Origin of the sequence: Pseudomonas sp. C2B4, assembly GCF_013359695.1 — a bacterium.
In the GTDB taxonomy this organism is placed as follows: domain Bacteria; phylum Pseudomonadota; class Gammaproteobacteria; order Pseudomonadales; family Pseudomonadaceae; genus Aquipseudomonas.
Map to the genome: position 1 here is coordinate 281,676 of NZ_JABFMU010000001.1, position 55,733 is coordinate 337,408.

A 55,733-nucleotide genomic window follows, 5' to 3' on the forward strand; every position below is an offset into this window, starting at 1 on the left:
TTCCAGCCCCGGCACCGCCTGGGTGTTGGAGCGGAAAGCCACCAGGCCGAACTTGACCTGCTTGCCGAGATTCTGAGCTTCGATCTTCTGGTAAACCTTGCGGATCGCCTCGCGGGTGCGGTCAATGTAGGGGTCCATCGAGATCGTCGAGTCGATGACAAATACCACGGCCGCGCTGAACTCCTTCAGCTGGTTGGCCTTTTTCTCTTCGGCTTCCTTGGCACCGGCAGCGCTGTTTGCACCACCACCCTTCACGTTCTTGTCATCCGGTTTGCTGACGGAGGCGACATTCAGCAGGCGCGTGCGGAAACCGCTTTCGGTCATGACTTCTTCGCCGCTGAGTACCGGCAGCAGGTAGAACTGTTTTTGCAGGTCGACGAAGTATTCAGGTTCTTCAGCCAGTACGCCCGGTGCTTGCTGGCCCTTTTTCAGCGTGGCCCGCAGCGGCGCAACTTTGCTGACCGGGTCCGGTGCATCAAGAATGCCTTCGACGGTGGCGCGGTCCTTGAAAAACAGCAGTCGGTCGCGGTTGGCCGGGTTAGTGAAGGCCAGCGTCAACTGCATCTTCCAGTCGGTGGTGCAACTGGCAGGCAGCCAGCCAATGGTTTTGCCGTAGCTGTCGGGGCCGACTTTCAGCCACTCGGCGTTGTTCGCTTGGGCGCGCTCGTAAACATAAAAGCGGCTGAAGACGGGTTGTGCGTCGCCTGCCGCACCGCCCGCCGTCGGGCTGACTTTGCAGCCTGGCGTGGTCAGCACGCGTTGGAACAGGGTCTTTTTACCGGCCTGGATCAGCGGTTTGTCATCGGCCTGGGACAGCGGGCTGATGCACAGCGCCAGTAATGCGGCACCGCTCAGCAGGAATCGACTCAGGGGCGAACGCATCACTTCTGCAACTCCTCGAAGCGCTGCTTGGCTTCGGCGTTGTTCGGGTCCTGGGTGAGGATGGTTTCATACCAGTAGGCGGCGGTGGCGTTGTCCGCGGCCGGGAAGCACTCGCTGGCCTTCAGGTATTTAGGGTCGTATTCGCGGGCATAGGCGCTGGCGATCAGCGCGTCACCGGCCTGGGCACGGTTGGCGTACAGGCGCTGGGCGACGCCGCAGTGCTTGCTGGCCTTGGCCTGGTTGATGATCTCCAGCAATTTGGCACTGTCGGGTGCCGACTTGATGCAGGTCTGGACGAAGGTCAGTTCGGGCAGGCTGTTCATGCTGTCGAGGGTGCAGGCTTGAGCGTCGGCTCCGGCGGGTGCGGCGGGAGTGGCTGCAACCGCAGGGGCCGGGGTGCGTTTGTAGAACCAGAATCCGGCGCCCGCCGCCAGCAGCAACACCACAATCAACAGACCGATCAGGCCTTTGTTGCTTTTTTTAACCGGTGCCGGAGGCGGCGCGTAGGCGGGCTCGGTGAGCACCGACTCCAACTCCACTTCTGGCTCGGCGGTGGACAGGGTCAGTTCAGGCAGATCCGGGATCTCCAGGATCTCCCGTGCCGGTGCCGGTGCCGGTGCGCTCGGCGCCGTCAGTTCGGCACCGCCATAAGTCGAGCGTGTCTGGCCGCCGGCCGTGGACGGCAGCAAACCAACGCCTGGGCGAACCACGCCTTTATCGGCATGACCGTGGCTCTGTTCGCGCAGTTCGATCTGGAATTGCGAATTGGCGACGCCTTCCAGTAGCGGGTCGACCACGTCCGGGCCGACCTGCGTTTCCAAAGCTTCGCCGTCGGCCGTGAGGTTGAAACGCGAGACCTTGAACCAGAATGGATGGTTGCTCCAGGCCTTGTGGTCCTGAAGGTAAAAACCGTCCTGGTTGCGCTGAATGGAAAACTCCAACTGTTCCTCGCCACCCTGCCATTTCTTCAAAGTGAGGCGGGCCTGGCCAGGCACATTGGGCTCTAACGCGAGCAGGTCGACACGAATTGGCATTGCTTATCTCGCTGTGAAGGCTGTGAGCACTTGGCCCAGCCGTTCGTTTTGTTCAGGGGTGATTTCACGTCCGGCCCCATGGCCGGCATTGTCCTGCGTGATGTAGGCCAGGCCCGAGAGCCAGTCGCCCAGGTACCGTTGCGCCTGATTCGACGGTTGCGCCGGCAGTACGGGCACTTGTCCCGGGCCAATGTCGGTGTAGAACGAAAACAAAGGCGCCTTGGCTCCGGTGCGGCTGTTCGGGCGCTCGTTCACCGGCTTCTGGAGGTAGCCGAACCAGGACACGAAATCGCGCAGCACACGTTGCACTTCCAGTACCTGGCGCTCGACCAGTTGATCGCGCCGCGCGCCACTTTGTGCTCGCTTGAGGACGGCGTGGCTCAGTTGCCCCGGCAAGTCCTGGCGATAGCCGGCGGTGATCAGTTCATCGACCACCGCTTCCAGCAAGGCCTTTTCCAGCCCCAGCAGGTTGAGCAGGCTTTGCCGGGTGGTCAGTTCCCGCAGGTGCGCGATCCAGGCCTTGAAGGCCGCTTTGGCAAAGCGATGCTCATTGCTTTGCAGCTCGGGCGCCGGGTTGCCGGTTTTGTTGCTCGCCTGCGTGCTGGCGGGGGTCAGGTCGTCACCGAAATCGAAGTCGAAACCGGCGTCGTTGCCGTACAGGCTCTGGCTCGGCGTAGGTGCGACCGGTTCGTCGGTCACGGCCGGCTCGTCATCGGTTTCGTACACGCCACTGAGGTACAGGTCGCGCACCTCTTCACTCGGCATGTCGAGTTGATCGATCAATTCGCCAAGTACCGCCGGGCGACGGCCCAAACCGGTCAAAATCATTTGCGCCTTGGCTTTCTTGGCGGCTGCGGCGCTGTCGTCGTCAGCGTGGTACCAGGTACTCAGGCCGTGAGTGGTCAGGCCTTCGAGACATTCGCTCAATTGCTCGCGGATGCGCTGCAACTTGAATTCGATATTGGCCACGCCTTTGAAACTGCCGCTGAAGTGGCTGATGCCACCGTCATCGTTGCGCAGCATTTCTGTCCAGGCGTTGACCGGGTTCTTGATGTGTTTGCACACCAGAGCGTTGCTGGCGAAGCTGGTGCCCAGCGCGTTGACACGTTCCTGATAAATGGCATTGAGGCCGGTTTCCGCACCGGTCGCGTCCTGCCCGATGAATGCCGCGTCCATACGCGGTTTGCGCACCAGGTAGGTGTTCTGGAACGGAGTGCCGGCCCAGTCGTTCATCCAGCTCAGGCTGCCGAAACGCTCCAGCATGGTCAGCTTGATCATGCCGTTCCAGCTCTCGTCGTACTGATCAGGCGTCAGGCTCAGGGAGTTGCTAATGCGCAGGTCGAGCATGGTCAGCGCCCAGATGAGGCCAGTATCGCGCTTGCTGCGAGCGGCCGAGTCGGCGCCCTGGGTTTTTTCGATCCAGCGGGTCAGCACCGGGCCCACGTCGTTGACGTCGCTCTGTTTGGTCGAGCCTGTGCACACCACCAGCGCGTTCATTTCCTGGTTGTCGGTGTAGCGTTCGAACAGGTAGGCGACCTTGCCGCGCAGGATCAACTGGGAAACGGAGTTGTCCTTGGTGGTGGACTGGGGGTCGTTGGAGTCGGCGATCTCGTGCAGTTTCTGGCGCCCGCGATAACCGGGGAAATCCAGCAGGTCGACCTGATCGACGATGTCATCTACCGGCGCTTCGATCAGGCGGAAGGTCATTTCGGCGGTCAGTGCCGCCAGTTGCGCGACCGCAATTGCCTGACTGTTTTGCAGGCGATCGCCAACCAGCGGTCGAACATCGATCGGCAAATCCAGCGGGCTGCCGAAGCGTTCGAGGATGTCGACGTTCATGATGCTGTCGCGCTGGCTGTAGGTGTCGTTGTCGAAACTCACCAAGGCCTTCAGCGGTGCGAACACGGTGTCGGGCAGACCCAGCTTGTGCAACGCGCCGGCCAATTGCTGGTACACGCGCGTCAACTCGCGCTGCTCACCCCAGAGAATCGAAAACAGCTCGGCGCGTTCCTGGAAATTCAGGCGTGGCGCCAGTTGCAACGCTTTGGGCCAGTACAGGTGCTCGAGCTTCTTCACCGAGTTGCGGAAGTTGTCGCGCAGATAATCCCACAGCGACACCAAATCGTCGGCGTTGACGCCCGTTTGCAGCGGCCCGGTTTCGCGGCCTTCGAACGGTTTGAGCACACGCTGGATGCGCTCTTCATCGATCTCGTAGGAAATCCGTTCAAGGTCGAAATCCTTGAACCAGGCGTTGGCGAGAATCTTCGCCAGCTCGATTTCCTTGAACAACGTAAGTTCTACCGGGAAGTCATTGTCCTGACTTACCGTCGCCCGACGGCTGAAACGCGTTACCAGGCCGGTGGCTTCCTTGCCACCACCCACCGGGTTGATGTGTTTGATGAAGTCCAGGCGCTGGTCGCCGAACTCGGTTTCCAGCTTGCCGTTCTGACCGGCGGCGAGGGTCGAAATCAGGTAGGACTTGCCGGCCTGGGACAGGCCGAAAAAGCCAATGGTCATCGGCGTGCAGGCCACGCGACCGAGGCTTTGAGCCAGGTTGCGGGCGCGGTGCAGGCGGATGTTCAGGTTGTCGGCTTCGCTGTCCAGGCGCGGTGCATTGCCGCGTGTCTGGCCAATCCAGTCCAGCGCCTGACCGGCGCCTTCATAAACTGCGGCCCAACTGGCAGAGAGCTGAGTTTGATCGGGGGTCAGGTCATTCATTTGCGTTTCACACTTCCACTGTCGAGCCAGTACTTGGTCTCGCTCAGGCCGGCGTCGAGCATGGTGTTGAGCTCCAGCTCGAGGTCGCTGCGCGGGTTGAAGTTGACGTTGTTGCTGTTGGATTCGATGTCGCGAACCGAAAGGCGGTCGCTGACCAGATCCTGCTTGCGCGTGTATTTGTCCGCCGGTTTGACCTCAAACCGCACCTTGAGCAGCGGCGCGCTGCCGTTTTCACCGATTGCCCGGGAAAACTTCTCCCGACCCGCCTTGGTGAACCGCAAGGTATACAACGGCGAAGCGGCCCAGCGTTCAGCGGCCAACTGGCGGAAACCCAGGCGCAGGTCGCCGCGCATTTCCAGCTGTGGCGTGTCGGCGGCGTCGCCAACGCCAATTTCCGGTAGCTTGATTTTGTAGTCTTCGGACTGGATATCGCGATACAGCACGTCGGCATCCTTGATCACGTTGTTCAGATCGATGACGCCGATGTGCTTGACCGTCGAATACGGCTTGAGCGCCGATGCCCGGAAGTAGAAGTTCGGCACGCTGTGGTTGGCGCACAACAGGCAGAGCATGGCGCCTACCGAGGCGGTGCTTTTCGGGTCGTCGATCCGGCCGTTCTTGTGAAACGGATACCAGCCGCCGGTGCGGTAATTTTGCAGCGCCAGAATGCGCCCGGGTGGCAGCGGCAACACCTTGCGAATGAACGCCTGGATGCCGGGCAGGCGCGAAGGGCGACCTGTCAGCAGCAAGACATCACACGGGTAATGCGCGACCACTTCACACAGCGCCCCGAGGATCTTGGTGATGTTGATCTGGTCGTTGAGGAACGCGGCGTGGAGCTTTTGCAGGTCGAAGCTGATCGGCGCGGCATACAGGTCGAAACCGCTCTGAGATCCGACATCGCGACGCACGGCGGCATTGACGTAGTCGAGCACGGTCTGGCTGATGGCGTTGTCACCGAGCAAATGGCGGTAGCTTTGCGGGACGACTTCTTGCGGGACCTGCGGATCGTAATGCTCGTACGCCTTGAGCAGCGCCAGGCCCAGCGGGGCGAACACCTGGAGGTTCAATTGCTGACGCAGGATCATGTCCTGGGCGCTGACCGATTCATCACCACACAGCCGTGACATCAGCGAATCCGCGGCTTTCACGCCAGCGTTCTGCAAGGCTTTTTCGAAACTCGGCAGGATGAAGTCCTGAATCACATCCAGCAGGATGTCGTCGCCAGCCACTTTGAAACCATCGCGAAAACGCTGTTCGGGCACGATGTGTACGTTGCTGCCGCTGCCGGTATTGCCCGCGCGGTCGAGACGATAGTCGGTGATCACCAGGTCGGTAGTGCCACCGCCGATGTCGATGGTCGCGAGGGTGATGCGTTGGCGGTCGGCCTTGTCCGGCCGGGCGATGGTGTCAAAAAACTCTTCCGGGTGACCGGCGAAGTTCTCGTTTATCTCGGTGTACAGGTACACCAACTGGCCGCAGGACGCTTCGTCCCATTCCACGCGGATACTCGGGATCGGGGTGCGCGGGCTGACGGCCTGATCCTGATGTGGATCTTCCTCGCCGGCGTGCCAGCCGAGGCTTTTCCACACCAGGCCGATGGCTTGCAGCATGCGTTCGTTGAGGATGCTGCGTTCGGCCTGCGGCATGCCCGGCGGCACGGTCAGGGTAATGCTGTTGAGCTGGCGCGGCACGCGGGTGTGACCCTGGCGTGAGCGCTGGGCCGGGCTGTTGATTTGCGACAGCGCCTGGGCCAGTACTTCGGCGAGCATGAAGGTCATTAGCGAGCTGCGTGAGTAACGCGGCATGAACACCGGCAGACGATCGTCTTCTTCGAGGCTGTAAAGCGCTTCGCCGGTTTCGTTGATCAGGTGCGAGAACGGCGCGGCGGTGGCGTACGGCTCATTGTCGGTCTTGATGTACGAGCAGTTGAAGCGCCAGCCGTGGCCATAGGCGTTTTCGTCCCACAGATAACGTTTCGGGCTGGACAGGCCAGTGGAGCCTTCGGTGCCGCGACGACGACTGGCCAGACGACCGGCCTCATTGCCGACACGGGCAATCGTCGCCCATTGGAACGCATCGTGGCGACCACTCTTGACCGAACAGTGGTCCTTGCCGAAATACGCCTGGGCGAACTCCACGCGGCTTTCGAATGGCTGGTTATAGGTGTGTTCAGGGGTGATCAGGTCGCGCAGTTCCAGCACGTAGTTCTGCTTCAGCCCGGAGCCGGCCTGACCGTGGTTTTCGATCAGGATGCCGCAGGTGCGCGAGTTGCCGACGTCCAGCACCAGGTCCACAGGTATCGGTTTGACCAGGCCATTACTGTCGTTGGCGACCACTTTCAGCTCGGGGATTTCAACTTTCGCCCCGACCTTCGACTGCTGGGCGGCTGACGGTTTGCTCAACAGGCTGAGCAAGTTGAGGTAGTGCGCCAGGTGATGGTTGGCGCGGATATCGATGTCCAGCTCTGCGCGCGAACGGTGGGCATTGCCCTCATTGAACACTTCCAGCAACCATTCGTTGACCCACGGCTGCGCCAGAAACCAGCGGGTTTCGCTAGCCTTGGTAGCCAGTTTGAAAGACACGCCGGAGCTGATGTCTTCTTCGTTGGGCGCCAGATAGGCAGTGCCGTCACGCCTGGGCATCACACGGCTGTCGAACGCCATCGTCAGGCGGTGGGTGTTGCCGTCGATGTCGGGAGTCGCCAGTTTCACCAGGCGCATGCGCGACCAGTTGCTCGGACCTTCGTCGAAGCGATGCGGCGGCATGAAGCGGAAAAACGGGATCGGCAGCCAGATACCGTCGAGCAAATCGAGGCTGCTTTTCATGTCGACGCTGAACGCAGGTTTGGCTTTTTCGACCTTTTCCGGTTCGGGCTCGTAGAAAAAGAAGTCTTTCTCTTCGTTGTACGCCAGGCGGCAGATCAGCCCGCTGATCATCGGTGCGAACTCGCCCGCCGGTTCCTTGCGGGGATCCAGGCACAGGGCGAAATCCATGAACTGGATGCCGGTGTCGCTGACCAGCGTGACGGTGTCTTCGAATTGAGTGACTTCAGGCAACATGTCGGGTTATTCCGTTTTTATTCGGCCACTTGCCGCATGGACATGGGGAATTGTTCTTGTCCGTAACCGCCGGTGCAGTCCGCGATCGTGGTCGCCCCTTTGCGGCAGTTGACCTTGGGCATCTCGTAAGTGCTGCCATCGGCGCAAACAGCCTGGCCTTGGCTGTCGATGGCCAGGCTGCCACCCTTCATAGTAGCGCTCACCGGCCCGCTGCATTTGGAGCCGTCGGCCTGGTGTACGGTGACTTGGCCCTTACCGTCCTTGAGTTGGTATTCCAGACGCAGCGGTTTGCCGGTTCGGCGATCCTGAATCCCGGCGCCTGCGCTGTACTGACCATCGAGAAACCTGGCAGCACCGTCGGCGGCGTCTGGCGGGATGCTCAGGGGAGGGCCGGGTTTTGCGGCGGCGGATTTTTCTGCTTCGGGCGATGTGACATCCGGCGGCGCAGTTTTGTTTTCGGGTGGCTCAGTTTTGTTTTCGGGTGGCGCAGTTTTGTTTTCAGCTGCCGGGTCAATGACCGAATCTTTGGTCAAATCGGCGGGCGCCATGTCAGCCTCGTTACCCTCGACGGCCGGCGTTTCCACATCATGCGTTCCGGTCACGGCGGTGCCGGTTCCAGTGGTTGAGCCTATAACGGTGCCTGTCACCGGAACGCTGTTGAGTGTCGTGACATTGCCGGTCAGTGGCGGCTCTTCCAGTTGTTTTTCCACCGGTACAACGCCCTTAGGCAGCATATCTACCGCCACCAACGGAATCGGGACGCACCCTCGCAGGCCGAGCAACAGCCACAAAAGCAGCAGCAGGAGCGGCAGCAGTAACAGCCACCACCAACGACGCCACCACGGACGAGCAACCACCGGCACAACGGGTGCAATAACAGGCGCTTCGGCCACGGGTGGCAGCGTGAAAGCAGGCGGGACCTGATAGAGGCAGTGCAGGGGATCGCCATTGCCGGTACCGGCATGCTCGAACCCCCAAAAGGTCAGCACCGGTTTGCCTTGCACCAGGTAGACAAAATTCTCGTCGGGAAAATGAATCACGCGCTTGAGCAGTTTGCCAAATACGGCTTTGTCGCCTTGCTGCGGTTCGGCCGGATCAGTGCCCAGGAAACGCTGGCTCAATTCCTCGAGTGCGGTCTTGAGAGCTTCAAGCTGGCGGCGGGCAGGGGCGCGTTCTTCTTCGGTTGCGCTGCTCCACGGAATCACATCGCCGTCGAGGGCGCTGTACCAATCGATCTGGTTGCCGAGTTCATCGCTTTGAGGGATGGCCAGATGATCGACCAAATCGGGGTTTTTGCGGCGAATGGCTTCGCGCAATTGTAGGGCTGCCCGGTAGACCGGTTGACCTGTTTCGCCGAGGGCAGTGAATGACCCGCTCTTGCCGCTGCGTAATAGTGCCCCGCGCATTCAAACTCCATACGATCCGTTGCGCAAAAATGACAGACAAATATGTCTGTACTTGCTCCTGCAATTAGCGGGCGACCTTAGTGTCATTATGATATCGCCGTCAATCTGCCGGAGGTTTAAACCTCATGAGACTAACGCAAGCGTGCGGAGGTTGCATAAGGTCAATTTTAATTGGGTTGGGAGGGTTCGGGCGTAAGCTTTTTTAAGCTTATTGAATCGTTTCATCAGGGCTACAAAAAGCGCTATAAAAGAGGCAAAACTCCAAGAGTGACTGTCTCCATATCCCCGCTCAACGGCGGCCTGGGCGGGCTCGAAGGCTTCAACGAGCTGGTGGCCCGCTGCAGCCATGAATGGGACGGCCGTCCTTGCCAACAACGATGACTATCCGAAGGAGATTGTTAGAGTTAAAGCAGAGGTGGTTTCTGATCGAGTACAGCTTGCTGGCGGATTAGGAGGCTGTGATAAGGCGTTACATCGGGTGAGCGAGATTCTGGGCGCTCGGGCAACCGAGGTGCGACAAACGCCGTTCGTTGATTTCTCCAAGGAGTCATTCTGGTCAGATTGTGCTCGGTCGATACTGCAGCGCCTCAGCCAGATGATCGCGGGTGATGCCATCAACTTGCTCAAGGTCCGCCAGGGTGCGTGAGACTTTAAGTAGCCGATGGGCCGCTCGCAGTGACAAGGTCAATCGCTCACACGCTGTTTCCAGCCAGGTTTCGTCGGTTGTGGATAACTTGCAGTGTTCGCGCAAGCCCGGCAGATCAAGGAAAGCGTTCGCGCAGCCCTGGCGTTTTTGTTGTCGCTCTCGGGCGTCGGCAACTCGCACTGCGGCGGTAGCGGTGTCATCACCGGGTTTCAGTGCAGGGTTCAATGCTGTAGCTTCCCGAGCGACGGTCAGGTGCAGGTCGATTCGGTCCAGTAACGGCCCTGACAGCTTGTTGCGGTAACGCTGGACCATGTCCGGTGTACAACTGCATTTGCCGCTGAGTTCGCCAAGATATCCACAGGGGCACGGGTTCATCGCGGCTACCAATTGGAAACGGGCCGGGAAGCGGATACGGTCCTTGGCGCGGGAGATTACGATGTGACCGGATTCAAGCGGCTCCCTTAACACCTCCAATACCTTGCGATCGAATTCCGGAAGTTCGTCTAGAAAAAGAACGCCATGATGGGCGAGGGTTATTTCACCGGGTTGCGGTTTCGAGCCGCCGCCGACCAATGCCGGCCCGGAAGCGGAGTGGTGGGGTTGGCGGAATGGTCTTTGTGGCCATTGGCTCAATGGCACGCAACTGGTAACGGATTGAATGGCTGCGACTTCAAGAGCTTCATTTTCGGCTAGCGGTGGGAGCAAACCCGGTAAACGACTCGCCAACAGCGTTTTCCCCGTCCCCGGGGGGCCGCTGAACAAGAGGTTGTGAGCCCCCGCCGCCGCAATCAGCAAAGCGCGCTTGGCCGAGAGTTGGCCCTGCACTTCGTTCAAGTCAGGATAGGGTTTGCTGGCATAGAGCAAGCCGTTGGAGACATAAGGCTCAATCGGTGTATGCCCATTGAAATGCGCAACAGCCTCAAGCAGATGATCCACCGCAATCACCTTCAACCCCGAAGCCAGGCACGCTTCTTCGGCATTCGCCCGCGGCACCATCAACCAGCGTCCGGCCTTGCGCGCCGCCAGCGCAGCCGGCAACACCCCTCTAACCGCCCGCACCGCACCCGACAGCGCCAACTCCCCCAAGCACTCCACGTCATCCAGCGTCAACGTCGGCACCTGCACACTGGCTGACAGAATCCCCAAGGCAATGGCCAGATCGAACCGCCCGCCGTCCTTGGGCAAATCCGCCGGCGCCAGATTCAAGGTGATGCGCCGTGCAGGAAATTGCAGCCCCGAATTGATAATCGCACTGCGCACCCGATCCTTGCTCTCCTTCACCGCCGCTTCGGGCAGGCCGACCATGGTCAGCGACGGCAAACCATTGGCGAGGTGGACTTCAACGGTGACAGCGGGGGCATCCACGCCAATCTGGGCGCGGCTGTGGACGATGGAGAGGGACATGGTCGTTCCTTGAGGTGACGGAGGCCGCTTCCTGCGGTTTTTGAAGGGTAGTCGTGGAGTGAGGAACTGGCGTTGAAACTAAATCAGCAAATGTTCGCGGGATGTTGCGAGGTGTTATCCACCGTCGTACGGGAATAAAAAACCGCCCAAAAGGCGGTTTTTTATTCGTGCATGCGATGTTACTCGGTCGGTGGATTGAGTTTGGCTTCCAACTCGGCGACTTTCGCTTCGAGGCTTTCGAGGCGAGCCCGAGTGCGTGCCAGCACAACCATCTGACTATCGAATTCTTCCCGGCTCACCAGATCCAGTTTGCTGAAGGCGCTCTGCAGCAGGGCCTTGAACTGGCTTTCGATTTCGGCTTTCGGCAACGGGGTGTCGCCGCTGAAGAGGCGGGAGGCTGTGCCCGTCAGGGCATCGAGGAAATCTTTGGGCGCGAGCATGGGGAATGTCCTGGTAACGATGGCGGGCAGTGTATCACGCAGTGTCTATAGTCAAATCCGCGGGCAAGGGATGCACGCTTTTCGCGCATGCGGATGGACGGCGTCGCACCGTTGTTGTGCGTAACGTGTCGGGTGTTGTGGCGAAGTGGCGGCCATCAACCGATAAAGGATTGAAAACAATGAATTTTGTGGAGATGGCAAGGTTTCTGCTTAGACGGTAGTGACCCATGCACTGATGCAGTCACCGTGACGAATGCAGTGCGCCAGGCGAAACGCGGGGAGCGTTTGGCAAGGAGCGGTTAGCTGGCGTCGGACGGGCAGGTAAGGCCGACGATGCGTTACAAAGCCAGGCACTGCGCTTAGACTTGAGACGGGTTTGTTTTCCTGGGGCAAGTCCACCAATTCGGGAGAGAGTTTTCATGAAGCTAGTCACTGCCATCATCAAGCCGTTCAAGTTGGACGACGTGCGCGAGTCGTTGTCCGAGATCGGCGTGCAGGGCATTACCGTCACTGAAGTCAAAGGCTTCGGTCGTCAGAAGGGTCACACCGAGCTGTATCGCGGCGCTGAGTACGTGGTCGATTTCCTGCCAAAGGTGAAGATTGATGTCGCCATTGACGACAAGGATCTCGACCGGGTTATCGAGGCGATAACCAAGGCCGCCAACACCGGCAAGATCGGTGACGGCAAGATCTTCGTGGTCAATCTGGAACAGGCGATTCGCATCCGTACCGGCGAAACCGATACCGACGCCATCTAAGCCGCCACAAACCCAACGCCCCAGGAGAAAACAATATGACTCTGCGTAAATTCGCAGGGCTAGGAGCCCTGTTGTCCCTCGTAATGCCCGGCCTGGCTTTGGCGGCAGACGAAGTGGCGGCCCCAGTCCTCAACTCCGGCGATACCGCCTGGATGTTGACCTCGACAGCTCTCGTGCTGTTCATGACCATTCCCGGCCTTGCCCTGTTCTACGGCGGCATGGTTCGGTCGAAAAACATTCTTTCCGTGATGATGCAGTGCTTCGCCATTACCGGTCTGATCAGCGTCCTGTGGGTCATTTATGGCTACAGCATCGCGTTCGACACCACCGGCATGGAGCAGGGCGTCGTCAACTTCAACTCCTTCTTCGGTGGCATGGGCAAGGCATTCCTGGCCGGTGTCACGCCTTCGAGCCTGACCGGCCCGGCGGCGCTGTTCCCTGAAGCGGTGTTCATCACCTTCCAGATGACGTTCGCCATCATCACCCCGGCGCTGATCGTCGGTGCCTTCGCCGAGCGCATGAAGTTCTCCGCGATGCTGGTGTTCATGGGCATCTGGTTCACCCTGGTTTATGCACCGATTGCGCACATGGTCTGGTCCGGTAACGGCGGCCTGATGTGGGACTGGGGCGTGCTGGACTTCGCAGGCGGCACCGTGGTGCACATCAACGCCGGTGTGGCCGGTCTGATCGCTTGCCTGGTGCTGGGCAAGCGCAAAGGCTTCCCGACCACCCCGATGGCTCCGCACAACCTCGGCTACACCCTGATGGGCGCTGCGATGCTGTGGATCGGCTGGTTCGGCTTCAACGCCGGCTCCGCCGCGGCAGCCAACGGCACGGCCGGCATGGCGATGCTGGTGACCCAGATCGCAACCGCTGCCGCCGCACTGGGCTGGATGTTCGCCGAGTGGATCACTCACGGCAAACCAAGCGCACTGGGCATTGCTTCGGGTGTGGTTGCCGGCCTGGTCGCCATCACTCCAGCCGCTGGCACCGTAGGCCCGATGGGCGCCCTGGTGATCGGCCTGGCAGCAGGCGTGGTGTGCTTCTTCTGCGCTACCACCCTGAAACGCAAAATGGGTTATGACGACTCCCTGGATGCCTTCGGCGTGCACGGTATCGGCGGTATTCTCGGCGCGATCCTGACCGGTGTATTCGCTGCGCCGTCCCTGGGTGGCTTCGGCACCGTGACCGACATCGCCGCACAAGTCTGGATTCAGTGCAAAGGCGTGGGTTTCACGGTGATCTACACCGCGATCGTCACCTTCATCATCCTCAAGGTGCTGGATGCGGTCATGGGCCTGCGGATCACCGAGGAAGAAGAATCGGTCGGTATCGATCTGGCACTTCACAACGAACGCGGCTACAACTTGTAAGCACGCGCATGGAAAAAATTTGCCCGGCTTGCCGGGCATTTTTTTGTCTGCGATTTATTATTGAAAGTGTAGCTGAAAGGTTTTTTCTTACAGCTTTATGAACGTTTACGACGCGTGTTTTTGTGCCGCCGAAGGCTTACATGATGGAAGGAGTATTCGGGCCTTTGTTTTTTCCCAGAGCGCGCTAGAATGCGCCCCGAACGTGCGGAGAACTGTATGTGGCAGCAGACTCTGATAACCCTGCGGGCGAGGCCCCGGGGCTTTCATCTGGTAACGGACGAGTTACTCGCCGGCTTGCCTGAACTCAAGGCATGTCGGGTTGGTCTGCTGCATTTGTGGCTACAGCATACCTCGGCGTCGTTGACCATCAACGAGAACGCCGATCCGGCGGTACGTCGCGACTTCGAACGATTTTTCAATCGTCTGATCCCACAAGGAACAGACGGCTATGAGCATAACGACGAAGGCCTGGACGACCTCCCGGCGCACTTCAAGGCCAGTGTGCTTGGCTGTCAGCTCAGTCTGCCGATCTCGGCAGGTCGACTGGCGTTAGGGACCTGGCAAGGCGTTTACCTGGGCGAGCACCGTGATCATGGCGGTGCCCGTAAAGTCCTCGCCACCGTGCACGGTGAAGGGGCATAACCGCTGGTCACCAGCGGCTGTTGATTTTTTCCGGCAGCCTTCGACAGAGGGCAAAGCTGGGCTATAACTAATCTGCTTTTCGCAAGTCATGAGGTAGAACATGAGCGACGATGATCTGGAAAACGACGACCTCGAAGTAGGCGACGAAGACGATACCGAAGAAGGTCTGGAAGCAGCGGCGGAAGACGTCGCTGAAGATGACGGCGGTGATGCGCCCGTTCCGACCGCCAAAGGCAAGGCCAAGGCAGCGGTATCGGTCGATGAGCTGCCGAGTGTCGAAGCCAAGAACAAGGAACGTGACGCCCTGGCCAAGGCCATGGAAGAGTTCCTGGCTCGTGGCGGCAAGGTGCAGGAAGTGGAGGCGAATGTGGTCGCCGATCCGCCCAAGAAGCCTGACAACAAGTACGGCAGCCGGCCTATCTGAGGCTTGCTTCCTGCTTGCTGAAAAAGCCCGCCGTCGCTGCGGGCTTTTTCATGTCTGAAACAAAAGTGATGGATTTGGCACGGTGCCCTGTGGGGGCGAGCCTGCTCGCGAAGAGGCCGTCACATTCAACATCGATGCCGGTTGACCCACCGCCTTCGCGAGCAGGCTCGCTCCCACAGGTTTCTGTGTCAGGCTGACGATGCGTTCCACAACGCCAACAACGCCGGCAACTCGGTCAGGCTGCGAATCTCGGCATCCGGCAGGCGTTCAGCCTCCCAGATTTTGCCCGCCGGGTTGAACCAGATCGCCCGCAAGCCCGCCTGCTGTGCTCCGGCAATGTCGTCCCCCGGATGATCACCGATATGCACTGCCGTTTCGGCGGTTGCACCTCCGCGCTGCAAGGCTTCGTGGAACAGCCGTGCATCGGGTTTGGCGATGCCGATATCTTCGGCGCACAACGCAAACTTGAAGTAGTCCGCCAGCCCCAGGCGCCGCACATCGGCGTTGCCATTGGTGACCACGCCGAGGGCGTAGTGGTTGGCCAGCACCTGCAGGGTCGGTTGCACCTCCGGGAAAACTTCAAGCTGGTGCCGGGCATGCAAGAACACTTCGAAACTCTGGTCGGCCAGGTCTGATGCTTCTGCGTGGGTATAACCGGCTTCTTCCAGTGCCTGGAACAGCACTCGACGGCGCAGCGCGCTGATTCGGTGCTTGAGGCTCGGCTCAATACTCAGGATGCGTTCTCGAATGGCCCACAAATGTTCCACCGGAACGGCACCCAGGTTGGGCGCATGTTCGGTCAGCCATGCACGCAAAACGGCTTCGGCACTGACGATCACCGGGGCGGTGTCCCACAGGGTGTCATCGAGGTCGAAGGTGATCAGTTGGATCGTCATGAATCATCGCCTTTAATGCGTTTGGCCCGTGGATGGGCGCTATCGTAAACCGTGGCCAGGTGCTGGAAATCCAGGTGCGTATAGATCTGCGTGGTCTTGATGTCCGAATGGCCGAGCAGCTCCTGCACCGCCCGCAGGTCCTGGGAGGATTCGAGTAAATGGCTGGCGAAGGAGTGTCGCAACATGTGCGGGTGCAGGTTTTGCCCCAGTTCGCGTTCGCCCGCCGCCTTCACGCGTAGCTGGATTGCCCGCGGGCCAAGGCGCCGACCTTGTTGGCTGACAAACACCGCGTCGTCCGCGGGATTGGCCAGGGCCCGCAAGGGCAGCCACAGGTCCAGGGCCTCGCGCGCCTTCTTGCCCACCGGCAACAGGCGAGTCTTGCTGCCCTTGCCGAACACCTGGACCATGCCATCGGCCAAATCAAGCTGATCGAGATTCAGCCCGGTCAACTCCGACAGCCGCAATCCAGAGGAATAGAACAGTTCAAGAATGGCCTGATCGCGACGAGCGAGAAAGTCGTCTTCGACCCCACCCTCAAGCAGCTGCAGGGCGCGGTCGGTATCGAGGGTTTTCGGCAGGCGGCGTTCGCCCTTGGGCGGCGACAGGCCGTTGGCCGGGTCGTGGTCGCAGAGGCCTTCGCGATTCAGATAATGATAGAGCCCGCGCACCGCCGACAGCAGGCGCGCCAGGCTCTTGGACGACTGGCCTTGTGCATGGAGGCGGGCGATCAGGCTGCGCAGGCGCTGGATATCCAGCGCGGCCCAGCTCGTGATGTTTTGTTTGATGCACCAGCCCAGCACCTTGTCGAGGTCGCGGCGGTAGGCCGACAGCGTGTGAGGTGACACCTGCCGCTCACTGCGCAGGTGTTCGCAGTAAGCGTCCAGTTGCCTTTCCATGATCAGCGTACCGAGCGCAGGGAACTGTTGATCCGTGGCAGCACGCGGCCCATGACTTCGGCGATATAGCTCAGGAACAGCGTGCCCACCGAGCTTTTGTAGTGCTGCGGATCACGGCTGGCAATGGCCAGGATGCCGTGGATACCCTGGTGACTGATGGCGACCACGGCGGTGGAACCGATCTGCTTGCGCTGTTCTTCGCCGAACAGAAAGTCCAGTTCATGCTCGCGCAGGGTGCCGCTGACGCTCTTTTCTTCCTGCAGCAAGCCGCCAATGGCCACTTGTGCTTCGGCGTGGGTGACCCAGCGGCCAACCGGCATGGGGTTGTCGCCGAGCAGGATGAGGCTGACGAAGGGCACCTGGAAGTCCTGGCGCAGGCTGTCTTCGACGCACATCACCACGTCTTCCAGGGTGTTGGCGTCCATCAGTGCAAGGATCAGGCGGCGGGTCTTGTCGAAGAGACGGTCGTTGTCGCGTGCCACATCCATCAAGTGTGAGAGGCGGTGCCGCAACTCGATGTTGCGGTCTCGCAGGATGGTCATCTGCCGTTCGACCAGGGATATGGTATCGCCACGTCGGTGGGGAATGCGCAAGGCCGGCAGCAGTTCTTCGTGCTCGATGAAGAAGTCCGGATGAGCCTCCAGGTACGCGGCAATCGCCGCCGCCTCCAGGCTTTCGGACGCTGATTCGTCGGGCTGTCGAGCGGGTACCTGAGGCTTATCGGTCATGGTTTCGGCTCACTCAAAGACGTACTTGTCCTTCGTATACGCGTACTGCCGGGCCGGTCATCATCACCGGTTGGCCAGGGCCTGCCCATTCAATGGACAGGCGCCCGCCAGGCAGGTCGATCAATAGCGGCGAATCCATCCACCCCTGGCTGATCGCGGCCACCGCCGCGGCACAGGCGCCAGTCCCGCAGGCCTGGGTTTCCCCGGCGCCGCGTTCCCAGACGCGCAACTGCGCGCGGCCCCGGTCAATGACCTGGAGAAAACCGACATTGACCCGTGCCGGGAAGCGCGGGTGATGTTCGATTTTCGGCCCCAGTTCATGCACCGGTGCATTGTTGATGTCGCTGACGCGCAGCACGGCGTGGGGGTTGCCCATCGACACGGCAGCCAGCTCGACCGGTGTGCCGTCGACGTCAACCTGATAACTCAGTGCTTGTTCCGGCGCCTGGAACGGAATATCGGCCGGCACCAGGCGCGGCGCGCCCATGTTCACGCCGATCTGCCCGTCGTTGCGTACATCCAGCTCGATGATGCCGCTTTTGGTTTCGACACGGATCTGCCGCTTTGCGGTCAGGCGCTTGTCGAGCACAAAACGGGCGAAGCAGCGTGCACCGTTGCCGCACTGTTCCACTTCGGAGCCATCGGAATTGAAGATCCGATAGCGGAAATCCACGTCCGGGTTGCTCGGTGCTTCGACAATCAGCAACTGGTCGAAACCGATGCCGGTGTGCCGATCGCCCCACAGCTTGGCGTGCTTGGGCAGAATGTGCGCGTGCTGGCTGACCAGGTCGAGGACCATGAAGTCATTGCCCAGGCCGTGCATCTTGGTAAAACGCAGCAGCATGGTTTTACTCCGGCAGCAGGCTTTCGCCAGCAAACAACTCGGCTACCGTTTCACGGCGACGCACTTCAAAGGCCTGGTCACCGTCCACCAACACTTCGGCGGCACGGCCGCGGGTGTTGTAGTTGGAACTCATGACAAACCCGTAGGCGCCCGCCGAATGCACGGCCAGCAGATCGCCTTCTTCCAGGGCCAGTTCACGCTCCTTGGCCAGGAAGTCGCCGGTCTCGCAGATCGGGCCGACGATGTCGTAAGTGCGGGCGGCGGAGTTGCGCGGGCGTACGGCCGTGACGTCCATCCAGGCTTGATACAGCGCCGGGCGGATCAGGTCGTTCATGGCGGCGTCGACGATGGCGAAGTCTTTGTGCTCGGTGTGCTTGAGGTACTCGACCTGGGTCAGCAGCACGCCGGCGTTGGCCACGATGAAGCGGCCCGGTTCGAACACCAGTGCCAGGTCGCGGCCGTCGAGACGCTCGCGCACGGCTTTGATGTAGTCGCCGGCCAATGGCGGCTCTTCATCGCGATAACGCACGCCCAGGCCGCCGCCAAGGTCAATGTGGCGCAGGTAGATGCCGCAATCGCCGAGACGGTCGACCAGGCCCAGCAGGCGGTCGAGGGCGTCGATGAATGGCGGCAGGGTGGTCAGTTGCGAGCCGATATGGCAGTCGACGCCGACCACTTCCAGGTTCGGCAGCTGCGCGGCACGCACGTACACGTCTTCGGCATCGGCAATGGCGATGCCGAACTTGTTCTCTTTGAGACCGGTGGAAATGTACGGATGAGTACCGGCGTCGACGTCCGGGTTCACGCGCAGCGAAATCGGCGCACGAACACCCAGCTCGGCGGCCACGACTTGCAGGCGTTCCAGCTCGTCGGTGGATTCGACGTTGAAGCAGTGCACGCCGACTTCCAGGGCGCGACGCATGTCATCACGGGTCTTGCCGACGCCGGAGAACACGATCTTGTCGGCGCTGCCGCCAGCGGCCAGTACGCGTTCAAGCTCGCCACGGGAAACGATGTCGAAACCGGCGCCCAGACGCGCCAGGACATTCAGTACGCCCAGGTTGGAGTTGGCCTTGACCGCGAAGCAGACCAGGTGCGGCATGCCGGCCAGCGCATCGGCGTAAGCCAGGTATTGGGCTTCGATGTGGGCACGGGAATAAACGTAGGTGGGTGTACCAAAGCGATCGGCGATGGCAGACAGGGCAACACCTTCCGCGAACAGTTCACCGTCACGGTAGTTAAAAGCGTCCATGAGGTTCCCTTATTGGTAGACGTCGTGCTTGTGTGCTTTGGACGGCTGCTTTTGCGAGGACTGAGCCTGCTCTGCAGGGTCCTGGTCTTCGTCGGGCAGGTACAGCGGGCCTTTTTGACCGCAGGCGGACACGAGGCAGGCAACCGCGAGGAGCGCAGCAAGGGAAGAGATCAGGCGCTTCATGGCGAAATCCTTGAAAATGCATTAATTGCGCCGGAGTATACCGGCCACCCGGCAGCTTGCCTATGCGATGGGGCTCCCGTCCGGCGGGGCCTGCCGATGCCGGTCGGTATCGTGCAAACCCTGTGGGAGGGAGCCTGCTCGCGAAAACGGAGGATCAGTCAGCCATAATGTTGAATGGACTGGCGCCTTCGCGAGCAGGCTCGCTCCCACAGGTATAGGTTCCTGATCGTTATCCTTTGCAATCGGCCGGGCTCGCCCGTATCTTGCGGCGCTTGAGCCTGATCAGACACTTTTTGAGGTTGCCGTAATGAGTTTGTCCGAAGCCCGTTTCCACGATCTGGTCGATGCCACCCAGCAAACCCTGGAGGACATCTTTGACGACTGCGACCTGGATATCGATCTGGAGAGCTCGGCCGGTGTGCTGACCGTGAAGTTCGAAAACGGCACCCAGCTGATCTTCAGTCGTCAGGAGCCGCTGCGGCAGTTGTGGCTGGCGGCGGTTTCCGGCGGCTTCCACTTCGATTACGACGAAGAGAGCGAACGCTGGATGTGCGACAAGAGCGAAGAGCAACTGGGTGAAATGCTCGAGCGCATCGTCAAGCAGCAAGCCGACGTCGAACTTGATTTCGAAGGTCTGTGAGACCGTGACCCAGCCTTCACCCACCCGTCCGCCCAAGCCGCTCTACAGCAATGTCAGCCCGGCGGTGCCATCGCCGTGCAGCGGTGTGTGCCGGCTGGATGAGCAGAAAGTCTGCCTCGGCTGTTTCCGCCATGTCGAAGACATTCGCGAATGGCGTTCGGCCGATGACGAGCGGCGGCGGGTGATTTGTGCGCAGGCCTCAAATCGCAAAAACACCGCAAATCCTCTGTAGGAGCTGCCGGGTGGCGGCTTGTATATTTTTTGAGCTGTGATAGTGTCCGGATACGCCTCAACCCATCGAGGCTCGTGAAAACCCCGCCTTTTTCTGGCGGGGTTTTGCTTTTTTCGTGCAGAAGAAAGGAGTCTGCCCTGATCATGACCGCACCTTCCATCACCCTTACCCGTCTGGACGTTCAGCGTCTGGAGCGTCTGATCGACAGCCTGGACGAAACGCTGCCGGGCGTCATCGCGCTGCAAACCGAACTGGACCGCGCCGATACGCTGGTCGGCCACGATGAAGTGCCCGCCGATGTCGTCACCATGAATTCCCGCGTGCATTGCCGTGAAGAGATCAGCGGCAAGGACTATCACCTGACCCTGGTTTACCCGAAGGATGCCAATGCCGACGAAGGCAAGATTTCCATCCTGGCACCCGTGGGCAGCGCATTGCTTGGCTTGAAGGTGGGTCAGCACATCGACTGGCCGGCACCGGGCGGCAAAACACTGAAGCTGACCCTGCTGGAAGTCGAATCCCAGCCGGCCAATGGCGGTGACTTCCCGGAGTGACGACCGCTCAGACCTGCTCGAGCGCCTCGTTCAATGCGTGCTCCAGGTCGGCCTTGTAGCGCAGATACAAATTGCTTGATCCCTGACCATCACCGAGCAGGCCCGACAGGTCCAGGTCGGTGATGTAGCAGCGATAGCGTTCGGTCTCGCGGCGCTGTTCGACGATTTCCCTGGCGACCACGCTGAACAGTTGGTCGCCATGCTCCAGTTCTGAAAACTCCCGCTGATTACAATACAACGTGACTTGCACCTTGCCCGGTGTGGCTTTGCCGACGATCGCCTGCACGTCATAGAAAGGTTTATTGACCGGGGTTTGCGGTGCCGGGCGGGCCTCGACCCGACGGGCCCGGCCTGTACCTGAAGGCAGGAGTTGGTAATACCGGGTGTCCAGGCTCCCGGGTTGACCCGCATCCATCGGTAGCAGGGCGTCGCGTCGGTATTGAATCGATTGCAGGAACCGTTGCAGCGGCACCAGCAGACTGTGTTCGTCATGCCACGGCAAACGCTGCTGCCACAGGGCATTGAACTCATCGAGTACATACAGATCGGCCTGGTCTTCGTTGATCCGGTAGAACACCTGCACGCAATCAGGTTGGCCCATGGGCAGCAGCAATGCGAGGTCGCTGTCATCCAGTGCCATCGGGTCAAGATGCAGCGGGCTGTAGCTGACCAGGTCCTCACTCAGGTAATCGACCAGCGCCGGCAATGTGGCCAGGGCGACATGATTGACCTGGCCGGGCACCAGTTCCAGCACGTGGTAATGCTGCTGGACCTGGATCAGGTAGCGGTGATTGAGTTTGCTCAGCAGCAGGGTCTGCGCGGTGTCGATGATCGCTTCGACGCGCTGGGCGATGAATTGCGCGCGGTTATGGCAGAAACAGCGTACGCGCAGCCGGGGTTGTCGCGGACCGTCCGGCAGGTCGTTGAGGTAATCGCGCAGGCAGTCGAGCAGGGCGTGGGGGCCATCGAAGCGATTGACCAGCACTTCGTTCCAGCTGTTGAGCGTGACTTGATCCAGGGTCAGCACCAGATTCTCCCGGACTCCGGCGTAACTCAGGGAGTCGGTGCGTTCGGTGGTCATCAGGATGTTCAAGTCACGGTGGTGCTTGAGCGGGTCGATGCCGACGTTCACCAGGATCAGCACTTCGCTGGGCACACTGGCCCGCAGCAAGGGTTCTTCGGCGACGGCCGGCAGGGGCAGGGGAATGCTCTGTTGCAGGCTGCCGAGCAGGTTGAACAGCTCGAATTCGCTCAAGTCGCTGCTGCCAGGGTGCAAGGCCAGACGGGTGCTGCTGTCGATCACGCCGTTGCGGTGGCACCAGGTGAGCAATTCGAGCAATTGGCGGCTGCGTTTGATCGGCGCGAAATGCTCCCACTCCAGAGCGGTCAGACTGCCGTTGTACAGGCCCCACTGAGATTGCCCAGGTTCCTTCCTGTTGGCCGCGTGCACCAGTGTCAGGGTGTCTTCGGCCAGGTCCGGGGCAATTCCCGGGTTGATGAATTCGACCTTGTCCGCCTTGCGCTCAAAGGCCGCGTACAGGCGTCGGCCCAGTACGCTGAGATCACGCTTGTTGATCAGGCTGACGGTCTGTTCGTTGCGGGCGAACTGGGTCAAAAAGCGGTAACTGTAATTCAGCTCGGTGACCAGCGCCCGGCGCTCGGAACTGACCTGGCGGACTTTCCACTGGCTGCGGCTGTCGAGCAGGGCCAGCTGGCGCTGGTCCCAATGCCATTCACGGGCCAGGCGCTCCAGTAAGGTACGCTGCCAGCTTTGGGTGCGGCTGTTGCCGGTGAGTTTGCGATTGACCTTCAGGTACAGCGCGCGCCTTACCAGCTCCAGCCGCTCCGGCTCGTTGCGGGCAATGAGGTATTCCTCGATGCGCCGGTACACCACTACGTATGGATCCAGCTCATCCAGGTCGAGCCGGTTGGCGAACACCGCTTGTTTGAAGCGCAGGCTCAGGCACTGGACCCTTGGGTGTTCACTGGCGTACACCTCGGTCAGCAACAGCTTGAGCACTGATTTGTAGGGCGACTCGATGCCCTTGAACAACTGCCACAATCCGGCGCCGATAAATTCCCCAGGCGGGATAAAAGCGAGGTTTCCCAGGTCCAGGGTTTCGTCGGCGCGAATGAAGCGCTTGGAAGTCAGCGTATGGGTGTATCGATCGTAGCTCGCTTCCTCGTAGACCGGCACCAGCCACCAGATCGGCGTGCGCCCGGCCAGCCAGATCGCGGTGCGGTAGAACTCGTCCAGCAGCAGGTAGTGCTGGGTGGTGCCGCAGTTTTCGGAGCTGAGTTGATTGTCGCGCTCGCCTCGCACGAAGCGGGCCGGGTCGATCAGGAAAAAGTGCGCCTCGGCGCCCTGGCTGGCAGCCCAGGCTTCGAGTAACTGACATTTTTTGCGCAGCTCAGTGAGTTCGTGTTCTTTCAAGTCGGAAGCATGGCACACCCACACATCCATATCGCTTTGATCGGCCTGGGCCAGGGTGCCGAGGCTGCCCATCAGGAACAGGCCATGAATCGGGCGGGGCGGATTGCTGCCGTGGCGTGGCTTGTAGGAAAACGAGCGGGTCAGGCGCTGGGCTTCGGCGAGGACGTTGGCGTCCGGTTCGAAATTCGACAGTCCGGCCGGCGTGCTGCCCGAGACATAACCTGGCAACAGCGGATGATTGACGTGGAAAAACAGCGGCAGGAGGTTGAGCACACCTTGCTGGCGGGGCGACAACCCCTCCATGGCCCGCGCCATCCGGCCTTCGTTGAGCTTTAGAAAACGCGCGCGCAGTTGGCTGAGAACCTTGCGGTCGATTCCCTCGTCCAGATCGGGGCGGATTTCATGGGTGCGGATCATGTCAGCTCAAACCGGCTCGCAGGGCTCGGACGTGGGGCTCTCAGGTGAGGGGAGTTTAGCGCCTCGGTCCCGGGACATTTAAGCTGAATTTGGTTTTCTGACGCCAGATTTATATCGCGGGGCGACGTCAGGCGGCAGGGAGTGCCCGCGGAAATCCCATGGCGGGGGTTTCCGTGGGCGATACGCTGGAATTCAGGCTGTTTCTTCGGCTTTCAGAATGGTGAGCACGGTTTGCACACTTTGCGCGGCATCACGTCCCAGACTGGTCAGATAACCACCATCGGGCTGGTCAATCAGTTCTTTTTCGTACAGGCGTTGGGCGGCGGCAATGGCTTTCGGGGCAGCGGTCTGATGAATTTTCAGGCCTTCCTGGGAACTGTCCAGGTTGAAGAGTGCGAGGATTTCCAGTTCGGCAACCAACTCAGGGGTAAGCGACATAAGGACTCCAGACTTTCTAGGAATTGGACGACAGCGCCCCTAAGGTGAACCCGCCGGTGCGGCATGTCCAGTGCTCGCAGCAGGCTTTTTTCTCTCTGTAGGAGCGAGCTCGCTCGCGATGGTCGCAAACGATGACGCTGGAGCCCTGACAGCCCGCGGCGGTCTCGGGTTTTTCGCGAGCTCGCTCCTACAGGGAAGGCGGGTTTATTTCTTTTCCGGTGGCAACTCTGGCAAGGCACGCAGCGCCGCTTCGTACCACTCAGTGTTGAATGCACGGTCCTCCTCGAGGATGGCGTCGATTTCTATCGCCAATACGTGGGCCATCAGGTTGAGGATTTCTTCCCGCTCGTAACCCACCAGTGTCAGCTTGTTGAAGGTTGCCTTGGCCGCTGGCGGGTTATCGCTTTCGATCTGGTTTTCGATGGCTTCGATCAGCGTGTTCTCGGCGAACTCTTCTTCGTCGATGTCGTCTTGGCTGGTGCCGGGGGTTGGCTCGCTCATGGCAGGCTCCTCTAGGAAAGGTGGCCAGTTTACCCGCATTCAGGGCTGTGATGCTGCTGGCGAGAACGTCCCTGGCGTTCTATAACAGGCACTGCCAACCCCTGCACGGCCTGGAGGCTATGTGATGCTCAAGCTTTATGGATTCTCCGTCAGCAACTACTACAACATGGTCAAGCTGGCGCTATTGGAAAAGGGACTGCCATTCGAAGAAGTACCGTTTTATGCCGGGCAGACACCTGAGGCGCTGGCCATCAGCCCCCGCGGCAAGGTGCCGGTGCTGGGTGCCGAACAGGGTTTCATCAATGAAACCAGTGTGATCCTCGAATACATCGAGCAAAGCCAGAAAGGCACGCCGCTGCTGCCGAGCGATCCCTTTGAACGGGCGCAGGTGCTGGCGTTGGCCAAGGAAATCGAGCTGTACATCGAACTGCCGGCTCGCGCCTGTTATCCGGAAGCGTTTTTCGGCATGAAGCTGCCCGAGGCCATCAAGGAAAAAACAAAAGCCGAGTTGCTGCTGGGGGTTGCATCCCTGGGCAGGCACGGCAAGTTCAGTCCCTATGTGGCAGGCAACAGCCTGAGCGTGGCGGATCTGTACTTCCTGTACAGCGTGCCGCTGGCCTGTGGAGTGGCAAAAAAGCTGTTTGATATCGATCTGCTGGCGGAGTTGCCGGCTGCCAAGGCGCTGCTGGAGCGTCTGGAGGACAATCCGAACGTTCAGCGGATTGCGGCGGATAAGGAAGCAGCGATGCCGGCGTTTATGGCGATGGTCGCGTCCAAGAAGTAGGTTTGTAGCGTTCTGCAGTCAGTCATCGTGAGCAGGCTCGCTCCCACAGGGTTTGATGTGTAAACACAACCCAATGTGGGAGCGAGCCTGCTCGCGAAGCTTTTAACGGCTGGCGAGCAGTGCCTGACCGCGAGCCACGGCAGCCTTGACCTGCGCTGGTGCCGTACCGCCAATGTGGTTGCGGGCGTTGACCGAACCTTCCAGGGTCAGCACGGCGAACACGTCCTGATCGATCTGGTCGCTGAACTTGCGCAGTTCTTCAAGGCTCATTTCCGCCAGATCCTTGCCGCTTTCCACGCCGTACTTCACGGCATGCCCAACGATTTCGTGGCAGTCACGGAATGGCAGGCCGCGACGCACCAGGTAGTCAGCCAGGTCGGTCGCGGTGGAGAAACCGCGCAGGGCCGCTTCGCGCATCATGGCATGCTTGGGTTTGATCGCCGGGATCATGTCGGCGAAGGCCCGCAGCGAGTCGCGCAGGGTGTCGGCGGCGTCGAACAGCGGTTCCTTGTCTTCCTGGTTGTCCTTGTTGTAGGCCAGGGGCTGGCCTTTCATCAGGGTCAGCAGGCCCATTAGCGCGCCGAATACACGACCGGTCTTGCCACGTACCAGCTCTGGCACGTCCGGGTTTTTCTTTTGCGGCATGATCGAACTGCCGGTGCAGAAACGGTCTGGCAGATCGATGAACTGGAACTGAGCGCTGGTCCACAGCACCAGCTCTTCGGAGAAGCGCGACAAGTGCATCATCGCGATGCTCGCGGCCGAGCAGAACTCGATGGCGAAGTCGCGATCGGACACGTTGTCCAGGGAGTTGCCGCCGACTGCGTCGAAGCCCAGCAGTTGGGCCGTGTATTCGCGGTCGATCGGGTAGGTGGTTCCGGCCAGCGCGGCGCTGCCCAGCGGCATGCGGTTGGTGCGCTTGCGGCAGTCGACCAGGCGCTCGTAGTCGCGGCTGAGCATTTCGAACCAGGCCAGCATGTGGTGCCCGAAGGTCACCGGCTGTGCGGTTTGCAGGTGGGTGAAGCCCGGCATGATGCTGCCCGCTTCACGCTCGGCCTGCTCCAGCAAACCTTTTTGCAGGCGGGTGATTTCGCTCAGGATCAGGTCGATCTCGTCGCGCAGCCACAGGCGGATGTCGGTGGCGACCTGGTCGTTGCGGCTGCGACCGGTGTGCAGCTTTTTACCGGTCACGCCGATGCGGTCGGTCAGGCGCGCCTCGATGTTCATGTGCACATCTTCCAGGTCGACGCGCCAATCGAACTGGCCGGCCTCGATTTCACCCTGGATGGTCTTCAGGCCATCGATGATGCTGTCGCGCTCGGCATCCGTCAGCACGCCGACCTTGGCCAGCATGGTGGCGTGGGCGATCGAGCCCATGATGTCGTGGCGATACAGGCGCTGGTCGAAGGTGACGGAGGCGGTGAAGCGGGCGACGAAGGCGTCGACGGGTTCACTGAAGCGGCCGCCCCAGGACTGATTGGTCTTGTCAGTGCTCATGAATTCGCTCGTATCGGCTGAAGAAAGTTGGCGTTGAAACTGCCGCGGATAATAACAGGGTTGCCAATCCTGTCGCTGACACTGGTCGACTGGTTTTTCAGAACGCAGGTCATGCCCGGGGCGGGTCCCGGGCAAATTGCACAACGATATTTTTCATTTGAGCAATATCGTCCCGGCAACCGTCTACAGTTGGACAGTAGGATCAGCGCACTTCTCGGTGTAGACGCTGACTATAAGGAGAGGGGGTGTTCATATTGCGTATCAGCAAACCCTGTGGCGATGTGTCGCCTACGCGGGCCTGGGCCGCCAATTACCCGTCGGATGAAAATTTTACCGCCGGACGAGCGGCACTTTTTGACGCTCGGGCTAGTCTTAGCGTGGATCGCGGTGACGGACGTCACTTCCCCTGTCTACGCTATCCTTGTGCGAGACTCACGCAGGAATCCAGCGCAATATGAATGTCCTGATCGTTGATGACGACCCCCTAGCCCGCGAGCGCCTGAGCCGAATGGTTGGTGAACTCGAGGGATACAGTGTCCTGGAGCCCAGCGCCACGAATGGCGATGAAGCGTTGGCACTGATCGACAGCCACAAGCCGGATATCGTGCTGCTCGATATCCGCATGCCAGGCCTCGATGGTCTGCAAGTGGCCGCGCGATTGTGCGAGCGTGAAACCCCGCCCGCCGTGGTGTTTTGCACAGGGCCCGATGAATTTGCCGTGGAAGCCTTACAGGCCAGCGCCGTAGGCTATCTGGTGAAGCCGGTGAGAACTGAACATCTACATGACGCATTAAAAAAAGCCGAACGCCCCAATCGTATTCAACTCTCGGCCCTGACCCGTCCGGCCGCAGAAAGCGGCAGTGGCCCTCGCAGCCATATCAGCGCGCGCACCCGTAAAGGGATCGAGCTGATTCCGCTGGATCAGGTGGTCTACTTTATCGCCGATCACAAATACGTGACCTTGCGCCACGAAGCCGGTGAAGTGCTGCTTGATGAGCCACTCAAGGCCCTTGAAGACGAATTTGGCGACCGTTTCGTGCGCATCCACCGCAATGCACTGGTCGCTCGCGAGCGTATCGAACGCTTGCAGCGAACGCCTCTGGGACATTTTCAGCTGTTCCTCAAAGGCCTGAATGGCGATGCATTGATCGTCAGCCGACGCCACGTGGCCGGCGTGCGGAAGATGATGCAGCAGCTTTGATACGTGGGTCGCAGGCGAATTTCACACCCGATTGCCGGACATCCGGGGCCAGGGAGGCCGAGTAGTTTCTGATACAAGTCAAAGTGGATTTGGCTGAGCTGTTATTATCCGTCATATCTATTCAGTACGGATTGATCCATGTCCTCTCGCCAGATCCGCATCGCCACCCGCAAAAGTGCTCTCGCCCTGTGGCAGGCCGAATACGTAAAAGCCCGCCTGGAGGAGGCCCATCCGGGCCTGCTCGTGACGTTGGTCCCGATGGTCAGTCGTGGCGACAAGCTGCTCGACTCGCCGTTGTCGAAAATCGGCGGCAAAGGCCTGTTCGTCAAGGAACTGGAAACCGCGCTGCTGGAAAACGAAGCCGACATCGCCGTGCACTCCATGAAAGATGTACCGATGGACTTCCCCGAAGGTCTCGGTCTGTTCTGTATCTGCGAGCGTGAAGACCCCCGTGATGCATTCGTCTCCAATACCTACGCCAGCCTTGAAGCGTTGCCGCCTGGCAGCATCGTTGGCACGTCGAGCCTGCGCCGCCAGGCCCAGTTGCTGACCCGTCGCCCGGACCTGGAAATCCGTTTCCTGCGCGGCAACGTCAACACTCGCCTGGCCAAGCTCGATGCCGGCGAATACGACGCCATTATCCTTGCGTCCGCCGGTTTGATCCGCCTTGGCTTTGAAGATCGCATCACGTCGGCCATCAGTGTCGACGACAGCCTGCCGGCGGGCGGTCAGGGTGCAGTGGGGATCGAGTGCCGCAGTGCCGACAGCGAAATTCATGCATTGCTGGCGCCGCTGCATCACCAGGACACCGCCACGCGCGTGACCGCCGAACGTGCCCTCAACAAACATCTGAATGGCGGCTGTCAGGTGCCGATCGCCTGCTACGCCGTGCTTGAAGGCGAGCAGCTCTGGTTGCGTGGCCTGGTGGGTGATCCGAGCGGCGGTCTGCTGCTCAGTGCCCAGGCGCGTGCGCCGCGTGGCGATGCCGAAGCCTTGGGTGTGCGAGTGGCCGAGGACCTTTTGAGCCAGGGCGCCGCCGACATTCTCAAAGCGGTCTATGGCGAGGCGGGTCACGAGTGACGGGCTGGCGTCTGCTGCTGACGCGTCCGGCGGATGAGTCGGCGGCGCTGAGTGGACTCTTGGCCGATCAGGGGATTTTCAGCAGTAGCTTGCCGCTTTTGGACATCGTGCCGATCCCTGTCTCTGACACAATCCGCGAGGCGATTCGGGAGCTGGATCGCTACTGCGCAGTGATCGTAGTCAGCAAGCCTGCGGCGCGGATCGGCGTCGAACTGCTCGAGCGGTTTTGCTCGCAAACACCGCGTGTGAAGTGGTTCAGCGTCGGCGCGGCGACGGCACGGATTCTCGAGGATCATGGCCTGGAGGTGAGCTTTCCGGAGGAAGGCGATGACAGCGAAGCCTTGCTCGAGCTGGCGAATTTGCGCGAGGCTATCGCCCGGCCCGATCCACGTGTGTTGATCCTGCGCGGGGAAGGCGGGCGCGAATTGCTGGCCGAGCGCTTGCGTGAGCGAGGTGCTAGTGTCGAGTATCTGGAGCTGTACCGCCGCGAGCTGCCGCAGTACCCACCGGCAGCACTGCCGGAACGGATCGAATCTGAACACCTGAATGCACTGGTGGTCAGCAGTGGACAGGGTTTTGAGCACCTGCATCAATTGGCTGGCGATGCCTGGCCGCGATTGGCGCGGATGCCGTTGTTTGTACCAAGCCCCAGGGTCGCCGAGCTGGCACATGCCGCCGGCGCCCTGACAGTTGTGGATTGTCGTGGCGCCAGTGCCGCGGCTTTGCTGACGGCGTTGCGGGAGCATCCCGTGCCCGTTCTCTAATGCAAAGGATGGATACGTGAGCGAAACAGCCTTGCCAAAAGATGACGTCCGGCCAGTGCTCGATGCACCAGTCGATGCTCCTGTTGATGAAATGCCGCCGCCACGTGATGCGGTGCAGCGCAGAGGCAATGGGCTGGCAATCGTCGCGCTGTTGCTGGGTGCTGCCGGTGTCGCGGTGGGCGGTTGGGGAGTCTGGCAGGTGCGTCACCTGCAGGCGACCAACCAACAGCAGCTGAGTCAGGTCCAGTCGCTGGTCGACGAAGCACAAAGCCTGAAGCTCAATGAGCAGCGCCTGAGCGCGCGTCTGGACCAACTGCCTGGCGCCGATGTGCTGGAGGAGCGCAGTCGTCTGGTCGTTCAGCTCCAAGGGGATCAGCAGCGTCTCAATCAGCGTCTGGAAACCGTCCTCGGCGCCAGCCGCAAGGATTGGCGACTGGCCGAGGCCGAGCACTTGTTGCGTCTGGCCAGCCTGCGCTTGTCGGCGTTGCAGGACATCAGCAGCGCCCAGGCCCTGGTTCAAGGTGCTGACGAAATTCTTCGTGAACAAAATGATCCTGGCGCCTTCGCCGCGCGCGAGCAGGTGGCCAAGACCCTGGCGGCCTTGCGCAGCACCGAGCAACCGGATCGCACCGGGCTGTTCCTGCGCCTGGGGGCGCTACGCGATCAGGTGGTCGGCCTCACCGAGTTGGCACCCGAGTACAAGGACCGGGGCGAATCCCTATTGGGCCTGACTGCCGACGGCGATGGCGCCAGTCGTTGGGCACAATGGTGGGACCAGATTTCGCGATACATCCGCATCGATTTCAACGCCGATAAAAATGTCCGTCCGTTGCTGGCCGGGCAGAGCCTGAGCCAGGTGCGCCTGGCGCTGAGCCTGGCACTGGAGCAGGCGCAATGGGCCGCGCTCAACGGCCAGGCAGCGGTTTACACCCAGGCGCTGGACGAGGCGCGTGACGTGCTCAAGGGCAACTTCAACCCGGACAACCCACAAAGCAAAGTGATGATTGAACAGGTGGCCGAACTGAGCAAGCAGCCTGTCACCGTGGTCACCCCCGACCTGACCGGTACCTTGAGCGCAGTTCAGGGGTATCTGGAGCGGCGTAATGTCAACGCCGAGGATTCGATCAAACCGTTGGCCAGGCCTGCCGCAAACAACGCGCAGGAGGCCACGCCATGAAGCGCCTGTATGTGATCGTGTTTCTGGCCATCGCCGCGGCGGCGGCGCTGGGGTTGGCGATTGCCGAGCATTCCGGTTACGTGCTGATTGCCTATAAGAGTTTTCGCTTCGAGTCGAGCCTGTGGGCGACGCTGGCGCTGGTTGCCGTGCTCTGGCTGGTGTTCTGGGGCATCAAGGCGTTGGTTGAGTTGGTGACCACTTCGGGCGGCGTGGTCAATCCCTGGTCACGGCGCAATCGCAGTCGCCGGGTGCAGGTAGCGATCGAACACGGTCAACTGGATTTGGCCGAGGGGCGCTGGGCCAGTGCGCAGCGTCACTTGCATCGGGCGGCGGAAGCCGAGCGCCAGCCCCTGCTGTACTACCTCGGCGCTGCCCGCGCCGCGAACGAACAAGGGCGTTACGAGGAGAGCGACAGCTTGCTGGAGCGGGCGCTGGAGCGTCAGCCCCAGGCCGAACTGGCCATTGCCCTGAACCACGCGCAACTGCAGACCGATCGCGGTGACACGGAAGGCGCCCTGGCGACCCTGCAAGCGATGCACGAGCGCCACCCGCATAACGCGCAGACCCTTCGCCAGCTGCAGCGCCTGCATCAGCAGCGAGGCGACTGGTCGGCGGTGATTCGTCTGCTGCCGGAACTGCGCAAGGACAAAGTCTTGCCAGCGGCTGAACTGGCCGAATTGGAGCGCCGTGCCTGGGGCAAGAATCTGTCCCTGGCGGCGCATCAGGAAGAGGATGGGACCGTCGGCTTGCAATCGCTCAATCGCGCCTGGCAGCAGCTGACCTCAGCTCAGCGCCAGGAGCCGCAACTGGTGCTGGCCTATGCCGAGCAGTTGCGTCAACTCGGCGCGCAGGCCGAGGCGGAAGAGGTCTTGCGTACCGCGCTCAAGCGCAACTATGACAGTCACCTGGCGCGCCTCTACGGGTTGGTTCGCGGCAGCGACCCGGCGCGTCAGTTGCAACTCGCCGAAGGCTGGCTCAAGGATCATCCCGCCGACCCAAGCCTGTTGCTGACATTGGGACGACTGTGTCTGCAAAGCAGCTTGTGGGGCAAGGCCCGGGACTATCTGGAAAACAGTCTGCGCGTGCAGCGCAACCCGGAAGCCTGTGCCGAACTGGCGCGGCTGTTGGCGCAAATGGGCGACACCGAGCGGAGCAATCAGCTGTTCCAGGAAGGCCTGGGCTTGCTCGATGAGCGTTTGCTGGCGGCGCCGTTGCCGGTGCCGGCTCGCGCGTGATGAACAGGTGATGGGGCGCTCGAATGGGCGACCCCGCTGCCTTGGGATTGTCGAAATTTTACTTTTGCGCTGCGTCTTCAGCAGAGTCCTACAGAGGACTACACCTAATCCTCAAGACCTTGTCGGGAATTCCCTACACTCCCGCTGAAGTATCCCTACCAGCCTGCCTTGATACGCCGGAGCGCTTTCCTCTACCGTACCCGTCCGTCCTTACTGTTACGGAAAAGCCATGTCATTGGCCTGCACACGCTCCTTGTTTTTCACGGCTTTTGTTGCGGGCGCCCTGGTGTTGGGCGTGTCCTACTATCTGGAATATTCCGTCGGCCTCAAGCCTTGTGGCTTGTGCCTCTTGCAGCGGTTTTGCCTGGCGCTGCTGACGGGTGTCTGCCTCGCCGCCGCCCTGCACGGGCCTGGTCGTTTGGGTTCTTTCGTGTACTGGCTGCTCGGACTGTTCTGTAGTTTGGCCGGGACAGCCACGGCATGGCGACAGGTGCTATTGCAGAGTGATCCGGTGCATCTGTCGACCTGCGTTCCCAATCTCACTGAGTTGTTCGCCAGCTCGCCCTTGATTGGTGGTGTACAGCAGATCTTCGAAGGTGCCTTCGATTGCACGCAGATCTCCTGGACGCTGTTCGATCTGAGCATCCCTGAGTGGAGTTTGCTGTTCTTTGCCGCGATGTCGACCCTGGGTATTTATCAGCTGTTGCGCCTTGTCCGGATCGGCAGGCAACGACCGCTCGGCGGCGAGTTGTCGCACCCGGCCCTGTCGAGTGATTAAACACTTGTATGAACTTTATCGCCTGCGTACCTTGAAGCCACAGTCGTGCGGGCATAATCTGGCCCGCACGTGTCATTGGAATTTTGTTGCTCGATGACGCTCTGCCCGACCGCCCATTACAAGAGGCGAACGGGCATAGAGCAGCTGACCCACAAGGGAAGAGAGATCACCATGCTCGAAAGTTGTCAGAATGCTCAGGAACGCTGGGGTGGAGTGCACCTGCTGATCGACCGCTGGTTGCAGGAGCGCAAAGAACTCATCGACGCATACGACAAGCTCGGCGCAAAGCCTGAAGCCTTGGGCGAGAACCGCAAACCTCTGCAAGAGTTCTGCGGCGTGCTGGTCGATTACGTGTCTGCCGGCCACTTCGAAATCTATGAACAGCTGACGGGGGAGGCCAAGGCCTTCAACGACAAGCGTGGTCTGGAGCTCGCCGAGACTCTCTACCCGCGCATCGATGTCATTACCGAGAAACTGCTCGCGTTCAATGACCTGTGCGATGAAGGTAAATGTGTCGCCGAGAAGTTCAAGGAGCTGGGAGGTCTGTTGCACGAACGCTTCGAACTGGAAGATTGCCTGATCGAAGTGCTGCACACGGCTCACAAGGAAACCGATTCGGTCCAGGCCTGAGTCGTTACCCGCAAGTACTCGAAACGGTGCGCCAAGGCGCACCGTTTTTCATTTGCGCAATCAGCTGGTGGCGCCGCGTAATTCGACTTCGAACACCAGCGGTGTGAACGGCGCGATCAGGTCGCCGGCACCGTCGGCGCCATAGGCTTGCGCCGATGGAATCACCAGACGCCATTTGGCACCTACCGGCATGTTTTGCAAGGCGCTGCGCCAGCCGCTGATCACGCTATCGAGACTGAACCATTGCGGCTGGCTGTTCTGGTCGAAAACGGTGCCGTCGGGAAGGCGCCCGACATACAGTACCTGCACCTTGCCGCCCGGTCCGGCGGTGGCGCCAGTCCCGGGTGCCAGCTCTGTCAGCAGTATCCCGTCCGCCAGTTCACGCACACCCGGTTTGGATTTTTCCTCGGCGAGAAAGCGCTGCTCATTTTCCAGCGCCAGCTCGCTTTGCGGTGCAGGAGTTTGCATGGCAACCCGGGCTTCGTGTTCCGTCAGAATCTGTTCGATCTGCTCGTCTTTCAGCGCCAGCGGTTTGCCTTGATAGGCTTGCTGCAAGCCTTCGACCAGTGCTTTGAGTTGAAGATCGGGAACCTCCTGACGCAAGCGTTCACCGAGGCTTGCACCCAAGCTGTAAGCGAGATCGTGGGCGTCATTTTCCGATGTTTTTTCGGCGGCCTGGGCCACGGAAAAAATCACGCACAGCGATAAAAAAAGATAGCGCGACATGGGCACTCTCCGACCTGAGATGCGGGCGATTATGCCAGTGTGAATGCACTCAACGGTGAACTGCTTTTGTTCAAGCGCAGAAGATTTTCCATCTGTTGCAACGCAACGCTCTGGATACTGTCAAGATGCCCTAGCGGCGGTAGCAGCAGAGGTCTAGTATGAGCCGCACCCACGTCAGCCAGGAGGTAAACCATGTCGGCCACCAAGAAGCCTGTAAATACCCCGTTGCACTTACTCCAACAACTCTCGAGCAGCCTGCTCGAGCATCTGGAAACCGCTTGTTCCGAAGCGCTGGCTGATGCTGAAAAACTGCTCGCCAAACTGGAAAAGCAGCGCGGAAAAGCGCAGGAAAAACTGCACAAATCCCGCCTCAAATTGCAGGATGCTGCGGCGGCCGGAAAGGCCAAGGCACAAGCCAAAGCCAAGGACGCAGTGAAGGAGCTCGAAGACCTGCTTGATGCCCTCAAGGCGCGTCAATCGGACACTCGCGGCTACATTCTGCAACTCAAGCGCGACGCTCAAGAAAGCCTGAAGCTGGCTCAGGGCGTTGGTCGCGTACAAGAGGCTGTCGGCAAGGCGTTGTCCCTGCGTGCAGCCAAGCCTGCTGCGGCCCCTGCGAAGAAAGCCGCTGCCAAACCGGTTGCCGCAAAAGCACCGGCCAAGCCTGCTGCCAAACCGGCTGCCAAAGCACCGGTGAAAGCCGCAGCAAAACCAGCCGCTAAACCTGCGGCGAAAAAACCGGTCGCTGCCAGCGCTGCAAAACCGGCTGCTAAAACTGCAGCGGCAAAACCTGCTGCCAAGCCAGCCGCTGCCAGAACCGCTGCTGCGAAACCTGCTGCAAGAACCGCTGCCGCAAAACCAGCCGTGGCGAAAACCGCTGCTGCCAAACCAGCCGCCAAGCCGGCCGCAAAACCCGCGGCGAAAACAGCCGCAGCCAAACCGGCGGCTAAGCCTGCTGCTGCTAAAACCGCTGCCAAGCCAGCGGCAAAACCAGCGGCTAAACCCGCTGCAAAACCAGCCGCCAAACCGGCAGCAAAAACTGCAGCGGCTAAACCTGCTGCCAAGCCAGCCACTGGCGTAAAACCAGCCGCAGCGAAACCAGCAGCCAAACCTGCCGCTGCAAAACCAGCTGCAAAACCAGCCGCTGCAAAACCTGCTGCCAAGCCAGCAGTGAAAAAACCTGCCGTTGCTGCCAAGCCGACCCCGGCTCCTGCTGCCAAGCCAGCCGCTCCAGCAACTCCAGCGCCTGCTGCTTCCGTCGCTTCTGCGCCGACAGCAACCACCTCGACCACCACTGCGCCAACGCCAGTTGCACCGTCGAGCACTGCCACCACCCCAACCAGCGCTTCCTAAGTGCCGGATACCGCGACGCGCAGCTGATGCAGCGCGTCGCGGTCCAGGTGGGTGGCGCCCGCTGCTACACCTTCAAGCCAGGCCGATAAATCGGTCGTCTCATCCTGCGGCCAGCCCTGCGCCGATCCCGCCAGTCGCAATAACAGATGTCGTTCGGCTTCCAGTTCCAATGCCTTCACTTGTTCGCGCAGCGTACGCAGCTCGGCATCCTGTGCTGCAGTGGATTTCCACTGTGTGCGTAAAGCCCTTAACGGCTGCACGACATCCGCGTCCCAAGGCCCAGCCACACTGCGAAGCTGCTGCAAGCGTGGCTCACTGCAGGCGACGCCTCGCTGCCCCAGCCATGCTCCGCACAGCAGAAGACACACATTGACGCCCGCCGACTGCAATTGCAGGCACGCCTGCTCAACGCCCGGACGTGCGTAAAGGGTCAGGGAAAAGCTCCACAGGTCAGAGGACATAGTGCTACTCGCGCCAGTTGCGAGCGAAGCTGGTAGACTCCGCCGCCATTATGATTCGACTTCAGAACCTGACTTTACAGCGTGGCCCGCAACGTCTGCTAGAAGACGCCGAGCTGACCCTGCACGCCGGCCAGAAAGCCGGCCTCATCGGTGCCAACGGCGCCGGCAAATCGAGCCTGTTCGCCTTGCTTCGGGGTGAACTGCACCCCGACTCGGGCGACTGCTTCCTGCCGGCCGACTGGCGTATCGCCCACATGCGCCAGGAGGTCGACACGCTCGAACGCCTGGCGGTCGACTACGTGCTCGATGGCGACCTTCGCCTGCGCCAGGTGCAACGCGATCTGGCGGCAGCCGAAGCGGCCCATGACGGTGCCGCACAGGCCCGCCTGCACTCGGAACTCGACAGCGCCGACGGCTACACCGCCGACGCCCGGGCGCGCAAGCTGCTGGCGGGCCTTGGGTTCACCAACGAGCAGATGGATCGTCAGGTCGGGGATTTCTCCGGTGGCTGGCGGATGCGCCTGAACCTGGCCCAGGCCTTGATGTGCCCTTCGGACCTGCTGTTACTCGACGAGCCTACCAACCACCTGGATCTCGACGCCATTATCTGGCTCGAAGAGTGGCTCAAGAGCTATCCCGGCACCTTGATGCTGATCTCCCACGACCGGGACTTCCTCGATGCCGTGGTTGATCACGTGGCCCACGTCGATCAGCGCAAGATCACCTTGTACCGCGGTGGCTACAGCGCCTTCGAACGTGCCCGCGCAGAACGTCTGGCCCAGCAACAGCAGGCCTACGAGAAGCAGCAGGCGCAACGTGCGCACATGGAAAGCTACATCGCCCGCTTCAAGGCCCAGGCCACCAAGGCCCGTCAGGCCCAGAGCCGGATCAAGGCGCTGGAGCGGATGGAAGAGCTGACAGCCGCCCACGTCGATTCGCCGTTCGACTTTGTCTTCCGCGAATCGCAGAAAATCTCCAGCCCGCTGATCGACCTGTCCGATGCCCGTCTGGGCTATGGCGAAAAAACTGTGCTGGAGAAGGTCAAGCTGCAACTGACCCCAGGTGCGCGGATCGGTTTGCTGGGCCCTAACGGTGCCGGTAAATCGACCCTGATCAAGAACCTTGCCGGTGAGCTTGAGCCGCTGGCCGGCCGTTTGACCCGTGGCGAGAACACCGTCGTCGGCTACTTCGCCCAGCATCAGCTCGACTCTCTGGACGCCAAGGCCAGCCCGTTGCTGCATTTGCAGCGACTGGCACCGACCGAGCGCGAACAGACCTTGCGCGACTTCCTCGGCGGTTTCGACTTCCGCGGTGCGAGGATCGACGAGCCTGTGTTGAATTTCTCCGGTGGCGAGAAAGCGCGTCTGGCTCTGGCGTTGATCGCCTGGGACCGGCCGAACCTGCTGCTGCTCGACGAACCGACCAACCACCTGGACCTGGAGATGCGCCTGGCGCTGACCATGGCCCTTCAGGAGTTCAGCGGTGCGGTACTGGTGGTCTCTCACGACCGTCACCTGCTCAAAAGCACCACGGATAACTTCTTCCTGGTGGCGGACGGCAAGGTCGAAGAATTCGACGGCGACCTGGAAGACTACACCCGTTGGCTGGTCGATTACCGTCAGCGCAACGCCCCGGTCAGCACCGCTGTGGTCAACCCGGACAAGACCGACAAGAAAGCCCAGCGTCAGGCCGCGGCCGCCTTGCGTCAGCAACTGGCCCCGCACAAGCGCGAAGCGGAAAAGCTCGAAGCCGAACTGGGCAAGCTGCACGAGAAACTGGCGAAGATCGATGTCAGTCTCGGTGACAGCGATATCTACGAGCCGGCGCGCAAGAACGAGTTGCGCGATCTGCTGGCGGAGCAGGCCAAGCTGAAGGTCCGTGAGGCGGAACTGGAAGAAGCCTGGATGGAAGCCCTGGAACTGCTGGAAAGCATGCAGGCGGAGCTGGAGGCGCTGTCCTGATGGACGCCTTCAAGCTACCGCTACCGGCGATGTGGGTCGAGCCGATCTGGCTCGGCGTGCAGATCCTGCTGATTCTGCTGGCCGGCTACATCACCCAGCGCTTTGTCGCCAAGTGCCTGACCCGCCTCGGCGAGCGTTATCCGTTTCCGCCGCAATTGCTGATGCCGCTGCGCGGCGGCCTGCGCTGGCTGATCATGGGCAGTGCGCTGATTTTCGTACTGGAACGCCTCGGGGTTTCGGCCACCGTGCTCTGGACGGCATTGTCCGGGTTTGTCGCGGTCGCAGCGGTGGCGTTTTTCGCCATGTGGAGTGTGCTCTCCAATCTGCTCTGCGCGATTCTGATCTTTACCGTTGGCCCGTTCCGCCTCGGCGATGTGGTCGAATTGGTGGACACCACCGACAAGCCAGGCGTCAAAGGTCGGGTGGTGGCGATCAATCTGCTGTACACCACGCTGATCGAAGCAGAAGAGCTCGGTACCGGTAGTGCGATGGTGCAAGTGCCCAATAGTCTGTTTTTCCAGCGTTCGGTGCGGCGTTGGCGTGGCTCGGATGTATTCCCTTCCAGCGGGTTTGAAAAGTAAGCCTTCTGTTGCCTGATACACCGCCTTCGCGAGCAGGCTCGCTCCCACAGTCGACCGAATTCTTCCAGGAGAGCAGTGGTCTAATGTGGGAGCGAGCCTGCTCGCGAATGGGCCCTTAAGCCCTGAACGCTGGTCGGCAGCTGCAACATCCTGCAAAAAATCGGTAGTCATCAGCCCAAAGCCGCATTAGCTTAGATGTCTGTCACGAGTCTGAGTCGAGGTGTGCGATGGAGCTTCAAACATGGCTGGCTTTTTTTGCCGCCTGTTGGGTGATCAGTCTGTCTCCGGGGGCCGGCGCCATTGCGTCGATGTCCAGCGGTCTGCAATACGGATTCTGGCGTGGCTACTGGAACGCCCTGGGCCTGCAATTGGGCCTTGCGGTGCAAATCGCCATTGTCGGTGCCGGTGTGGGGGCGATTCTCACCGCGTCAGCGACAGCCTTTTATGCGATCAAATGGTTCGGTGTGGCGTACCTGGTCTATCTCGCGATCAAGCAATGGCGTGCGCTGCCCAGCGACATGAGCGATGACGCGGCCATTCGCCAGATCGGCAAGCCGATGGCCCTGGTGTTCCGTGGTTTCCTGGTGAACATCAGCAACCCCAAGGCACTGGTGTTCATGCTCGCGGTATTGCCGCAGTTCATCGACCCGCATGCACCACTGCTGATCCAGTACGTGATCATCGGCGTGACCATGATTTGCGTCGATCTGATCGTGATGGCCGGTTACACCGGGCTGGCCTCCAAGGTGCTGCGCCTGTTGCGCACGCCCAAACAGCAAAAGCGCATGAACCGTACCTTTGCCGGACTGTTCATTGGCGCCGCGGCGTTCATGGCGACGTTGCGCAAAGCGGCGGTATAAAGTCTCTGGTTATAAAAAAGGCGACCTTTTCAGGTCGCCTTTTTCATTGTGGCGAAGGTAAGGGCTTCAGCGCAGGATCACCGGCGCAGTATCCGGCGGTAAATCGTTGTGCTGCGCCGGCTGTCCTGAGGACTCATCACTGCCACCACCCAACTGTTCGCTCAATTGCCGGGCCACGTCTTCACCCAGGGACCGGGACACTTCCCGCACCACCCTTGGACGATTGAGCGATACGTGGATATCACGGTCATTGATCAGTTTGGTGTCCTGGGCTTCACCCATCGCCGTGAAAGCCGAGGTGATTTCATATGTGCGGGTGTTGATCAGACTGAAATCAGCCACCAGGGTCAGGGCCAAGACCGCCGAGTAACTGTCGGTGTTGGCCAGTTCGTTCATGTCCTGGGTGAAATCGATATCCGAGAGCGTGCCGAACAACACATAGTCGGCGCCTTCGAATTGGCCGGTCTTGATACGCTTGATCACGTCATACACATCGCTGTTGACGCTGGAGGTGTAGGGCGTGCCTTGAATCAGTTGGAACATCCCGGTCTTGAGCATCTGACCCTTGATGTCGCCGGCGAAGCGTCTTATTTCAGTCTGTTCCAGGTAACTGTTTTGCGTCGTGTACTCATCGTAACTGGACGAGCCACTGGCGCCGTAATAGTCCTGCTGATGATCATCGCGAGCGGAAATCACGTGTACGTATTGCTCGACGCTGGCTTCATAAGCCAGGTCGGTGACGGCGATTTTCGGGGCCGCCTGGACGCCGACGGCGCAGGTCAGGGCCATGATGCCAATCCATGCACGCATTGTTCAGCGCTCCGTGGTCTTGCGGATTTCTTTCTCGTCCATCCACTCGGCCAGCCCGCTTTCGACGTCGACCAATTGCAGGCTGAATTTGTAGAAGACGTCCTTGTAATCGGTACTGCGCTTGACGATCGAGCTGATCGAACCTTCCAGGCGATAGCGTGCGGCGATCATGTTGCCCGTTTTCGCCACCGTGCTCTTTTTGTACAGACCGCTCTGGTTTTGCAGCTTGAGCTGATCGACCTGGCTCTGCATGTCGGTGTTGTCGCTGGCAAAACGCGCAGTGCCGGAACGCATCAGTTGCGTCTTGATGGAGGTGGTGATTTCGCGGGTGTCGATGTATTCGCTGGTCTTGTTCCGCACGTCGTATACCTGCACCACCGGGCGCCCCTTCAAGACACCGGATTGGGCAAGGGAGCGGGTCATGCTTTCAGCGATCATTTGCAGGTCGGTGGAGCCGAATTCGTTGGTCACCAGTTCCACGGCTTTGGGATCGCCATAGCTGATGTTGCCGCTACCCAGTACGGGTGAGGTGTTGTTGGCGCAGCCGGCAATCAGCAGGAGGCTCAGGGTCAGGCATGAAACGCGAACAAACATGGGCATGCTCTCGGATGAGGGGGTCATGGCGTGTTGATTTCCAGGCGAAAATCGACGGCCTGCGGCACGGGGGCGATGGCAGGAAGAAAGCTCGTCTGTTGGGCGTAGACGGTCAGGCTTTTCCAGCTCTCCGCATCGGTCACTGGAAAACCTTCGGGCCCTAGCCACAGATAGCGGTAGTACAGGGTTTTATTGCGGGTATCGGTGTTGCTCAGTTGCGTGTTGACCGTCAGGAAGCCGTTCTCCCGGGCCATTCGCATCGGGCCGATGGCCATGTCTTCAATCGGCCCTGTTGCCAGGACTTTACTGGCGGCGCTACCCGGCTCCGGTGGTGGCGTGGCACAACCGGCCAGGAGAGCCAGGGCGACAGTGGCGATGATCTTCAATCCCATGAATATCTCCGTTCAGTTCAGGACCGCAGCTTGCGGTAGGGGCGTGGATTCGATCATCAGGGCTCTGTCGGCGGCGTATATCTGGTTGCTCACAGCCCGGAGGCTCAAGGCCTGATGGGTTTGATCGATCCTGAATTTGACCGGCAAGTACTCCGGCGCATTAGGCACAGTCAGCTCGTGCACGCCTTTCTTGAGCCGCAGACGCACGATGTAGGTCTTGTCGGGCAATGTGCGCCAACCACGTGTGTCGGCGTCCTCGCGCTGAATTTGCTGCAGGATCGTTGCCTCCAGCAGTTCGGGTCTGCGCTTTTTCAGGTACGCCTGCTCTCTCGCATTGGACTTGGCACGAACCAGGGTGCGCTCGATGATGCCCGGCATATCGTCACGCAACGTACGTCGAGCCATGTCGCCAAAGCTGTTGATCAGGGTCAGCTTCTGCTGCTTCCCGTCCACGCTGATGTAATCCACCGGCGGCGTGGACGTGTCCGGGACGATGATCGGGAACGACATATTGGTGATGAAGGCTTCACCGTCGACATCCACTGAAATGGGCACGCGAACCGAACTGCGCGCAGGTGCCAGGCCGGTTTGCACGATTAGCAGGACATCACTCTCGCCAGCCTTGAGCGGCGATTTGTCGAGGTTGCGCAACGCTTGCTCAAGCAGTGGTGTGTTTGGGCGAAGTTCGACAGCCTTGCGATAGCCCGGCGCGGCGAGGTCTTTCTCATTCAGGGCTTCATAGATAAAACCGGCCAGGTAATGACTGAATGCGCTCTGGTAACTGTTTTTCAACGCAATCACTTCCGGGGCGTCGAGCGTCGCAACCGGGTAGCCCTGAAGGTCTTTGTATTGCAGGGAAATCCCTTGCTCCTGGGCCTGGTTTTCCAGCTCCAGGTATTGCAAATCGCGTTTTTCGGCAATGCCGGCTTCACGCTCATGGGTTTTCTTGATCAACACTCGCGCGTCGGCAGGGTCGGCGTTGGACATGAAAATCAGCGCCATTTGCGTGGTCAGGGCAACCTTCTCGAAATCGTAGCCGTCGTAGAAGCGCACTTTGTCATTGGCGACGTAGCTGTTGTACTCAGTCAGTTTTTTGAAAGTGGAAAATCTCGATGAGTTCTCGTAGGCCACGATAGACCGATCGGCATAGTCCCACGCTGCAAAGCTACCGGTCATATCGCCCTTGAGCCGCAGCAGTTCGCCTTTCTCGAAGTGATAGAGCAGGTCGCCGGGGGCGAAGGGATTGTTGCGCTCAAGTACGGCCAATGACCCGTCGAGCTGGCCTGCATTGAAGTAGGCAAGGGTTTCTCCCAATTCGGCGTTGTAATCGCGCGTGGTTGGGCAACCGCTCAGCATGACGCATGCACCGAGTACCAGCAGGAAGCGCAAGCAGGTGGCCATGTACGATGTGTCTTCCTTGAAAATGACCACCAAGAGGTGGCGAAGTATAGATCCGAATGATGGCACTTTGTTCCACTCTGCATTGAGCGCCTGTGCATACAAAGCTTGAGTGAAAGTCATTGGGAGGGAACAATATGTTACTTCGTGTTTCCAATTGAGATTCATTCATGATTGCCCCGTCCCGTTTCCTGGCCTGGCTGATAGCGCCGGTGTTTGCCCTATGCAGTTTCAACCTGCTGGCCGACACGGTGGAAGGCGCGCCGCAAGCCCTGCATTTGCTCGATTACATCGGTGCGGACTACCCACAGGCAGTGCAAGCCGGCAAGGTCGTCAACGAGTCCGAGTACCGCGAGCAACTGGAATTCGTCCAGGCGCTGCAAGGCCTGGTGGCAGGCATGCCGGCCAAGCCGGAGAAGGTTGGGTTGGAGCAGGGCATCGGCACGCTGCGCAGTGCGATCGCTGCGCGTCAGGATGGCGCGGATGTCGCCCGTCAAGCGCGGCAACTCGGTGCGAAACTGGCGGTGGCCTATGAAGTCAGCCAGGCGCCGATCATTACCCCGGACCCGACCCGGGGGGCGCCGCTGTATGCGCAACACTGCTCGGTGTGTCACGGAGACACCGGTGCAGGCGATGGCCCGGCGGGTGTCGGTCTGACGCCGCCGCCGGCCAATCTGCGCGATCACGAGCGTCTGGATCACCTGAGTCTCTACGCCATCTACAACACCCTGGGCCTGGGCGTAGAAGGCACCGATATGCCAGCCTTCGCCGATCAGCTCGATGATCGCCAGCGTTGGGACCTGGCCGCTTACATCGCCAGCTTCAGTGCCGATCCAGCGACTGTCGGCAGCGACAAGGTCTACAACATCGCCGATCTGGCCCGCCAGACCCCCGCCGAAGTGCAGGCCGCCGATGGTCCGCAAGCCGCGGCGACCTTCCGGGCACAGCGGGCGCAGCCGCCGCAGGTCAAGCGAGGCCCGGCGCAGTTGCTCGATTACACCGCCGCGACCCTGGACAAGAGCGTCGCGGCCTACCGTTCCGGCGACCACGATCAGGCGTATGACCTGTCGGTAGCGGCGTATCTGGAAGGCTTCGAACTCGTTGAAAGCTCGCTCGACAACGTTGACGCCAATGTGCGCAAGGACACGGAAAAGTCGCTGATGGCTTACCGTCAGTCGTTGCAGGATGGCTTGCCATTGGATCAGGTCGAGCAGCGTCTGGAGGCGGCCAAGGCCAAACTGAAGACCTCAGCCGGTCTGTTGGGCAGTGATGGTTTGAGCTGGTCGCTGAGCTACATTTCCGGGCTGTTGATTCTGCTGCGTGAAGGACTGGAAGCGATTCTGGTGCTGGCGGCGATCCTCGCGTTCCTGCGTAACACCGGCCAGCAATCGGCGGTGCGCAGCGTCAATGTCGGCTGGGGCCTGGCGTTGTTGGCGGGCCTGGGAACCTGGGCGTTGGCGGCGTATGTGATCGATGTCAGCGGTTCGCAACGTGAACTGCTCGAAGGCGCGACGGCGTTGTTCGCCAGCGTCATGGTGCTGTGGCTCGGCGTGTGGATGCACGACCGTCGTCACGCGGCAGCCTGGCAGGATTACATCAAGAGCAGCCTGGTGGGCGGCGGCGGGCGGTTCGGGTTTGCGATCCTGGCGTTCTTCTCGGTGTATCGCGAACTGTTCGAAGTGATCCTGTTCTACGAAACCCTCTGGTTGCAGGCAGGTGCTGCGGGGCATGACGCGGTGCTGGCCGGCGGTGCAACGGCGCTAGTGCTGCTGGTGGGCCTGGCCTGGGTGATCCTGCGCGGCTCGGCGAAACTGCCGTTGGCGCTGTTCTTCAGCATCAACGCCGGTCTGCTCTGCGCCTTGTCGGTGGTATTCGCCGGGCATGGTGTGAAGGCGTTGCAGGAAGCCGGGATCTTCGGCACGCGGCCGGTGCCGTTCTTTGACTTCGACTGGCTGGGGATTCATGCCGATGCTCATTCGTTGAGTGCGCAGGCGGTGGCGATTCTGGCAATCATCGTGCTGTATGGCCGCAGTCGTATGGCCGAGAAGCAGCGGGTGCAGGTTTCTTAACAGCATTCGCTTCGCTCATATTCGCGGGCAAGCCACGCTCCCACAGGTTTAGCGTTAACCTTGTGGGAGCGTGGCTTGCCCGCGATGCTTTTTAGAAGAGGAAAACCTGATGCGTGTCTGGATCGATGCCGACGCCTGCCCCCGGGCGGCCAAGGACCTGGTGGTGAAGTTCGCCCTCAAGCGCCAGTTTGAAGTGGTGCTGGTGGCCGGTCAGCCGCAGATCAAACCGGGCCTGGCCCTGGTGAAGCTGATCGTGGTGCCCAGTGGTCCGGACGCGGCCGACGACTATCTGGTGGAGCACGCGGTGCCCGGTGAACTGGTGATCTGCAGCGACGTGCCGCTGGCCGACCGGCTGGTGAAGAAGGGCGTTGCGGCGCTGGACCCACGAGGCAAGGAATTCGACGCGCAGAACATGGGCGATCGACTGGCGGTGCGCAACCTGTTCACCGATTTGCGCGAGCAAGGGCAGATGAGTGGCGGGCCGGCACCGTTTGGCGAGCGTGAGAAGCAGGCGTTTGCCAATGCGCTGGATCGGATTTTGACCAGGCTCACACGCAACGCTTAAAACACACAAAACCCTGTGGGAGCGAGCCTGCTCGCGAATGCGGTGTATCAGTCAAAATCAATGTTGAATGACACTTCGCTTTCGCGAGCAGGCTCGCTCCCACACTAGATCAGTGTCAGGCGTCGTTTTCGTGGGTCAGTTCGAGCACGCGGTCGACCAGTTTGTTGATGCCTGAAGCCGCCTCGCTGATGCTACCGGCCAGCATGTACGCCGGGGTGCTCACCAGTTTGCGCGCCTTGTCTTCAACGATGTCGCTCACGGCGCAATCCTTGTGGGTCGCGCCCATCTTGTTCAGCGCGGCGGCGGTGTCGGCGTCGTTACCGATGGTGCAGGTCACGCCTGGACCATAGATCTTCGCCGCCAGGGCTGGCGAGATACAGATCAGGCCGACCGGTTTACCGGCTTCGGCGAAGGCTTCGGTCAAGGCCAGGACATCCGGTTGCACGGTACAGCCGGTGCCCTCGATGGCGAAGTTGGAGAGGTTCTTGGCCGATCCGAAACCGCCTGGAATGATCAGCGCATCGAATTCTTCAGCGTCTGCTTCACGGATATCCTTGATCTCGCCGCGGGCAATGCGCGCCGACTCCACCAGCACATTGCGCGACTCGGGCATTTCTTCGCCGGTGAGGTGATTGATTACGTGCAACTGCGCAATATTCGGTGCGAAACACTGGACCTGCGCGCCACGCTGGTCCAGGCGCAGCAGAGTAATCACGCTTTCATAGATCTCTGCGCCGTCGTACACGCCACAACCGGAAAGGATCACTGCAACTTTTTTGCTCATGGGCTTTTCTCCAGATTCATGGCGTTAAATGTCCACTAATTTGTCACTCGTTGCCATAGGGTTAATTCACGGCTACACATAGCATCTGTCCTCAAGATTCCGATCAGGGCGCGTCATGGACTTCATTCTGTATGCGGTGCCGTTTTTCTTTGTGCTGATTGCCGTCGAACTGCTGGCCGACCGCTGGCGCGGGGTCAGCAACTATCGGGTGGCGGACGCGATCAACAGCATCAGCACCGGCGTGCTGTCGACCACCACGGGCCTTTTGACCAAGGGCGTGGGGTTGGTGACCTATGCATTTGCCCTCAAGCACCTGGCGCTGTTCGAGCTCTCGGCCGACAGCGTGTGGGTCTGGGTGTTTGCCTTCGTATTTTATGACTTCTGCTACTACTGGCTGCACCGCATGGGTCACGAGCGCAATATTCTCTGGGCGGCGCATTCGGTGCATCACCAGAGCGAGGACTACAACCTCTCCACCGCCCTGCGCCAGACCAGTACCGGATTTCTGCTGAGCTGGATCTTCTACCTGCCCATGGCCGTGGCTGGCGTGCCATTGCTGGTGTTTGTCAGTGTCGCCGCGCTTAACCTGCTGTACCAGTTCTGGGTGCACACCCGGCACATTCCCAAGCTCGGCTGGTTCGAGTGGTTCTTTGTCACGCCATCCAATCATCGGGCCCACCATGCACAGAACGCTCTCTACATGGATCGCAACTATGGCGGGGTGTTCATTATTTGGGACCGTCTGTTCGGCTCGTTCCAGGAAGAAGACGACAACGAACCGGTCATTTTCGGCGTGACCACACCGCTGGCGAGCTGGAACCCGATCTGGGCGAATGTGCAGTTCTACGCGCAGCTGTGGGCGGATGCGCGGCGTGCCGAAAGTACCTGGGACAAGCTGCGGATCTGGTTCATGCGCACCGGCTGGCGGCCGGCGGATGTGGCGGCCAGGTACCCGATGAACAAACCGGACTTGAGCCAATTCCGCAAATTCGAGGTACCGCTGGACGGACGGCAGCTGTGGTATGTGGCGCTGCAGTTCTGCGTCTATATCGCGCTGGGCAGCTATTTGATGAACCTGGAACCGCAGCTGTCGACCCCTGCGCTTGTGCTCGGCTGGGGGGCGGTGGCGGTGGGGTTGTTCGTGTTGGGCGTGGCCCTGGAGAATCGGCCGTGGGCGTTGAAACTGGAGTTGCTGCGGCTGGCATCGAACATGCCGCTGGTGTGGCTGGCCCCGGTGGTGGGGCTATGGCCGGCCAGCGCGGTGGGCTGGGTCGGCCTGCTCAGTTACAGCCTGCTCAGTGGAATCGGTCTCTACTGTTGCAGAAACCGCTTCACTCGACTGGCGTCTTAGGTTCGCCGCTACTGGCCTGTCTGGCTTTCAGGGCTTGCTCGTCGGCGTAGACCTGTTTGGCCAGGCGCGCGTTCTTGAAGCGTCGACGCAGCCACAGGCCCAGGCCCAGGACGAGCAGGGCGCCGAGCACCCACAGCTCGTACTTCTTGATGCTGCCGAGCATGCCTTCGAGCACCGCCCCGAAGTGATAGGCCGCCGCCGCGAGCGCGGTGGCCCAGATTGCCGCCCCAATCCCGTTGAGCAGCAGATAACGGCCCGGTGGATAGCCCGACAAGCCGATCGCCACCGGCATTACCGTGCGCAAGCCGTAGACAAAACGGAAGCTCAGGACCCAGATGTCCGGGTGCTTGCGGATGTGTTCCAGCGCCCGGTCACCCATCAATTGCCAGCGAGGCTTGCGCGCCAGCAGCTTGCGCCCGTGCTTGCGTCCCAGGAAGTACCACAGCTGATCGCCGGCATAACTGCCGAAGAACGCCACGACCACCACCAGGTTGATGTCCATGTATCCACGGAACGCAAGGAAGCCTGCGAGCACCAGGATGGTTTCGCCTTCGAAGAACGTGCCGAGAAACAGGGCAAAGTAGCCGAAGTCATGCAGAAATTGTTGGAGCATTGTCTGGGTGCTGGCGAAATGAACGCGCAGCCTAACCCTTCGTACACATTCAGGAAAGTGTCCAAATGTGTCTCGACGTGAACATTTCCTACAAGGACAATGGAATGCGGCTACGTGTCACAGGTTGCACACAACTGTCATGTGTTCGTCATAATGGCCGCTTATAACTGTCACGCTCGCCCGTCTGCGCGGGCTCAGGAGTCTGCCGTGAGCTTTACCCCCGCCAACCGTTTGTTTCCTGCAACCCGCCTGCGCCGTAACCGTCGTGACGATTTCTCGCGTCGACTGGTCCGTGAAAACGTGCTGACCGTCGATGACTTGATTTTGCCGGTGTTCGTGCTGGACGGTGAAAACCGTCGCGAAGCGGTGGCCTCGATGCCGGGCGTCGAACGCCTGACTATCGATTTGTTGCTGGAAGAAGCGGCCAAGTGGGTCGAGTTGGGCATTCCGGCACTGGCGCTGTTCCCGGTGACGCCGTCGGAGCTCAAATCGCTGGACGCTGCCGAAGCCTGGAACCCCGAGGGTATCGCACAGCGCGCCACCCGTGCCCTGCGCGCGCAGTTCCCTGAGCTGGGTGTGATCACCGACGTCGCGCTGGATCCGTTCACCACCCACGGTCAGGACGGCATTCTCGACGAAGAAGGCTATGTGCAGAACGACATCACCGTCGACGCACTGGTCAAACAAGCCTTGTCCCATGCCGAAGCCGGCGCCCAGGTCGTGGCGCCGTCTGACATGATGGACGGCCGCATCCAGGCAATTCGCGAAGCCCTCGAAGTGGCCGGTCACGTCAACGTGCGGATCATGGCCTACTCGGCGAAATACGCCAGTGCCTATTACGGTCCGTTCCGCGATGCGGTCGGTTCGGCGCTGAACCTGGGCAAGGCCAACAAGGCCTCCTATCAGATGGACCCGGCCAACAGCAACGAAGCCCTGCACGAAGTGGCGGCGGACTTGTCAGAAGGTGCGGACATGGTCATGGTCAAGCCAGGCATGCCATATCTGGACATACTTTGCCGGGTCAAAGAAGAATTCAAAGTGCCGACATTTGTTTATCAAGTCAGCGGCGAATACGCCATGCACATGGCGGCGATCCAGAATGGCTGGTTGAGCGAAGGGGTTATCCTTGAATCCCTGACCGCTTTTAAACGTGCAGGCGCAGATGGCATCCTGACCTACTTTGCCGTTCGCGCAGCTCAATTGTTACGAGAGCAAAAATAGCCCTCCCAGGAACGTTCGATGAATACCGAAGGACTCACTGAAGTTGCCGTACAAGACGCTCAACCCGTGGTCGAGCAAATCGCCGAAACCCCGCCGGAGCTGGAGCCAGCGCCACCCGCGACGGTGACCGAGCCCGTATCGGCGGCGCCGGCGATTGCCATTCCCGGCCTGGATGACAGCAGCCTGTACATTCATCGCGAGCTATCGCAACTGCAGTTCAACATCCGAGTGCTGGAACAGGCGCTGGACGAGTCCTATCCGTTGCTGGAACGGCTGAAGTTCCTGCTGATCTTCTCCAGCAACCTGGATGAGTTTTTCGAGATTCGTGTCGCGGGCCTCAAGAAACAAATCACCTTCGCCCGTGAACAGGCGGGCGCCGACGGCCTGCAACCGCATCAGGCACTGGCTCGCATCAGTGAGCTGGTGCACGGTCACGTTGACCGTCAGTACGCCATCCTCAACGACATTCTGTTGCCGGAGCTGGAAAAACATCAGGTCCGCTTCATCCGTCGCCGCCATTGGACGACCAAGCTCAAAACCTGGGTTCGCCGGTATTTCCGCGACGAAATCGCCCCGATCATCACCCCGATCGGCCTCGACCCGACGCACCCGTTCCCGCTGCTGGTCAACAAGAGCCTGAACTTCATCGTCGAACTCGAGGGCATCGACGCCTTCGGTCGCGATTCCGGTCTGGCGATCATCCCGGCGCCGCGCTTGCTGCCGCGGATCATCAAGGTGCCGGAAGAAGTCGGTGGCGCTGGCGACAACTATGTGTTCCTGTCGTCGATGATCCACGCCCACGCCGATGACCTGTTCCAGGGCATGAAGGTAAAAGGCTGCTACCAGTTCCGCCTGACGCGAAACGCCGACCTGGCATTGGACTCCGAAGACGTCGAAGACCTGGCTCGCGCCCTGCGCGGTGAGTTGTTCTCCCGTCGTTATGGCGACGCGGTGCGTCTGGAAGTGGCCGATACGTGCCCGAAACACCTGTCGGATTATCTGCTCAAGCAATTCAATCTGAGCGAGACCGAGTTGTATCAGGTCAACGGCCCGGTGAACCTGACGCGTCTGTTCAGCATCACCGGCCTCGACAGCCAACGCGAACTGCAATACACGCCATTCACGCCGCAGATCCCGAAACTGCTGCAGAACAGCGAAAACATTTTCAGCGTGATCAGCAAGCAGGACATCCTGTTGCTGCACCCGTTCGAATCCTTTACGCCGGTGGTCGACTTGCTGCGCCAGGCCGCGAAAGATCCCCACGTCCTGGCGGTGCGCCAGACGTTGTACCGCTCTGGCGCCAACTCGGAAATCGTCGATGCGCTGGTGGATGCCGCGCGTAACGGCAAGGAAGTCACCGCGGTCATCGAGCTGCGAGCGCGGTTCGACGAGGAATCCAACCTGCAACTGGCCAGTCGTCTGCAAGCGGCCGGTGCGGTGGTGATCTACGGTGTGGTCGGCTTCAAGACTCACGCCAAGATGATGCTGATCCTGCGCCGCGAAGCCGGCGAGATCGTGCGTTACGCGCACCTGGGCACGGGTAACTACCACGCCGGCAACGCCCGCCTGTACACCGACTACAGCCTGCTGACGTCCGACGACGCCTTGTGCGAAGACGTCGGCAAACTGTTCAGCCAGTTGATCGGCATGGGCAAGACGCTGCGCATGAAGAAGCTGCTGCACGCGCCGTTCACCCTGAAGAAGGGCATGCTCGACATGATTGCCCGCGAAACCCAGTTTGCCCTCGACGGCAAACCGGCGCACATCATCGCCAAGTTCAACTCGCTGACCGATCCGAAGATCATCCGCGCGCTGTACAAGGCCAGCCAGTCGGGCGTGCGCATCGATCTGGTGGTGCGTGGCATGTGCTGCCTGCGGCCGGGGATCGCCGGGGTTTCCCACAACATCCACGTGCGCTCGATCATCGGTCGCTTCCTGGAGCACACCCGGGTCTTCTACTTCCTCAACGGCGGTGAAGAGCAGATGTTCCTCTCCAGTGCCGACTGGATGGAGCGCAACCTGGACAAGCGTGTCGAGACTTGCTTCCCGGTGGAAGGCAAGAAGCTGATCATGCGGGTCAAGAAAGAGCTGGAGCTGTATCTCACCGATAACACCCACAGCTGGAGTCTGCAGTCGGACGGTCGCTACATCCGCAACACACCAACCGGCAACCAGAACCCGCGCAGCGCCCAGGCGACGTTGCTGGAGCGGTTGGGGAGTCCGATCCTCGCCGTTCGCTAACGCCAGGAACCTGTGGGAGCGAGCCTGCTCGCGAAGGGGTCAGCACAGTCAAAATGGATGTTGACTGACGGACCGCCTTCGCGAGCAGGCTCGCCCCCACATGAATCGCACGCATAAAAAAGGCCTTCCGCAGAAGGCCTTTTTCAGTTTCAGCGCACGCTCAGTACGATATCGACACGGGTCAGCCATTCCGCTTCGTTGGCGAAGTCGGCCTGGGTCAGCTGGTTCTCGTCCAGCCAGTTTTCCGGGAACACCACTTCCAGGTTGTTTTCATGGGCGTTCAGTTCCACCTGGGGCATTTGCTGGGTGCCGCGAATGTGGTGGAACAGGATCGCGAAGCGCAGCAGCACGCACAGGCGAATCAGCTTGATGCCGTCTTCGTCGAATTCGGCGAACTTGTCCTTGGGAATGTTGCGGCGATGGCCACGCACCAGCAGCGCGAGCATCAACTGGTCTTCACGGGAGAAGCCGGCGAGGTCAGAGTGTTCGATCAGGTAGGCGCCGTGCTTGTGGTACTGATAGTGAGCGATGTCGAGGCCCACTTCATGGACCTTGGCGGCCCAACCCAGCCGTTCGCGCCAGACGCCGTCTTCATCTTCCAGGTCCCAATTCTTGGCGACCTGATCGAAGGCATGCAGGGCTTTGCGTTCCACCCGGGCGGCCTGTTCCAGGTCGACGTGGTAGCGCTCCATCAGGGACGTGAGGGTGCGCTCGCGCACGTCTTCGTGATGATGACGACCCAGCAGGTCGTAGAGCACGCCTTCGCGCAGTGCGCCTTCGCAGTGGTCCATGCGTTGCAGTTCGAGGGAGTCGAAGATGGCTTCGAGAATCGCCAGGCCCGCCGGGAAAATCGCCCGGCGGTCAGGTTTGATGCCTTCGAAGTCGATTTTCTCGACATCACCGAGTTTGATCAGCTTGCGCTTGAGCCAGGCCAGGCCTTCGGCATTCACTTCGCCGGCGCCATGACCGCCGGCCTTCAGCGCCAGGCCGATGGCGCGGATGGTGCCCGAGGAGCCGATGGCTTCATCCCAGGTCAGGCGGTGCAGGGCGTGTTCGATGCTCATGATCTCGAGCCGGGCGGCCGTATACGCCTGGGCGTAGCGGGCCGGGGTGATCTTGCCGTCCTTGAAATAGCGCTGGGTGAAGCTCACACAGCCCATTTGCAGGCTTTCGCGCAGCAGCGGTTCAAAGCGCTGGCCGATGATGAACTCGGTACTGCCGCCGCCAATGTCGGCCACCAGGCGCTTGCCCGGGGTGTCGGCGAGGGTGTGGGAAACGCCGAGGTAGATCAGGCGCGCTTCTTCTCGGCCGGAGATGACTTCCACCGGGTGGCCGAGGATCTCTTCGGCGCGGCGGATGAATTCGGCGCGGTTGCGGGCTTCACGCAGGGCGTTGGTGCCAACGATCCGCACGGCGCCCAGTGGCATACCGTTGATCAGTTGGGCGAAGCGCTTCAGGCAATCGAGCCCGCGCTGCATGGATTCTTCGCTGAGCTGACGCTCTTCGTTGATGCCGGCGGCCAGCTGAACCTTTTCCCCGAGACGTTCGAGAATACGGATTTCGCCGTTCTGGGCCTTGGCCACGACCATGTGAAAGCTGTTGGAGCCCAGGTCGATTGCGGCGATCAGGGACAGATTCTTGGCTTGGGATTGCGGCATGGTCAGGGGGTCTCGGTCGTTAACCTCGACATCGTGCCACGATCAAAGGCTGGCGCCAACGCGTAGGAGCTGCCGAAGGCTGCGATCTTTTACCACAGAGCGGATTTGCGGCGCCCGCGCCGGCCTCTTCGCGGGCAAGCCCGCTCCCACAGGTTTTCTGTTGATCACAAAATTGCCGATTTACACCGAACACTGTGGGAGCGGGCTTGCCCGCGAAGACGGCCTTGTAGCCACCGAAGATCTTTCAGGCTGTCGCTTCCACCGTCCCGATGAAATTCGCCAGCTCCGCCGTCCGGGGATTGGCAAACAACGCCTTCGGATCCCCCACTTCATGCACCAGCCCCTGATGCATGAACACCAACTTATCCCCAACCTCCCGCGCAAACCGCATTTCATGGGTGACCATGATCAATGTCATGCCTTCCTTGGCCAGCTGGCGAACCACACTCAGCACTTCATTGACCAACTCCGGGTCCAGCGCCGAGGTGATTTCATCGCACAGCAACACCTTGGGCGACATCGCCAGCGCACGGGCAATCGCCACCCGCTGTTGCTGCCCGCCAGACAGTCGATCCGGGAAGGCATCGAACTTTTCCCCAAGCCCGACCCGTTCCAGCATCTGCCGCGCCCGTTCGGCGGCCTGGGCTTTCGGGACTTTTTGCACCACTTGCGGCGCGAGCATGACGTTCTCACCCACCGTCAGGTGCGGGAACAGGTTGAACTGCTGGAACACCATCCCGACTTTTTGCCGCAGGCTGCGCAGATCGGCGCGGGCGGCGTCGAGGTATTCGCCATCGACCTCGATGACCCCGTCGTTGATCGACTCCAGTCCGTTGAGCGTACGCAGCAAAGTCGACTTGCCCGAGCCGCTGCGGCCGATGATCGCCACCACCTGGCCTTCCTCGACGCTCAGGTCGATGCCTTTAAGCACATGGTGATCGCCGTAGTATTTATGCAGGGCGGAAATTCTAAGCAGAGGCATGCAGTCTCCTTTCCAGGTAGCGCGCACTGAGGGATAGGGGGTAGCAGAGGAGGAAATAGCCGAGGGCGACCAGGCCGTAGACCATGAAGGGTTCGAAGGTGGCGTTGGCGAGCATGCCGCCGGTCTTGGTCAGCTCGGTGAAACCGATGATCGAGGTGACGGCGGTGCCCTTGACCACCTGCACCGAGAAACCCACGGTCGGCGCCACGGCGATGCGCAAGGCCTGTGGCAGGATCACGTAGCGCAGTTGCTCCAGCGGATTGAGTGCCAGGCTCGATGAGGCCTCCCATTGGCCGTTGGGGATCGACTCGACGCAACCGCGCCAGATCTCCGCCAGATAAGCACTGGTGAACAGCGTCAGCGCAATCGCCGCCGCCATCCAGGGCGAAATCTCCAACCCCGCCAGCGCGACACCGAAGAACACCAGGAACAGCTGCATCAGCAACGGCGTGCCCTGGAACAGTTCGATGTAAGTACGGGCAACGCTGCGCGGTAGGGATTTTTTCGAGATGCGCATGACCATGATCAGCAAACCGATCAGCCCGCCGCCAATGAAGGCCACCAGCGACAGCGCCAGTGTCCATTGCAGGCCTGTGAGCAGGTTGCGCACGATGTCCCAGAAGGTGAAATCGCTCATCGGCTGCTCCTTGCTATGAAACGGTGGCCGATCCAGTTCAGCAACTGGCGGATCAGCAGCGCCATGCACAGGTAGAGCAGCGTGGTCAGGGCGTAGGTCTCAAAGGCGCGGAAGTTGCGCGATTGAATGAAGTTGGCCGCGAAACTCAGCTCTTCGGTGGCGATTTGCGAACACACCGCCGAGCCGAGCATGACGATGATGATCTGGCTGCTCAGGGCTGGCCAGACCTTGCTCAGCGCAGGCAGCAACACCACGTGGCGGAAGGCTTCCAGGCGGGTCATCGCCAAGGCTGCGGCGGCTTCCAGTTGTCCCCGGGGGATCGCCTGGATGCCGGCACGGATGATTTCGGTGGAGTAGGCACCCAGGTTGATCACCATCGCCAGCACCGCTGCCTGCCATTCCGAGATCTGCACGCCGAGGGACGGCAGGCCGAAGAAGATGAAAAACAACTGCACCAGAAACGGCGTGTTGCGGATCAATTCGACGTAAACCGCGAAAATCCCCGCGAACGGCCGGATGTTCCACG

Annotated in this window: 53 protein-coding genes (2 of these 53 cut by a window edge); 24 read left to right on the forward strand and 29 right to left on the reverse strand. The window is 60.5% G+C overall.

Annotated elements, in window-relative coordinates; translation table 11 throughout:
• The 7 genes from HNQ83_RS01320 to HNQ83_RS01350 all read right to left on the reverse strand — a co-directional run.
• Window positions 1–882, reverse strand: partial view of a vWA domain-containing protein gene (locus HNQ83_RS01320; protein ID WP_175387304.1) — the 5' end (the start) only. It extends 1,110 nt beyond the left edge of the window; 882 of the gene's 1,992 nt are visible here — the first part of the coding sequence; it begins with the start codon at window positions 880–882; its stop codon lies beyond the left edge, outside the window.
• Window positions 882–1,916: a hypothetical protein gene (locus HNQ83_RS01325; protein WP_175387305.1), complete on the reverse strand. Its 1,035-nt coding sequence runs from the start codon at window positions 1,914–1,916 to the stop codon at window positions 882–884. Before HNQ83_RS01325 ends, HNQ83_RS01320 begins: the two co-directional genes overlap by 1 nt.
• 3 nt (window positions 1,917–1,919) lie before the next feature.
• Entirely contained in the window at window positions 1,920–4,634 is a 2,715-nt protein-coding gene (locus HNQ83_RS01330; protein ID WP_175387306.1) for a putative virulence factor, read from the reverse strand.
• Window positions 4,631–7,696 (reverse strand): virulence factor SrfB, encoded by a 3,066-nt coding sequence (locus tag HNQ83_RS01335; RefSeq protein WP_175387307.1) that lies wholly within the window; start codon window positions 7,694–7,696, stop codon window positions 4,631–4,633. The genes HNQ83_RS01330 and HNQ83_RS01335 overlap by 4 nt, the downstream gene beginning before the upstream one ends.
• 17 nt (window positions 7,697–7,713) lie before the next feature.
• Window positions 7,714–9,102 (reverse strand): SrfA family protein, encoded by a 1,389-nt coding sequence (locus tag HNQ83_RS01340; RefSeq protein ID WP_175387308.1) that lies wholly within the window; start codon window positions 9,100–9,102, stop codon window positions 7,714–7,716.
• A 556-nt stretch (window positions 9,103–9,658) separates the two neighbouring features.
• Window positions 9,659–11,152 carry a YifB family Mg chelatase-like AAA ATPase gene (locus HNQ83_RS01345; protein WP_175387309.1) on the reverse strand — a complete coding sequence of 498 codons (1,494 nt, stop codon included), beginning with the start codon at window positions 11,150–11,152 and terminating at the stop codon, window positions 9,659–9,661.
• Window positions 11,153–11,331: 179 nt separating this feature from the next.
• Complete coding sequence (locus HNQ83_RS01350) at window positions 11,332–11,592, reverse strand: accessory factor UbiK family protein (protein ID WP_175387310.1); 261 nt, start codon at window positions 11,590–11,592, stop codon at window positions 11,332–11,334.
• A 419-nt stretch (window positions 11,593–12,011) separates the two neighbouring features.
• On the opposite strand from HNQ83_RS01350, the gene glnK reads away from it, so the two are divergent.
• From glnK to sutA, 4 genes are all read left to right on the forward strand, one after another.
• Entirely contained in the window at window positions 12,012–12,350 is a 339-nt protein-coding gene (glnK, locus tag HNQ83_RS01355; RefSeq protein WP_002555808.1) for a P-II family nitrogen regulator, read from the forward strand.
• 35 nt (window positions 12,351–12,385) lie between these two features.
• Window positions 12,386–13,723 carry an ammonium transporter gene (locus HNQ83_RS01360; RefSeq protein WP_175387311.1) on the forward strand — a complete coding sequence of 446 codons (1,338 nt, stop codon included), beginning with the start codon at window positions 12,386–12,388 and terminating at the stop codon, window positions 13,721–13,723.
• Between the two features lie 216 nt (window positions 13,724–13,939).
• Complete coding sequence (locus HNQ83_RS01365; protein ID WP_007989493.1) at window positions 13,940–14,365, forward strand: secondary thiamine-phosphate synthase enzyme YjbQ; 426 nt, start codon at window positions 13,940–13,942, stop codon at window positions 14,363–14,365.
• Window positions 14,366–14,465: 100 nt separating this feature from the next.
• Window positions 14,466–14,789 (forward strand): transcriptional regulator SutA, encoded by a 324-nt coding sequence (gene sutA, locus HNQ83_RS01370; protein ID WP_175387312.1) that lies wholly within the window; start codon window positions 14,466–14,468, stop codon window positions 14,787–14,789.
• Window positions 14,790–14,977: 188 nt separating this feature from the next.
• Here sutA and HNQ83_RS01375 read toward each other — a convergent pair whose 3' ends face one another.
• The 6 genes from HNQ83_RS01375 to HNQ83_RS01400 are packed head-to-tail and all read right to left on the reverse strand — an operon-like array spanning window position 14,978 to window position 19,588.
• Window positions 14,978–15,685, reverse strand: coding sequence for an HAD family hydrolase (locus tag HNQ83_RS01375; protein ID WP_175387313.1), 708 nt, complete (start codon window positions 15,683–15,685; stop codon window positions 14,978–14,980).
• Window positions 15,682–16,581, reverse strand: coding sequence for a tyrosine recombinase XerC (xerC, locus tag HNQ83_RS01380; protein WP_175387314.1), 900 nt, complete (start codon window positions 16,579–16,581; stop codon window positions 15,682–15,684). Before xerC ends, HNQ83_RS01375 begins: the two co-directional genes overlap by 4 nt.
• 2 nt (window positions 16,582–16,583) lie before the next feature.
• Entirely contained in the window at window positions 16,584–17,309 is a 726-nt protein-coding gene (locus tag HNQ83_RS01385; RefSeq protein WP_175387315.1) for a DUF484 family protein, read from the reverse strand.
• Window positions 17,310–17,322: 13 nt separating this feature from the next.
• Window positions 17,323–18,153, reverse strand: coding sequence for a diaminopimelate epimerase (dapF, locus tag HNQ83_RS01390; protein WP_175387316.1), 831 nt, complete (start codon window positions 18,151–18,153; stop codon window positions 17,323–17,325).
• A 4-nt stretch (window positions 18,154–18,157) separates the two neighbouring features.
• Entirely contained in the window at window positions 18,158–19,405 is a 1,248-nt protein-coding gene (gene lysA / locus HNQ83_RS01395; RefSeq protein WP_175387317.1) for a diaminopimelate decarboxylase, read from the reverse strand.
• A 9-nt stretch (window positions 19,406–19,414) separates the two neighbouring features.
• On the reverse strand, window positions 19,415–19,588 hold the full coding sequence (locus HNQ83_RS01400; RefSeq protein WP_034147687.1) for a lipoprotein: 174 nt from the start codon (window positions 19,586–19,588) through the stop codon (window positions 19,415–19,417).
• Window positions 19,589–19,895: 307 nt separating this feature from the next.
• On the opposite strand from HNQ83_RS01400, the gene cyaY reads away from it, so the two are divergent.
• From cyaY to rnk, 3 genes are all read left to right on the forward strand, one after another.
• Complete coding sequence (gene cyaY / locus HNQ83_RS01405; RefSeq protein WP_175387318.1) at window positions 19,896–20,228, forward strand: iron donor protein CyaY; 333 nt, start codon at window positions 19,896–19,898, stop codon at window positions 20,226–20,228.
• Between the two features lie 4 nt (window positions 20,229–20,232).
• Window positions 20,233–20,460: a DUF1289 domain-containing protein gene (locus HNQ83_RS01410; protein WP_175387319.1), complete on the forward strand. Its 228-nt coding sequence runs from the start codon at window positions 20,233–20,235 to the stop codon at window positions 20,458–20,460.
• Window positions 20,461–20,603: 143 nt separating this feature from the next.
• Window positions 20,604–21,014 carry a nucleoside diphosphate kinase regulator gene (rnk, locus tag HNQ83_RS01415; protein WP_095196229.1) on the forward strand — a complete coding sequence of 137 codons (411 nt, stop codon included), beginning with the start codon at window positions 20,604–20,606 and terminating at the stop codon, window positions 21,012–21,014.
• A 7-nt stretch (window positions 21,015–21,021) separates the two neighbouring features.
• Here the strand turns inward: rnk and HNQ83_RS01420 are convergent, their stop codons facing one another.
• The 3 genes from HNQ83_RS01420 to HNQ83_RS01430 all read right to left on the reverse strand — a co-directional run bounded on the left by HNQ83_RS01420 (window position 21,022) and on the right by HNQ83_RS01430 (window position 24,804).
• On the reverse strand, window positions 21,022–23,865 hold the full coding sequence (locus tag HNQ83_RS01420; RefSeq protein ID WP_175387320.1) for a class I adenylate cyclase: 2,844 nt from the start codon (window positions 23,863–23,865) through the stop codon (window positions 21,022–21,024).
• Window positions 23,866–24,057: 192 nt separating this feature from the next.
• A complete protein-coding gene (locus HNQ83_RS01425; protein WP_095196231.1) occupies window positions 24,058–24,303 on the reverse strand; it encodes a TIGR02647 family protein in 246 nt (81 codons plus the stop codon).
• Window positions 24,304–24,507: 204 nt separating this feature from the next.
• On the reverse strand, window positions 24,508–24,804 hold the full coding sequence (locus HNQ83_RS01430; protein ID WP_175387321.1) for a hypothetical protein: 297 nt from the start codon (window positions 24,802–24,804) through the stop codon (window positions 24,508–24,510).
• 124 nt (window positions 24,805–24,928) lie between these two features.
• Here HNQ83_RS01430 and HNQ83_RS01435 point away from each other — a divergent pair, with 124 nt between their 5' ends.
• Window positions 24,929–25,588: a glutathione S-transferase family protein gene (locus HNQ83_RS01435; protein WP_175387322.1), complete on the forward strand. Its 660-nt coding sequence runs from the start codon at window positions 24,929–24,931 to the stop codon at window positions 25,586–25,588.
• 102 nt (window positions 25,589–25,690) lie between these two features.
• On the opposite strand, the gene argH is transcribed toward HNQ83_RS01435, so the two are convergent.
• Window positions 25,691–27,085: an argininosuccinate lyase gene (argH, locus tag HNQ83_RS01440; RefSeq protein WP_175387323.1), complete on the reverse strand. Its 1,395-nt coding sequence runs from the start codon at window positions 27,083–27,085 to the stop codon at window positions 25,691–25,693.
• A 454-nt stretch (window positions 27,086–27,539) separates the two neighbouring features.
• Here argH and HNQ83_RS01445 point away from each other — a divergent pair, with 454 nt between their 5' ends.
• The 7 genes from HNQ83_RS01445 to rsd all read left to right on the forward strand — a co-directional run bounded on the left by HNQ83_RS01445 (window position 27,540) and on the right by rsd (window position 33,950).
• Entirely contained in the window at window positions 27,540–28,286 is a 747-nt protein-coding gene (locus HNQ83_RS01445) for a LytTR family DNA-binding domain-containing protein (protein WP_175387324.1), read from the forward strand.
• Between the two features lie 138 nt (window positions 28,287–28,424).
• Window positions 28,425–29,366 (forward strand): hydroxymethylbilane synthase, encoded by a 942-nt coding sequence (hemC, locus tag HNQ83_RS01450; RefSeq protein ID WP_175387325.1) that lies wholly within the window; start codon window positions 28,425–28,427, stop codon window positions 29,364–29,366.
• On the forward strand, window positions 29,363–30,130 hold the full coding sequence (locus HNQ83_RS01455) for a uroporphyrinogen-III synthase (RefSeq protein WP_175387326.1): 768 nt from the start codon (window positions 29,363–29,365) through the stop codon (window positions 30,128–30,130). Before hemC ends, HNQ83_RS01455 begins: the two co-directional genes overlap by 4 nt.
• A gap of 16 nt (window positions 30,131–30,146) precedes the next feature.
• Window positions 30,147–31,307 (forward strand): uroporphyrinogen-III C-methyltransferase, encoded by a 1,161-nt coding sequence (locus tag HNQ83_RS01460; protein ID WP_175387327.1) that lies wholly within the window; start codon window positions 30,147–30,149, stop codon window positions 31,305–31,307.
• Window positions 31,304–32,542, forward strand: coding sequence for a heme biosynthesis protein HemY (locus HNQ83_RS01465; RefSeq protein WP_175387328.1), 1,239 nt, complete (start codon window positions 31,304–31,306; stop codon window positions 32,540–32,542). The genes HNQ83_RS01460 and HNQ83_RS01465 overlap by 4 nt, the downstream gene beginning before the upstream one ends.
• 229 nt (window positions 32,543–32,771) lie before the next feature.
• Window positions 32,772–33,320 (forward strand): disulfide bond formation protein B, encoded by a 549-nt coding sequence (locus tag HNQ83_RS01470; RefSeq protein ID WP_175387329.1) that lies wholly within the window; start codon window positions 32,772–32,774, stop codon window positions 33,318–33,320.
• A gap of 171 nt (window positions 33,321–33,491) precedes the next feature.
• A complete protein-coding gene (gene rsd / locus HNQ83_RS01475; protein ID WP_175387330.1) occupies window positions 33,492–33,950 on the forward strand; it encodes a sigma D regulator in 459 nt (152 codons plus the stop codon).
• 60 nt (window positions 33,951–34,010) lie between these two features.
• Here the strand turns inward: rsd and HNQ83_RS01480 are convergent, their stop codons facing one another.
• Entirely contained in the window at window positions 34,011–34,676 is a 666-nt protein-coding gene (locus tag HNQ83_RS01480; protein WP_175387331.1) for an FKBP-type peptidyl-prolyl cis-trans isomerase, read from the reverse strand.
• Window positions 34,677–34,868: 192 nt separating this feature from the next.
• Here HNQ83_RS01480 and HNQ83_RS01485 point away from each other — a divergent pair, with 192 nt between their 5' ends.
• Window positions 34,869–36,029, forward strand: coding sequence for an AlgP family protein (locus HNQ83_RS01485; protein ID WP_175387332.1), 1,161 nt, complete (start codon window positions 34,869–34,871; stop codon window positions 36,027–36,029).
• Here HNQ83_RS01485 and HNQ83_RS01490 read toward each other — a convergent pair.
• On the reverse strand, window positions 36,026–36,490 hold the full coding sequence (locus tag HNQ83_RS01490; RefSeq protein ID WP_175387333.1) for a TIGR02444 family protein: 465 nt from the start codon (window positions 36,488–36,490) through the stop codon (window positions 36,026–36,028). The two genes, HNQ83_RS01485 and HNQ83_RS01490, sit on opposite strands and share 4 nt — an antisense overlap.
• Window positions 36,491–36,540: 50 nt before the next feature.
• On the opposite strand from HNQ83_RS01490, the gene HNQ83_RS01495 reads away from it, so the two are divergent.
• The 3 genes from HNQ83_RS01495 to rhtB all read left to right on the forward strand — a co-directional run bounded on the left by HNQ83_RS01495 (window position 36,541) and on the right by rhtB (window position 39,892).
• The gene (locus tag HNQ83_RS01495) at window positions 36,541–38,451 is read left to right on the forward strand and encodes an ATP-binding cassette domain-containing protein (protein ID WP_175387334.1); all 1,911 of its coding nucleotides are present in this window, start codon (window positions 36,541–36,543) and stop codon (window positions 38,449–38,451) included.
• Complete coding sequence (locus tag HNQ83_RS01500) at window positions 38,451–39,032, forward strand: mechanosensitive ion channel family protein (RefSeq protein ID WP_175387335.1); 582 nt, start codon at window positions 38,451–38,453, stop codon at window positions 39,030–39,032. Before HNQ83_RS01495 ends, HNQ83_RS01500 begins: the two co-directional genes overlap by 1 nt.
• Window positions 39,033–39,259: 227 nt before the next feature.
• On the forward strand, window positions 39,260–39,892 hold the full coding sequence (rhtB, locus tag HNQ83_RS01505) for a homoserine/homoserine lactone efflux protein (RefSeq protein WP_175387336.1): 633 nt from the start codon (window positions 39,260–39,262) through the stop codon (window positions 39,890–39,892).
• 66 nt (window positions 39,893–39,958) lie between these two features.
• Here the strand turns inward: rhtB and HNQ83_RS01510 are convergent, their stop codons facing one another.
• The 4 genes from HNQ83_RS01510 to HNQ83_RS01525 are packed head-to-tail and all read right to left on the reverse strand — an operon-like array spanning window position 39,959 to window position 43,089.
• Window positions 39,959–40,702, reverse strand: coding sequence for a penicillin-binding protein activator LpoB (locus tag HNQ83_RS01510; protein ID WP_175387337.1), 744 nt, complete (start codon window positions 40,700–40,702; stop codon window positions 39,959–39,961).
• A gap of 3 nt (window positions 40,703–40,705) precedes the next feature.
• Window positions 40,706–41,296, reverse strand: coding sequence for a penicillin-binding protein activator LpoB (gene lpoB / locus HNQ83_RS01515; RefSeq protein ID WP_175387338.1), 591 nt, complete (start codon window positions 41,294–41,296; stop codon window positions 40,706–40,708).
• A 23-nt stretch (window positions 41,297–41,319) separates the two neighbouring features.
• A complete protein-coding gene (locus HNQ83_RS01520; RefSeq protein ID WP_175387339.1) occupies window positions 41,320–41,688 on the reverse strand; it encodes a YcfL family protein in 369 nt (122 codons plus the stop codon).
• Window positions 41,689–41,700: 12 nt separating this feature from the next.
• Window positions 41,701–43,089: a COG3014 family protein gene (locus HNQ83_RS01525; protein ID WP_175387340.1), complete on the reverse strand. Its 1,389-nt coding sequence runs from the start codon at window positions 43,087–43,089 to the stop codon at window positions 41,701–41,703.
• A 167-nt stretch (window positions 43,090–43,256) separates the two neighbouring features.
• Here HNQ83_RS01525 and HNQ83_RS01530 point away from each other — a divergent pair, with 167 nt between their 5' ends.
• Window positions 43,257–45,155, forward strand: a complete 1,899-nt coding sequence (locus HNQ83_RS01530) for a cytochrome c/FTR1 family iron permease (protein WP_175387341.1) — start codon at window positions 43,257–43,259, stop codon at window positions 45,153–45,155.
• A 109-nt stretch (window positions 45,156–45,264) separates the two neighbouring features.
• A complete protein-coding gene (locus tag HNQ83_RS01535; protein WP_175387342.1) occupies window positions 45,265–45,720 on the forward strand; it encodes a YaiI/YqxD family protein in 456 nt (151 codons plus the stop codon).
• Between the two features lie 115 nt (window positions 45,721–45,835).
• Here the strand turns inward: HNQ83_RS01535 and elbB are convergent, their stop codons facing one another.
• Window positions 45,836–46,504 carry an isoprenoid biosynthesis glyoxalase ElbB gene (elbB, locus tag HNQ83_RS01540; RefSeq protein ID WP_175387343.1) on the reverse strand — a complete coding sequence of 223 codons (669 nt, stop codon included), beginning with the start codon at window positions 46,502–46,504 and terminating at the stop codon, window positions 45,836–45,838.
• Window positions 46,505–46,619: 115 nt separating this feature from the next.
• Here elbB and HNQ83_RS01545 point away from each other — a divergent pair, with 115 nt between their 5' ends.
• Window positions 46,620–47,855, forward strand: coding sequence for a sterol desaturase family protein (locus HNQ83_RS01545; protein ID WP_175387344.1), 1,236 nt, complete (start codon window positions 46,620–46,622; stop codon window positions 47,853–47,855).
• Here HNQ83_RS01545 and HNQ83_RS01550 read toward each other — a convergent pair.
• Entirely contained in the window at window positions 47,836–48,468 is a 633-nt protein-coding gene (locus tag HNQ83_RS01550; protein ID WP_175387345.1) for a DedA family protein, read from the reverse strand. The genes HNQ83_RS01545 and HNQ83_RS01550 overlap by 20 nt on opposite strands.
• A gap of 207 nt (window positions 48,469–48,675) precedes the next feature.
• On the opposite strand from HNQ83_RS01550, the gene hemB reads away from it, so the two are divergent.
• Both hemB and ppk1 read left to right on the forward strand, forming a co-directional pair.
• Window positions 48,676–49,689, forward strand: a complete 1,014-nt coding sequence (gene hemB, locus HNQ83_RS01555) for a porphobilinogen synthase (protein WP_150701867.1) — start codon at window positions 48,676–48,678, stop codon at window positions 49,687–49,689.
• A gap of 18 nt (window positions 49,690–49,707) precedes the next feature.
• Window positions 49,708–51,930, forward strand: coding sequence for a polyphosphate kinase 1 (gene ppk1, locus HNQ83_RS01560; protein WP_175387346.1), 2,223 nt, complete (start codon window positions 49,708–49,710; stop codon window positions 51,928–51,930).
• Between the two features lie 149 nt (window positions 51,931–52,079).
• On the opposite strand, the gene ppx is transcribed toward ppk1, so the two are convergent.
• The 4 genes from ppx to HNQ83_RS01580 all read right to left on the reverse strand — a co-directional run.
• Window positions 52,080–53,588 carry an exopolyphosphatase gene (gene ppx, locus HNQ83_RS01565; RefSeq protein ID WP_175387347.1) on the reverse strand — a complete coding sequence of 503 codons (1,509 nt, stop codon included), beginning with the start codon at window positions 53,586–53,588 and terminating at the stop codon, window positions 52,080–52,082.
• Window positions 53,589–53,832: 244 nt separating this feature from the next.
• The gene (locus tag HNQ83_RS01570) at window positions 53,833–54,570 is read right to left on the reverse strand and encodes an amino acid ABC transporter ATP-binding protein (RefSeq protein WP_175387348.1); all 738 of its coding nucleotides are present in this window, start codon (window positions 54,568–54,570) and stop codon (window positions 53,833–53,835) included.
• Complete coding sequence (locus tag HNQ83_RS01575) at window positions 54,557–55,207, reverse strand: amino acid ABC transporter permease (protein ID WP_175387349.1); 651 nt, start codon at window positions 55,205–55,207, stop codon at window positions 54,557–54,559. The genes HNQ83_RS01570 and HNQ83_RS01575 overlap by 14 nt, the downstream gene beginning before the upstream one ends.
• Window positions 55,204–55,733, reverse strand: the 3' portion of a protein-coding gene (locus HNQ83_RS01580; RefSeq protein WP_175387350.1) for an amino acid ABC transporter permease. Its footprint extends 139 nt past the window's final position; the window shows 530 of its 669 coding nt (coding positions 140–669); its start codon lies beyond the right edge, outside the window; the stop codon is at window positions 55,204–55,206. Before HNQ83_RS01580 ends, HNQ83_RS01575 begins: the two co-directional genes overlap by 4 nt.

Excerpts from the sequence above, each read along its gene's own strand:
- HNQ83_RS01325 (WP_175387305.1), bottom strand. The coding sequence starts at position 1,916 with ATGCCAATTCGTGTCGACCTGCTCGCGTTAGAGCCCAATGTGCCTGGC.
- HNQ83_RS01330 (WP_175387306.1), bottom strand. The coding sequence starts at position 4,634 with ATGAATGACCTGACCCCCGATCAAACTCAGCTCTCTGCCAGTTGGGCC.
- HNQ83_RS01335 (WP_175387307.1), bottom strand. The coding sequence starts at position 7,696 with ATGTTGCCTGAAGTCACTCAATTCGAAGACACCGTCACGCTGGTCAGC.
- HNQ83_RS01340 (WP_175387308.1), bottom strand. The coding sequence starts at position 9,102 with ATGCGCGGGGCACTATTACGCAGCGGCAAGAGCGGGTCATTCACTGCC.
- HNQ83_RS01345 (WP_175387309.1), bottom strand. The coding sequence starts at position 11,152 with ATGTCCCTCTCCATCGTCCACAGCCGCGCCCAGATTGGCGTGGATGCC.
- HNQ83_RS01350 (WP_175387310.1), bottom strand. The coding sequence starts at position 11,592 with ATGCTCGCGCCCAAAGATTTCCTCGATGCCCTGACGGGCACAGCCTCC.
- glnK (WP_002555808.1), top strand. The coding sequence starts at position 12,012 with ATGAAGCTAGTCACTGCCATCATCAAGCCGTTCAAGTTGGACGACGTG.
- HNQ83_RS01360 (WP_175387311.1), top strand. The coding sequence starts at position 12,386 with ATGACTCTGCGTAAATTCGCAGGGCTAGGAGCCCTGTTGTCCCTCGTA.
- HNQ83_RS01365 (WP_007989493.1), top strand. The coding sequence starts at position 13,940 with ATGTGGCAGCAGACTCTGATAACCCTGCGGGCGAGGCCCCGGGGCTTT.
- sutA (WP_175387312.1), top strand. The coding sequence starts at position 14,466 with ATGAGCGACGATGATCTGGAAAACGACGACCTCGAAGTAGGCGACGAA.
- HNQ83_RS01375 (WP_175387313.1), bottom strand. The coding sequence starts at position 15,685 with ATGACGATCCAACTGATCACCTTCGACCTCGATGACACCCTGTGGGAC.
- xerC (WP_175387314.1), bottom strand. The coding sequence starts at position 16,581 with ATGGAAAGGCAACTGGACGCTTACTGCGAACACCTGCGCAGTGAGCGG.
- HNQ83_RS01385 (WP_175387315.1), bottom strand. The coding sequence starts at position 17,309 with ATGACCGATAAGCCTCAGGTACCCGCTCGACAGCCCGACGAATCAGCG.
- dapF (WP_175387316.1), bottom strand. The coding sequence starts at position 18,153 with ATGCTGCTGCGTTTTACCAAGATGCACGGCCTGGGCAATGACTTCATG.
- lysA (WP_175387317.1), bottom strand. The coding sequence starts at position 19,405 with ATGGACGCTTTTAACTACCGTGACGGTGAACTGTTCGCGGAAGGTGTT.
- HNQ83_RS01400 (WP_034147687.1), bottom strand. The coding sequence starts at position 19,588 with ATGAAGCGCCTGATCTCTTCCCTTGCTGCGCTCCTCGCGGTTGCCTGC.
- cyaY (WP_175387318.1), top strand. The coding sequence starts at position 19,896 with ATGAGTTTGTCCGAAGCCCGTTTCCACGATCTGGTCGATGCCACCCAG.
- rnk (WP_095196229.1), top strand. The coding sequence starts at position 20,604 with ATGACCGCACCTTCCATCACCCTTACCCGTCTGGACGTTCAGCGTCTG.
- HNQ83_RS01420 (WP_175387320.1), bottom strand. The coding sequence starts at position 23,865 with ATGATCCGCACCCATGAAATCCGCCCCGATCTGGACGAGGGAATCGAC.
- HNQ83_RS01425 (WP_095196231.1), bottom strand. The coding sequence starts at position 24,303 with ATGTCGCTTACCCCTGAGTTGGTTGCCGAACTGGAAATCCTCGCACTC.
- HNQ83_RS01430 (WP_175387321.1), bottom strand. The coding sequence starts at position 24,804 with ATGAGCGAGCCAACCCCCGGCACCAGCCAAGACGACATCGACGAAGAA.
- HNQ83_RS01435 (WP_175387322.1), top strand. The coding sequence starts at position 24,929 with ATGCTCAAGCTTTATGGATTCTCCGTCAGCAACTACTACAACATGGTC.
- argH (WP_175387323.1), bottom strand. The coding sequence starts at position 27,085 with ATGAGCACTGACAAGACCAATCAGTCCTGGGGCGGCCGCTTCAGTGAA.
- HNQ83_RS01445 (WP_175387324.1), top strand. The coding sequence starts at position 27,540 with ATGAATGTCCTGATCGTTGATGACGACCCCCTAGCCCGCGAGCGCCTG.
- hemC (WP_175387325.1), top strand. The coding sequence starts at position 28,425 with ATGTCCTCTCGCCAGATCCGCATCGCCACCCGCAAAAGTGCTCTCGCC.
- HNQ83_RS01465 (WP_175387328.1), top strand. The coding sequence starts at position 31,304 with ATGAAGCGCCTGTATGTGATCGTGTTTCTGGCCATCGCCGCGGCGGCG.
- HNQ83_RS01470 (WP_175387329.1), top strand. The coding sequence starts at position 32,772 with ATGTCATTGGCCTGCACACGCTCCTTGTTTTTCACGGCTTTTGTTGCG.
- rsd (WP_175387330.1), top strand. The coding sequence starts at position 33,492 with ATGCTCGAAAGTTGTCAGAATGCTCAGGAACGCTGGGGTGGAGTGCAC.
- HNQ83_RS01480 (WP_175387331.1), bottom strand. The coding sequence starts at position 34,676 with ATGTCGCGCTATCTTTTTTTATCGCTGTGCGTGATTTTTTCCGTGGCC.
- HNQ83_RS01485 (WP_175387332.1), top strand. The coding sequence starts at position 34,869 with ATGTCGGCCACCAAGAAGCCTGTAAATACCCCGTTGCACTTACTCCAA.
- HNQ83_RS01490 (WP_175387333.1), bottom strand. The coding sequence starts at position 36,490 with ATGTCCTCTGACCTGTGGAGCTTTTCCCTGACCCTTTACGCACGTCCG.
- HNQ83_RS01495 (WP_175387334.1), top strand. The coding sequence starts at position 36,541 with ATGATTCGACTTCAGAACCTGACTTTACAGCGTGGCCCGCAACGTCTG.
- HNQ83_RS01500 (WP_175387335.1), top strand. The coding sequence starts at position 38,451 with ATGGACGCCTTCAAGCTACCGCTACCGGCGATGTGGGTCGAGCCGATC.
- rhtB (WP_175387336.1), top strand. The coding sequence starts at position 39,260 with ATGGAGCTTCAAACATGGCTGGCTTTTTTTGCCGCCTGTTGGGTGATC.
- HNQ83_RS01510 (WP_175387337.1), bottom strand. The coding sequence starts at position 40,702 with ATGCGTGCATGGATTGGCATCATGGCCCTGACCTGCGCCGTCGGCGTC.
- lpoB (WP_175387338.1), bottom strand. The coding sequence starts at position 41,296 with ATGTTTGTTCGCGTTTCATGCCTGACCCTGAGCCTCCTGCTGATTGCC.
- HNQ83_RS01520 (WP_175387339.1), bottom strand. The coding sequence starts at position 41,688 with ATGGGATTGAAGATCATCGCCACTGTCGCCCTGGCTCTCCTGGCCGGT.
- HNQ83_RS01525 (WP_175387340.1), bottom strand. The coding sequence starts at position 43,089 with ATGGCCACCTGCTTGCGCTTCCTGCTGGTACTCGGTGCATGCGTCATG.
- HNQ83_RS01530 (WP_175387341.1), top strand. The coding sequence starts at position 43,257 with ATGATTGCCCCGTCCCGTTTCCTGGCCTGGCTGATAGCGCCGGTGTTT.
- HNQ83_RS01535 (WP_175387342.1), top strand. The coding sequence starts at position 45,265 with ATGCGTGTCTGGATCGATGCCGACGCCTGCCCCCGGGCGGCCAAGGAC.
- elbB (WP_175387343.1), bottom strand. The coding sequence starts at position 46,504 with ATGAGCAAAAAAGTTGCAGTGATCCTTTCCGGTTGTGGCGTGTACGAC.
- HNQ83_RS01545 (WP_175387344.1), top strand. The coding sequence starts at position 46,620 with ATGGACTTCATTCTGTATGCGGTGCCGTTTTTCTTTGTGCTGATTGCC.
- HNQ83_RS01550 (WP_175387345.1), bottom strand. The coding sequence starts at position 48,468 with ATGCTCCAACAATTTCTGCATGACTTCGGCTACTTTGCCCTGTTTCTC.
- ppk1 (WP_175387346.1), top strand. The coding sequence starts at position 49,708 with ATGAATACCGAAGGACTCACTGAAGTTGCCGTACAAGACGCTCAACCC.
- ppx (WP_175387347.1), bottom strand. The coding sequence starts at position 53,588 with ATGCCGCAATCCCAAGCCAAGAATCTGTCCCTGATCGCCGCAATCGAC.
- HNQ83_RS01570 (WP_175387348.1), bottom strand. The coding sequence starts at position 54,570 with ATGCCTCTGCTTAGAATTTCCGCCCTGCATAAATACTACGGCGATCAC.
- HNQ83_RS01575 (WP_175387349.1), bottom strand. The coding sequence starts at position 55,207 with ATGAGCGATTTCACCTTCTGGGACATCGTGCGCAACCTGCTCACAGGC.